A 57,671-nucleotide genomic window follows, 5' to 3' on the forward strand; every position below is an offset into this window, starting at 1 on the left:
CTGGCACAATGGGAAACTTCTGGGAATTGAAAAAAAATAACGCTGTATTAAATTTTTTGTAAAGCTGATACATAAAAACCATATTACGTACCCCGTTCTAACGCTATTCTTAAAATTTCTTAATAGAAAATAGTTTTTGCAATAAAAGGCTAAACTCACTAAAAACAATTGTGCGGTTGGCTCAATACATTTGATTTTATCCAAACTTACACTGATGAAATCTTTAGTCTTTTTCGCCAATCTTACTGTTGTAAAATAATCTAAATCACCCTTTTAAACTTATAGAGTAATTAAGTGGTTTTTCCAAATTAAGACCCATATTATTGGAATAATACAATTTTATATGTAAATTTAACGTTAAGTAATAGTAAATTAAATGTAATTAGTTCATTTTAACCCTTCAATTCACATCAAAATGAAACAACGAATATACAATTGGCTGAAATTGATGACTGAACAATTTGATGCTCTATGGCAATATGCAAAGGAATACTCTAGAAAGTGTAGAATAGTATATTATAACGTGCACAATACTTAAGAGGGATTCTTAAACTTTTGCGGTAAGTACACTACTTTTTTAGTTTCAAAAAAATCTTCATTAAAATATTCTTTTAAATCAAAGATTTCAGCTGTTTTATACTCTTTCAATTCCTCGGTCAAATCCCCTCCTTTTAGATAGAAAATTCCATTTTTTCTTTCGTGAGCCGAATCTTTTTTAATTTTCCCTTTGGTCCAATGCACAAAGGTTGGCATAGCTGCAACCGCTCTACTAACAATAAAATCAAACTGCTCGGTTAAATCCTCAACCCTAATATGCTTAGCGGATACGTTTTCCAATTGAAGGCCCTCAACAACTTCCTGTACCACCTTAATTTTCTTTCCAATTGCGTCCACTAAGGTAAAATGGGTATTGGGAAATAAAATTGCCAGAGGAATACCAGGAAATCCGCCACCGGTTCCAACATCCAAAATTTTAGAACCCTCATTAAACCCTTGGATTTTAGCAATTCCCAAGGAATGCAATACATGTCGTAGATAAAGCTCATCTATGTCTTTACGGGATACCACATTTATCTTTTGGTTCCAATCTTGATAAAGCACTTCTAAGCCCTTAAAATGTTGCTTTTGGGCATCGGTGAGTGTCGTAAAATATTTAGATATTAAATCTACATTCATGCTCAATCTGTTAATTTCAGCAAAATTAATACTTTTAAACACCTTAACATCGTTTTCATATAAAGTTGGGAACTTGAGAAATCAATTTACTTACCTTTGTAAAAAATTAATTTATGGAAAAGGATATCATCCGATTTTCAAGAAAAGATTCAGCACAATTCTTCAGAACACTAAATAAAAGGGTAAACCAATATTTTAGTGAAAATCAAATAAAGAAAACCGGAAATTGGAAACTTCATCTTAAAACAGTTGTGATGTTTGCCGTTTTCTTGGCTCCTTATTTTTTAATGTTGACATTAAACCTGCCTTTTTGGGCTTACATCTTATTGTCCATTACCATGGGAGTGGGAATGGCCGGTGTGGGAATGAATGTTATGCATGATGGAAATCATGGTGCTTATTCCAACAAAAAATGGGTTAATAAGCTTATGGGTAGCAGTATCTATATTTTGGCTGGGAACGTATACAATTGGCAAGTACAACATAATGTTTTGCACCATACCTATACCAACATACACGAGCATGATGAAGATATGGAAGCAGGAAGAATTCTTCGCTTTTCAAAACATGCAGAGTGGCAAAAGCATCATAAATTCCAGCATTTTTATTCCATTCTTCTTTATGGGTTATTGACTTTTAATTGGGCGATAACCACAGATTTTCAACAAATGTATCGATACATGAAAAGAAAATTGTCTTATGGAAAACTGCCAAATCCAGTAATAAACTGGAGTACCTTGGTCATAACAAAGACTATATATATTACTATTTGGATTGTTTTACCTCTGCTCCTTGTTGATATTCCTTGGTGGCAAGTACTGCTTGGGTTCTTTATCATGCATTATGTGGCTGGAGTAATTTTAAGTGTAGTATTTCAATTGGCCCATATTGTTGATGAAGCAGACACTCCTCTACCTGATGAAACCGGAACTATGAAAAATACTTGGGCTATTCATCAACTTGCAACAACAGTGAATTTTGGTACCAAAAATAGAATTGTAAATTGGTTTACTGGTGGTCTAAACCATCAAGTTGAGCATCATATATTTCCAAATATTAGTCATGTTCATTATACAAAAATCTCCAAAATTGTGAAACAAACGGCCAAGGAATTTAATTTGCCTTACAACGAGTATAAAACTACTAGAAAAGCTATAATTTCGCACTTCAAACATTTGAAAGAGTTGGGTAAAAATCCAGCACTTCAATACCAGTAAAATAGTAAAACCAATGAGCAACCAACTTTCTGAAAGGATTAATAACCTAGTTCCTTCAGCAACTCTTGAAATGGCTGCAAAAGCCAGAGAACTTAGAGCATCTGGAAAAGATATTATTGGCCTTAGTTTAGGTGAACCGGACTTTAATACACCGGACTACATTAAAGATGCCGCCATACAAGCAGTAAAGGATGGTTATAATTCGTACACACCTGTAGATGGCTATGTAGAATTAAAAGATGCTATAAGCACCAAGTTCAAAAGAGATAATGGTATTACTTATGAACGCCCTCAAATTGTTGTTTCTACAGGTGCAAAGCAGGCACTCTACAATCTAGCCCAAGCTTGTTTGAATAAAGGAGATGAAGTCATTTTACCTTGCCCATATTGGGTAAGCTACAGTGATATTGTCAAACTTTCTGAAGGAGTTCCTGTGGAGGTTGCCACATCCATAGACAATGATTTTAAAATGACGCCGGAGCAATTGGAAGCTGCAATCACACCAAAGACTAAAATGTTGTGGTACAGTTCCCCATGCAATCCAAGTGGCTCAATTTATAGTAAAGATGAGTTAAGAGGTTTGGCTGATGTACTTCAAAAATACCCTCAAATTATAGTGGTCAGTGATGAGATTTACGAACATATCAATTACGGAGTTACAGCTCACGCCTCAATGGCTGCTTTTGACGATATGTATGACCGTACAGTTACCGTAAATGGTGTTGCCAAGGCTTTTGCCATGACGGGGTGGCGAATAGGTTATATTGGAGCTCCAGCATATATCGCCAGAGCTTGTAATAAATTGCAAGGACAAGTTACAAGTGGCGCCAATTGTATTGCTCAACGTGCAGTGATCACTGCATTATTAGAATCTCCAAGTCGCGTTCTGTATATGGTGGATGAATTCAAAAATCGTAGGAAGCTTATCTTGGAATTATTGAATAACATTGACGGATTTAAATGTAATGAACCCGAAGGGGCTTTTTATGTATATCCTGATGTGACCGCTTTTTTTGGAAAAACATTTAATGGCAAAAGGATAGACAATGCATCTGACTTTGCTATGTATCTATTGGAACAAGCCAATGTAGCTACTGTTACCGGAGATGCTTTTGGAAACGGAAATAGTATCCGTATCTCCTATGCTGCGAGTGAAGAAGATATTAGAAAAGCTATTTCTAGGATTGCTGAAGCAGTAAAATAGATTATAAAGCAATTACAAAATAACCGCCCTCAAGGATATGAAATTCTTGAGGGCTTTTTTATTTGAAAAGTTTTATCGCACTAGATAAAATCATATAGTATCTTCGAGATAATAAAACTTTCCAAATGAAGAAACCAATATCACATTTAACCTTACTAATCTTCTGTTTGGTCGCCCTTTCTGGTTTTTCTCAAAAAAAGCCCAATGTTATATTGATTTTTCCAGACAATTTGGGTGTTGGTGAAGTTGCTGCTTACGGAGGCGCTCGCGGTGTACCTACCCCGAACATTGACAGAATAGGTGCTGAGGGTATGCGATTGACAAACTTTAATGTAGAATACTCATGCACCCCTTCTCGTATCGCTATACTTACCGGTAGATATGCAGTTCGGGCGGGTGAAGACTATTACGCTGGCACCACATTGTGGGAAGAAACCATTGCCGAGCGTTTAAAGTCCGTGGGATATTCAACTGCACTTTTTGGGAAATGGGATCTTGGTGCCAAAAACTGGCATGGAAAACGTGAACCAACCAACCAAGGTTTTGATGAGTGGTATGGAATTCCAGGCACAACTCATGTCTCTCAATTTCCTTCAATGGATGGTTTTGACCCTAATTTACAACCAGCTCCATACATATGGGAAGGGAACGTAGGAACCGTATCCAAAAAGGTAAAGCCTTTTAATCAAAAAACAAGGCGTACAATTGATCGTGAAGCTGCACAACGCAGCGTTGCTTTTATAAAGAAGAATGCAGAAAAGGATAGACCGTTCTTTTTGTATTATGCCATGACACAATTGCATTTTCCAGCATTACCTCATCCCGATAAGGCTGGCACTACTGGAGCTGGGGATATGGGGGATTCAATGGCTGATGTAGATTATAACGTTGGTTTGATTTTAAATCAATTAAAAGAATTAGGAATCGAAGATAATACCTTGATTATATGGTGCACGGACAATGGTGCAGAGATGAGACGCCCTTGGAGAGGTTCACCCGGCCCTTGGCGTGGATATTACAATTCGGCCATGGAAGGTGGTGTTCGAACTCCATGTGTTATTAGGTGGCCAGATAAAATTAAGGCTGGGCAGGTTTCCAATGAGATGGTTCATGAAGTTGATTTGTTCTCGACCATTATCAATGCAACCGGCACAGATGAGGCCATACCAAAAGATCGAATTATAGATGGGGTTAACCAACTCCCTTTTCTAGAAGCGAAGCAAAATAGATCTAACCGCGAAAGTGCCATATTCACACAACGATTCGGTCAAATAATGGCCGTCAAATGGCGGGATTGGAAACTATGGTATGTGTACAAAACCGAAATGCCAGATTCCGAACCTGAAAACCAAGTACGGTTATTTGATTTAAGGGTGGACCCAAGAGAAGAAATCGACGTCAAAGATTATTATCCAGGGGTTATAGGCATTATGGATAGTATAGTAAAGGAATATGAAGCCTCATTCATTAAACACCCTAGAGTTTCCGCAAGTGCTAATGCTGTCGATCCTTATTTACCACCTAAAGCGGGTTCCGGAAGTCCTGTAAAAACATACGAGAGATCAGATAGAACTGCCCTTGAAGCAAGGGGTTTTGCTATGAAAAATCCTGATTTTACGGGTACTTGGTCAACCACTGTACTTCATAGGGTCTCTGTAATTAATCGGGTAGATAAACCATCAATACCATCACTAGGAAGTGGTTGGGGCGATAAAATATCCATCAAACACGCACCCAATCAATTGGACGTTGAACGTTTGGTCTTTGTTCCAAGGGAAATTCAACAATTGGTTCGTTACCGCTTTGCCTTAGATGGTACAACATCTGAAAATAACATATTAATGGGCCGTACAGGGAAACCAATAGTTTCAGCGGCTTCTTGGAAGGATAACAGATTGATTATTACATCCACTTATCCCTTTCAAGATTCAAAAAGCGGAAAATGGCTAAATAGTAAAGTAACCCAGACCTTATGGCTTCATCCCGCTACGGGAACACCATGGGAACCAACTTTAATTGTAGAGACAACCAGAGAAGGACTATTGGGTGGCTTATCCTCAACCAATCGCACAGTTTATACCAAAGGTTACCGATAATTAAAAATTAAGAACATCTCCGAGTAACCCTTTAAGGTGTTTTTATTATCCACTTTAGGTCTTCTTCCAAAAATATGGGGTTAAAATAATAAGCACCGTAAAAAGTTCTAAACGCCCTAATAACATCAAAAACCCACACCACCATTTACCAGCGTCTGGGAGGCTGTTATAATTGCTAACGGGGTTAAGGCTTCCTAACGCGGGGCCCACATTACCTAGGGAGGATGCTGAACCGCCAATTGCCGAAACGAAGTCAAGACCCAAAAACCCTAACACCAAAGAACCTATTATAAAGAATAACATATAAAGCACAAAAAAGGCGATTATGTTATATACGATATGTTCCGAAACCGTTTTTTCATTGTAACGAACGGGAATAATTGCATTGGTATGTAAGGTACGTTTGAACTCCAGCAGTCCATTTTTTATAATCAATAAATGTCGCATCACCTTTATTCCACCTGCAGTAGAACCGGCGGATCCTCCCAAGAACATAAGTCCAAAAAAGAAAATGGTCAAAAAGGGAGTCCAACTGGTGAAATCAGCGGTTACAAAACCTGTTGTCGTAACAATTGCCATAACCTGAAAAAGTGCGTGCCTAAATGCACTCTCTCCTTCACCTGAAACCATGGGATGGAAATCAGATACGGGAACATTTGCATTAAAATAAACTACTAATGCTGCTATAATTGTAAAGAGAATAAGAAAAATCGTGTAGTATTTGAATTCTTCATCTTTTAGTATTCGTTGTACTTTGCCCGTAAAGGCAAAATAGCTCAATACAAAATTACTACCTGCCAAAAACATGAAAACAATGGTGATATACTGAATTAAAGGCTGATTGTTCCAATACGCCAAGCTTGCATTTTTAGTTGAAAAACCTCCGGTTGATAAGGTGGCTAAGGAATGGTTCATTGCATCGAAAAAAGACATTCCAGCCAGCTTCAAAAGAATAGTTTCAGCAACCGTATATCCAAAATAAATCAACCACAATCGTTTTGCAGTATCTGTTATTCTTGGGTGTAGCTTATCCCCAGCTGGCCCTGGTGCTTCTGCCGCAAACAATTGCATTCCCCCTATACCTAAAAGCGGAAGAATGGCTATTGCAAGTACAATAATTCCCATGCCTCCTATCCAATGCGTCAGACTCCGCCAAAAAAGGATTCCTTCAGGCATAGCTTCTATATCATCAATAATAGACGCTCCTGTGGTAGTGTAACCAGATATTGTTTCAAAAAAAGCATTGGTAACTTCAGGTATCGCTCCTGAAAAAAGATATGGTAATGTGCCAGAAATGGACATAATTATCCATCCAAAGGTGACCACAATGTATCCTTCTTTTCTTTTTACTTCCTTCTTATGACCTCTTGTATAAAACATCGCCATAACTCCAAAAAGCATAGTGACAATAGCAGCAAGGGTAATATCTAAGGTCGCACCATCCTTATAAATACCGCTAACAAACGCTGCCAAAAGCATAAAAGAGCCATTGCAAAGTAGCAATAGCCCCATAATATGAACAATAATTCGTGTGTTAAGCTTCATTATAAGAATAGCTTTTCTATACGTGGGATAGTTTTGGGCAAGCAGCAGACCACAACACGGTCACCTTTCATAATCTTAAAGTCTCCTAATGCAATAATACCCTTGCCGTCTCTAATTACACCACCAATGCTTGCTTCTCTAGGAAAGTCCAATTCTTTAATAATCTCGCCATTCACCAATGAGGTAGCTTTCACTTCAAACTCAAGAATCTCCGCATTAAGATTACTTAAACGCGTTAATGCAAGTACTTCTCCCCTTCTTATATACCTAAAGATATTATTGGCCGCCAACAATTTTTTATTGATAAGCGTATCTACCCCGATGGAGTGTGACAGCTGGAAATAATCCATATTCTCTACCATTGCTATGGTTTTCTTGATTTTCTTGGATTTAGCAACCAAACAGGACATGATGTTCGTTTCCGAATTTCCTGTAACCGCAATGAAAGCATCCATTGATTCTAAACTCTCTTCATCTAAAAGCTCAACGTTTCTGCCATCTCCGTTAATGACCAATGCATGGGGAAGTTCATCAGCTATATCAAATGCCTTTTCTTTATTTTTTTCAATGAGTTTTACATTGAACTTTTTATTGCATAAATCACGGGCAGTTTTAAAACCAACTTTACTGCCGCCAAGAATCATCACGTTTTTAATTTCCTTTTTTTGCATCCCTGTGAGCTTGTAAAGCTCTTCTACACCTTCGGCCGAAGTAATGAAATACACTTGATCCCCTTCTTTAAAAACCGTGTCTCCTCTTGGAATAAGGGTATACTGAGTTCCCATTCGCTGCAATGCAATGGGCATAAAATGAAGTTCTGGGAAAATTTTAGCGGCCTCTTTGACCATTTTACCTACAAAAGGCGCCGATTTTGGCAAGAAAACCCCAATCATGGTCAGTAATCCTCCTTCAAACTCGTAGGTATCGTTGAAAGCCGATTGGTTCAACAACAACTGAATTTCTGTTGCTGCCAGTTCTTCTGGAGAAATTAATTCATCTACACCAAGTTCCTCAAACTTAATAAGTTCCCTATTGTCTATAAACTCTGTATTGGATATTCTGGCAATGGTCTTCTTGCAACCCAATTGTTTGGCCAAGAAACAGAGCGTTAAATTGGTAGTCTCCGATGCTGTTACACCAATCACCAAATCAGAAGCTTCTACTTTGGCATCCCTTAATACTTCTATTGATGTTGCATCGCCCCTAAGAACTCTAATATCCAAATGATTGTCTGCATACGACAGACTCTCTTTGTCCGTATCAATCAATGTAATTTCTTGTGCTTCATATGACAAAAGTTTTGCCAAATGAAAACCTACCTCACCTGCTCCCGCAATTATAATCTTCATTGATTAGAATAAGATGTTCTTAATAGATTCAATTTGTAATGGTAAAAAAAGAATATTGACCACAGTCTAAAAGACGAATACCTAACATAATACGGAAAAGTTTTCCTTTGTTGCGAGGCAAAATTACGTAATTATTTTTGTACACCTCTCATATACCTAAGTTGTATATTTGCCAGCAAATTAAGCACATGTCCAAAAAAGTCAAACCTTATAAAGATTCTGACCTCGGAAAGAAGGAACAAGTAAAGCAAATGTTCGATACTATTTCTAAGGATTATGATGGGTTAAACAGGGTTATTTCTTTAGGTATTGATTTAAAATGGCGCAAAAGGGTGGTGAATCTTCTTAAGAAGAAATCTCCAAAAACTATTCTGGATATTGCCACGGGTACTGGAGATCTTGCTATTGCCATGACCAAGACGGGCGCGGAAAAAATTATTGGATTGGATATTTCTCCTGGAATGCTGGAAGTTGGAAAGACCAAGATTACTGATAAAAACCTACAAAACACCATTCAAATGGTAGTTGGCGACAGTGAAAATCTTTCTTTTGATGATAATACCTTTGATGCCGTTACAGTAGCTTTTGGGGTGCGCAACTTTGAAAACTTGGAAAAAGGGCTTCAAGAAATCTATAGAGTCCTAAAACCTGAAGGAAGTTTGGTAATACTCGAAACATCTGTTCCGACCAAAACACCATTTAAACAAGGGTATAGATTGTACACAAAATATATACTTACCGGAATTGGCAAAACCTTCTCTAAGGATCGTTCTGCTTATGATTATTTAAGTGAATCAGCTTCCGTTTTTCCTCATGGTCAAGAATTCAACAATATTTTGGACAAAATTGGGTTTATAGGTATAGAGAACATGCCCCAGACATTTGGGGTGGCATCTATATATGTCGCTACAAAATAATTTGATGAAAAACGTCCTTCTTCTATTTGGCCTGCTGTTATTGGTATGTCCAAATTCCTCGGCACAGTTTAGAAAAGATCCTATTCTTAATCTTCAAACTGAAGATTTAAAGTTATTGAACTGGGGATACTATCTAGGATTTAATTTATATGACTTTCAATTTGAATATGAAAACGATATTGGACAGGACATTTTAGTTGATACAAGCGCAGGGTTCAATGTTGGTTTGATTGGTGAAATGCGAATCAATGAATTTTTAGATTTACGTTTTGAACCTGGCTTGCTGTACACTTCTAGAATTCTAGGTTTTCCTGGTTTTACATCAGAAAATGATGCCATTAGAGAAGTCAAGTCCACCTATATTAGATTTCCTTTATTAGTTAAGGTAAGCGCTAAAAGGTTTGGCAACTGGAAGCCATATATTACCGGCGGAGTATACACCGCAATGAATCTTGGAAGCAAAGAGGATAGTCTAGATGACAATAGTAGTGGTGAATTCCGTATGAAACAGAATGTTTATGGTTATGAACTTGGTTTTGGAATTGATATTTATACAGAGTACTTTAAGTTTTCACCATCTATTAGAGGTGTTTTTGCTTTGACGGACGAACTCGTTCCTGATAATGACCCCAATAGTCCTTGGACCGGAAACATTAATGCCATGCGTACTCGGGGAATCTTTATCAATTTTACTTTTGAGTAATCTACCCTCTTCTTATTTCGTTTAAAAGAATCGCAGTTGCCGTAGCAACATTTAAGCTCTCGGTCGTTTTTGAACCAAACTGTGGAATAGCTATCTTTTCTGTTACCACGTCGCAGATTTCTTTAGAAATTCCATTGGCCTCATTGCCCATGATCATAATTCCTGCTTCTGGTAATTCTTTTTGGTAAACCGTATCACCATTCATAAAAGTTCCAAAAATTGAAAGTGAGCTTTTTTTCAAATATTCAAGTAAATCAGTATAAACAACATTGACTCTAGTTATAGAACCCATAGTGGCCTGCAACACCTTAGGATTGTAGCAATCTACCGTATCCATTGAACATATAAGATGTTTTACACCAAACCAATCACATAATCTAATTATAGTACCCAAATTACCCGGATCACGAACTGCATCTAAACCCACCAACCAATCAGTATTATCAGGCTTTTTAGTATCTGGCATATAAAATACTCCCAATACCCCATTTGGATTACTTAAACTGCTCATTTGCTTTAATTCTGATTTTGAGATAACCTCAGCTTCGATAAAATCTTCAATTTTCTGCGGTTCATCAATAAACAGTTTAAAAGGCTTAAGTCCAGCTTTTAATATTTCTCTTGTGGTCTTTGCACCCTCAACCACAAATAGCCCATGTTGAGTTCGGTACTTTTTTTGCTGTAAGCTAACAACTAGTTTAATTTGGTTTTTGGTAACCATCTAAATCGTGTATTTTTGGCGTCTATGAAGGGTTTTTTATGTCTAATGCGTAACAAGGCAAAAATAGGGTTATTGTTGCTTATGGTTGCCATGATAGGTTGCAATACCCTTAAAAGGGTGGATGACAATGAATTGCTTCTGACCAAAAACTCCATTTACGCAGACGAAGAAAAGATAAAGGATGATAACATTCAAAGTCTTATTGCCCAAAAACCAAATAGTAGTTTACTTGGTTATCGCCTTAGGTTAAATTTATACAATCTTGCCAAAGAAAATCCGGATTCTTCTTTTCAGAATTGGCTACACAGAAAAGAAAAACGAGAAAAAAGATTAAACAGATTACTTTCCCAAAAACAAGTGAACAGATTAAAAGAATCCTTTGTAGTTAAAGGTGCAAGTGATTTCTTTAAAAGAATTGGGGAACCTCCGGTTGTCATAGATACTTCTCTGACCCAAAAAACTGTTGACCGACTAAAGGCATATTATAATAGCAAAGGTTACTTCAACAACTCTGGAACGTATACTGTTATCAAGGGAAAAAGAAAAAAAAGGGCAGAAGTTGATTACAAAATTTCTCTGGAAAAACCTTTTTTAATTGATACTATACTAAAAAACATTTCCTCGCCAGAGCTAGATTCTATTTACGACAACTCAACAAATTTAGCATTTGTAAAGGATGGAGAACAGTTTGATTTGGCCAATTTTAACCAAGAACGTGAGCGATTGACAACACTATTTAGAAATTCTGGCGTCTATAACTTTCAGGAGAGTTCCATTAATTATGATATCCTAAGAGATACATCTCAAGTGGCAAATGATCAACTAATGAATGTACAGTTGAATATTCAAAAACCTCGTAATGTTGGTGATAGTTTAGTAAATAATCCGTACCGCATTCATCATCTTAAGAAAATAAATATATATGCAGATTATTTAATTGGTGGAGGAACGGATTCTTTAAAGTCCATAGACTATGAGAACTACACCATATTCTATAATGACAGACTCAAATACAAACCAGAGGCTCTAACAGACGCTATTTTTTTTGAAAAAGACAGTGTTTATAGAGATTTGGATAGGATTCGAACTTATAGGCAAATTACCAACTTAAACACTTTTAAATACCCTAATATTGAGTTTATCCCAGATACCACACAAGCACAGCTAATTACCAATATTTACCTAGCCCCAAGACCAAAATATTCTTTGAATTTGGATTTTGATGTGACACATTCCAATATTCAACGGGTAGGAACAGCCTTTAGTGCAACTGTAATCACTAGAAACGTTTTTGGAGGAGCTGAGACATTAAATATTTCCGCAAGGGGATCCATTGGTCTGTTAAGCGATGCTTCGCTGTCTGATGAAACCTTTACATCTGAACTAGGGGGCGATGTAAATATTATTTTTCCCAGAATATGGTTCCCTATAAATACAGAGAGAATAATTCCTTACTACATGCTACCTCAGAGTAGATTGTTAGTCGGTACCAATTTCCAGAAGAACATTGGTTTGGACAAACAATCTTTCAATAGTGTGCTATCATACAACTGGTCACCATCAAATAGTTTAAAACACAATATTGAATTGATGAACGTGGAGTTTGTCCGTAATGTTAATCCAGATAATTTTTATAATGTCTACCAAAATACCTTTAACAATCTAGATGCAATAGCACAGGATTTTCAAGATGACCCACAATATGCCTCATTTTTTGAAGAAACAGGGAATACTGATGACCCATTAACATTAAGCATTCCTGAAGGAGCCAACGAATTTGCACAGGCAGCACTTAATAATGAAATTCCTGTTACTTCTGAACAACAAAGTGAAGTCAACAGCATTGAAGAACGGAGACAGCGTTTAACTGAAAATAATTTGATTTTTGCCAGTAACTATACTTTTACCAAAAACAACAAGGCAGACATCAATGATAATAGTTTTTATCAACTTAGAGTAAAATTAGAGAGTGCTGGAAACCTACTGTCACTGTTGGATGGTATTGTACCTTACAACAAAAATGATAGTGATCAACTTTTGGTATTTGAAATTCCTTTTTCCCAATACTTTAAATCTGAGGTTGATTATATAAAACATTGGGAAGTAGCAGATTCCAAAGTAATTGCTTTTAGAAGCTTCGTTGGTCTTGGCATCCCCTATGGCAATTCTAAAAGCATTCCTTTTGTCCGAAGTTACTTTGCTGGTGGATCTAATGATAATAGGGCATGGAACGCATATGAATTAGGCCCGGGAAGAACCAGTAACGTTAATGATTTTAATGAAGCTAATCTAAAAATTGCTTTGAACATGGAGTACCGTTTCCCTATAGCGGGAGACGTAAAAGGGGCTCTTTTTGCTGATGCAGGTAACATCTGGAATGTATTTGATAATGAAGATAACCCAGATGCCATTTTTAGCGGTTTTGATTCTTTGGCAGATATTGCTTTGGGTACAGGTTTTGGACTTAGGTATGACTTTACCTACTTTGTTTTTAGGTTGGATATAGGCTTTAAAACCTACAATCCTGCTGATGAATCGTCTAAAAGATGGTTTAGGGGGTACAACCTTAGAAATGCCGTATTTAATATAGGAATCAATTATCCTTTCTAGAGTAAATATTTTATTACTTTTGTGGCTTAATTCAACCATAACTAACTAAAAAAATATGTCCCACAATATTAAGCCAGGCGTTGCTACAGGTGATGAAGTGCAAGCGATTTTTAATCACGCCAAAGAAAACGGCTATGCTTTACCGGCAGTAAACGTAATTGGATCTAATACCATAAATGCAGTTTTGGAAACCGCTGCAGCCCTAAATTCGCCAGTAATAGTTCAATTTTCTAATGGAGGAGCTCAATTTAATGCTGGAAAAGGCCTATCCAACGAAAACCAAAGAGCGGCAGTACTTGGAGCCGTAGCAGGAGCTAAACACGTACACCAATTAGCAGAGGCTTATGGAGCAACGGTAATTCTACATACTGATCACTGTGCTAAAAAATTATTGCCTTGGATCGATGGCTTGTTAGATGCCAGTGAAGAGCATTATGCTGCTACAGGAAAATCCTTGTTCAGTTCCCACATGATCGATTTATCCGAAGAACCCATTGAAGAGAATATTGAAATCTGCAAAGGTTATTTGGAACGCATGAGCAAGATGGATATGACCTTGGAAATTGAATTGGGAGTAACCGGTGGTGAAGAAGATGGTGTGGACAACACGGATGTAGATAGTTCAAAATTATATACACAGCCAGAAGAAGTTGCCTTTGCATATGAAGAGCTATCCAAAGTAAGTCCTAAATTCACCGTTGCAGCTGCTTTTGGCAATGTCCACGGGGTTTATAAACCTGGAAATGTAACATTGACTCCAAAAATCTTGAAAAATTCCCAAGAATTTGTTTCAGAAAAATATGGAGTGGAGCATAACCATATTGACTTCGTTTTTCACGGCGGATCAGGTTCTTCTGTAGAGGAAATCAGAGAGGCTATCGGGTATGGAGTTATAAAAATGAATATTGATACTGACCTTCAGTATGCCTTTCTTGCAGGAGTTAGGGATTATGTTCAAGGGAAATCAGGATACCTTCAAGCTCAGATAGGAAATCCAGATGGCAGTGATCAACCAAACAAAAAATTCTACGATCCAAGAGTTTGGCTTCGCGAAGGAGAAAAAGCTTTTGTAGACCGTTTGAAGAAAGCTTTTGAAGACTTAAACAATGTAAATACATTGTAATTACCCAAAGGAGAGCAGTTTAATTTAATTTTTGATTGTATGTCGTCTTGGTTTAAAAGAAAAGAAAAAGGAATTCAAACAGCTACGGAGGAGAAAAAAGACACCCCAAAAGGGCTATGGTACAAATCCCCTACCGGAAAAATTGTTGAATCAGAAGATTTAGCAAAAAACTTTTATGTTAGTCCAGAAGATGATTATCATGTTAGAATAGGCAGTAAAGAATACTTTGAAATTCTATTTGATGATAATAAGTTCAAAGAGTTGGATGAAAAATTATCTTCCAAGGACCCCTTGCGTTTTGTCGACACTAAAAAATATTCTGAAAGACTAAAGGCTGCACAGCAAAAAACAGGCCTCAAGGATGCTATAAGGACCGCAGTGGGAAAATCCATGGGAAAGGAAATAGTTATAGCCTGTATGGACTTTAGTTTTATTGGAGGTTCTATGGGTAGTGTTGTAGGTGAAAAAATTGCCAGAGCGATTGATGTTGCCAAAAGAAGAAAAATTCCATTCCTAATGATTTCCAAGTCTGGAGGGGCACGGATGATGGAAGCTGCCCTATCGCTAATGCAATTGGCAAAAACTTCTGCAAAATTAGCCCAGTTGGCCGAAGCAAAAGTTCCATATATTTCTTTGTGTACTGATCCTACAACTGGTGGAACCACTGCTTCCTATGCTATGTTGGGAGATATTAATATTTCTGAACCAGGAGCGCTAATAGGTTTTGCTGGACCAAGAGTGGTTAAAGATACCGTTGGAAAAGACCTTCCAGAAGGGTTTCAAACATCAGAATTTGTAAAAGAACACGGGTTTTTAGATTTTATCACACACCGTAGAGATTTAAAACAAAAAGTCAATTTGTATATTGATTTGATCCAAAACCAACCTGTAAGAGCATAAAAAAAGCCTGCAATTACAGGCTTTTTCTTTTTCTAACCGTAATCCTATTTCAAAAAGCGCCTTAAGAATACTTCTTTTTCAGTTCCATCAGGCTGTGTCAAAATTCCATTCGGATCACAACTACCATCTCCAAAATCCAAACTGGCCGTATTATCATTCCTAGTAATTTCTATAATTCCGCTAACAATAAACCTGCAGGATAACTCTCGCCTTAGTGGTGAAATCACTTCTTTTACAAAAACATTCCCTTCTCTTCCTACATATGTTCTTTTACCAGTGATTAAGAAAACATTATCTCCCCAGAAACCAGAACCAAAACCTTCTATCCACTCTCGGTTTCGGGTACCTACAAAAGAAGCTGTATCACCATTAGGCCAGGTAGCTTCAAAAGACGCATTAGTTGTGCCTTGTGGGTTCCCATTTTCGTTGGAACGTACCCGTAAAATATCCGCGGAGCCTTCAACAGCGACACCATTAAAAGTAAAATTTTCAAGGTTTAAAGCAACGCTTTTAGATGCCGCTTCCATATTCTTTGCGTAGCTTAAGTTGATAATTCCACTCAAAATATTTCCATTTGGCAGTTCGCAACCTTCACCAAAATCTATGGTTTTCTCACGAGTGGTATCAGTAACAACAGTTGTAATGGTTACACAATCTGGAAGGTAATCAGATTTATAATCTGCCTTGGAGATAATAGAAATTTCATCTGTGGCATATACATCTTCAGCTATAGTAGTGACTTCCTCAGAAATCATTTCAGCTTCATCACTAAACTGCAATTCTGTTGAGGAGATCACCTCCGTACTTGATAATTCTTCTGTAAAATTCTCCTCTTTACTACATGAAATTGCAGCTAAAAGTAGAATTCCCGTAAGCATAGAGATAATTCTTGTAAAGTTCACTTGTTTGACACTCTTTTTCATAATAATCAAATTTTATGGTTTGTTTCTATGACCTAGGGGAAAACAAAAGGTTTAATCAAGTATTAAAACTTTTAAATTAAAAAAAGGATTATCTTTGCACGCTGATTGATAGACAATCATATACATAAAAATCATTTAAATAATATTGGAATGTATTTAACAAAAGAAGTAAAGGCCGAGATTTTCAAGAAACATGGCGGTTCCGAGGGGAACACAGGTTCAACGGAAGGGCAAGTAGCATTGTTCACTCACCGTATCAACCACTTAACAACGCATTTAAAAAGAAACCATAAGGACTACAATACTGAACGTTCTTTGGTAAAACTGGTAGGGAAAAGACGTAGTCTTTTAGATTACCTAAAGAAAAAAGATATTGAAAAATACCGTTCCTTAATTAAGGAACTAAATATTAGAAAATAAATAATAAAAAGGGGAGGCTTTAGCTTCCCCTTTTATTTTTGCTAAACATGTTTAGCATTCAAAAGTCCCTGCCAATATAGGTTGGGCAAACACAAAAAGCTGCTTACAGTTTTTCATTGGTCAGTGCCACAGGCACACACAACAACAACACAACCCGACCGTCCGGATGACGGTAGACCAAATGTTTAACGACCTGTAAATTTTAGACGGGTCAAGATATTTTTTATGATTCCAAAAACTTTTAGAGAGGTCATTGACCTTGGTGACGGTAGAGAGATTTCTATTGAAACCGGAAAATTGGCAAAACAGGCCCATGGTTCTGTTGTTGTCCAGTCAGGCAAGTGTATGTTATTATGTACAGTTGTTTCCAATTACAAACAAAGCGATGTTGATTTTTTACCTCTTACGGTAGATTATCGCGAAAAATTTGCGGCCGCTGGGCGTTACCCGGGCGGTTTCTTCAAACGTGAAGCTCGCCCTAGTGATGGTGAAGTTTTAACCATGCGTTTGGTTGATAGGGTTTTACGGCCATTATTCCCAAAAGATTATCATTCTGAAACTCAGGTGATGATTCAATTAATGTCTCATGATGAAGATGTAATGCCAGATGCAATGGCAGGTCTTGCTGCATCTGCTGCAATTCAGTTATCAGATTTTCCATTTGAGTGTGCTATTTCAGAAGCTAGAGTTGGGCGTGTTAACGGTGAGTTCATCATTAACCCAACTAGAGAACAGTTAAAAGAATCCGACATTGATATGATGATCGGTGCTTCTGCTGATTCTGTAATGATGGTAGAAGGAGAAATGGAAGAGATTTCTGAAGAAGAAATGACCGAAGCCATCAAATTTGCGCACGAAGCAATAAAAGTACAATGTGCTGCCCAAGTAAAATTGGCTGAAGCTTTCGGAAAGAAAGAAGTACGAGAGTACGAGCCAGAAAGAGAAGATGAGGATTTAGCCAAAAAAGTACATGACCTAGCTTATGATAAGGTTTATGCCGTTGCCAAAGCAGGTTCTGCAAAGCATGAGCGTAGTGCTGCTTTTGATGCTATCAAAGAGGAAATTAAAGCTACTTTTTCTGAAGAAGAATTGGAAGATTTTGGAGGTTTAGTATCAAAATACTTCTACAAAGCAGAAAAAGCTGCAGTAAGAGATTTAACGCTAAATGATGGTCTAAGGTTAGACGGTAGAAAAACCGATGAAATCAGACCAATCTGGTGTGAGATTGACTATTTACCATCTGTTCATGGTTCATCTATCTTTACAAGAGGTGAAACTCAAGCATTGGCTACGGTAACCCTAGGAACTTCAAGAGAAGCCAATAAGATAGACATGCCATCTTATGAAGGCGAAGAAACGTTCTATCTACACTATAACTTCCCTCCTTTTTCAACAGGAGAAGCAAGACCAATACGTGGTACATCACGTAGAGAAGTAGGTCACGGAAACTTGGCACAACGTGCATTAAAAGGAATGATTCCTGAAGATTGTCCATATACCGTAAGAGTTGTTTCTGAAGTATTGGAATCTAACGGTTCATCTTCTATGGCAACTGTTTGTTCTGGTACAATGGCATTGATGGATGCGGGTATTCAATTGAAAAAACCTGTTTCAGGTATCGCAATGGGATTGATTTCCGATGCTGATTCAGGAAAATATGCAGTTTTATCCGATATTTTAGGTGATGAAGATCACTTAGGGGATATGGACTTTAAAGTTACTGGAACCGCTGATGGTATTACTGCCTGTCAAATGGATATCAAAGTAAAAGGCCTTTCCTATGAGATTTTGGTCAATGCATTGATTCAAGCTAAAGAGGGTAGATTACATATCCTTGAAAAACTGACTGACACTATCGCCGCACCTAATGCTGATGTAAAAACATACGCACCAAAAATCGTTACCAAAATTATTCCAGGAGAATATATTGGTGCAGTTATTGGTTCTGGTGGAAAAGTGATTCAAGAACTACAAAAAGAAACCAATACCACTATTGTTATTAATGAAGACCCGGATACTGAAGAAGGTATTGTTGAAATCTTGGGTACAGGTCAAGAAGGTATCGATGCAGTAATTGCAAAAATCGAGGCATTGATGTTCAAGCCTGAAGTTGGTAGCGTTTACGAAGTAAAAGTTATCAAAATGTTGGACTTTGGTGCTGTAGTTGAATATGCTGAAGCTCCTGGTAACGAAGTGTTACTTCATGTTTCTGAGTTAGCTTGGGAACGCACAGAAAATGTTACCGATGTTGTAAACATGGGAGATGTCTTTGATGTAAAATACTTTGGTCTGGATCCTAGAACCAGAAAAGAGAAGGTTTCCAGAAAAGCTTTGCTTCCAAAACCTGAAGGATATGTTGAACGACCACCAAGAAATGATAGAGGTGGAGATCGCAGAGGTGGTGACCGTAGAGGCGGTGACCGCAGAGGTGGTGATAGAGATAGAAAACCTAGAAGAGACTAACAAATTAGTTAGAATATTATAGCCTAAAACGCCCAAGGATTTCTCCTTGGGCGTTTTGCTTTTAAGAAAAAAATCCAAATAAGTTTTGTCAAATTGTAACTTTTTGCGTTTTCCTACGTATAACTTAATGAGCTTCGGTTCACAAACTTAATTTGAAGGGAAATTAAATGAGACAGTTAAAAATCACAAAACAGGTTACCAATAGGGAAACCGCTTCGTTAGACAAATATTTACAGGAAATCGGTAAAGTTGATTTAATCACGGCCGATGAAGAAGTAGAATTGGCACAGCGAATTAAAGCGGGCGACCAAATAGCCTTGGAAAAATTAACTAAAGCCAACCTTAGATTCGTGGTTTCTGTTGCAAAGCAGTATCAAAACCAAGGATTGACCCTTCCTGATTTAATAAATGAAGGAAACCTAGGACTGATCAAAGCAGCACAGCGTTTTGATGAAACCCGTGGATTTAAATTTATATCATATGCAGTTTGGTGGATTCGTCAGTCCATTCTGCAAGCCTTGGCAGAACAATCACGTATTGTACGTTTGCCTTTGAACAAAATTGGTTCTATTAACAAAATCAATAAAACCTTTGCTTTCTTAGAGCAGGCACATGAACGTATTCCATCTGCAGAGGAAATTGCCAAGGAATTGGACATGACCGTTGAAGATGTTAAGCAATCGCTGAAAAACTCAGGTCGTCATGTATCTATGGATGCTCCATTGATTGATGGTGAGGATTCCAATTTGTACGATGTATTGCGAAGTGGAGAATCTCCAAATCCAGATAAAGATTTATTACACGAATCTTTACGTACGGAAATTGAGCGCGCATTGGAAACATTGACACCAAGAGAAGCAGACGTTATCCGCTTATATTTTGGTTTAGCAGGTCAACATTCCATGACTTTAGAAGAAATCGGTGAAACTTTTGATCTAACAAGAGAGCGTGTTCGCCAAATAAAAGAAAAAGCAATTAGAAGGTTAAAGCATACTTCTAGAAGTAAGATTTTAAAGACATATTTGGGATAATCCTAAGATTATCCACACAAATTACAGTTAAACATACCTTAAATTTGTTTTTTGGCAGGAAAGTTGTAATTTGTAATCCTACAACAGTTTATCATGACTGTTCGTTTTTTGATTGATGAATAAACTCCGGCTGATTACCGGAGTTTTTTCATTTATAAAGGTTCTATTTCTGTGAAGAAATGGTATAGTAAGGAGATTTAAAAGACAACGGTCTGACAGACCCAAAAGTGAAAATCCCAAACCACAAAGAAGTTAATCCTATAAGGGTTCCAAATTAAGCAAGTTAGAATGATAGCCTAGCATCTAGATAAATCTTCTCCTTTTTTTTCTTTCTGAATGATATATGTCCCTTGCAAATTTACCCGCTAATATTGCCAGGCTTCGACGAGTGAACTTCAATCTGTTCTCAGTGCTTAAAAAGTGGTACCGATCGTTATAGTAATAACTGAACAAAGCCCAAAAACCTTGATTGAGCTCTTGGGAATGAATCATCACTGTTCCAAGATTGCTGAAATAAAAACCTTGTTCATAAACTAAATCGTTATGAACCACTGATATAATATCTGCATAGGGACTCTTGTGTGGAATGGAAAATTTTGATTTTGTCATAAATTCTTCAGGTTAATTCACTGCCAGAATTAATCTGAAGTATGGGAGGATAGGCAATGTATGAATTTGAACATTGAAATTCAATTGTTTGTCAATACTCTCTACATTTTTTTGCTCTAACTTTCTCTTTTGAAGCTTTTGTTCTAAAGCATATCTGGGTTACCGAATCTGATTCCCATAATACTTTGACTTTACTGTTTCAAACTACTCATCTTTCATTTTCAAAAAATTGATTTATACATTCGTAACACTCATTATCATTACACACTTTAAAACAAATTTTTAATTCTATTTGTTATTTTGTTCACTTCAAACTTAATCTCATACATACAATATTGGTGGGCACTATTGGCGGTAAATTATATAGCTATTAGTAGAAAAACACAGATATTAGGATATATTAGCTGATAAGGGTAGATTGAATGTTGTAGACAATTGACAGGTAAGTAACTATTATAGCATGATTTTTGAAAAACCACTTAAGAACAAATTAGTTTTAAGTTATGGTCTAACCAATGATATTGGTTATAAAAAGATTGAAAAGAAATTTTCGATGCTGTCAACAAAATAAATTACATTTAAAATAGAAATTGAAAAATTAAGGTAATAGGAACGCCTGAGAACAAATTTGGCTGTAAATTCTTTATAGGGCACTTCATTAAATAACAGCTGAAAAAAGGCTGTTAACAATCGACTTTACTCGCTTTTTCTCGTATACTTTTATCAAGACTTGCTATTATTTGTTCTCTCTCAATTTTCAATTTCGCATTGATTTGCTTTCTTAAGTTTTGCTCAATATTATAATCATCAAGTAATTCCAACTTTTTGAAGTTTTTTAACAACCCCCAAATATGAACATTGTTCAGTTCAACAAAGAAGTCAATAATCACGGTTCTTAATTCTCGTACATTGGTTATTTCCTTAGAGAGAAATGAGATAAATCCAATATATAAAATTGTGCTTATTATTGCCATTGTAATGCTACCGATGATTTCTACCATCTCTGTAAAATACTTGCTATCCAAAAAAGTCCAGCAAACAAAATAGAATCCAGATACTATCGTAAATGAGGAAATAATCCGAAATACTTTTTTTGAAAGTGAGTTTTTTGAATGATATGTAGCAGAAACCCAAATAATGGCTCCAATGGAAATTGTTGAAAGTTCGTTGCCCCATACCCACAAAAGGGAGGACAACGATGTATAGCCGTTAAAATCAATAGCAACATCGTTGTCCTTCATGAAAAAGATATATGCAAACTTCATGAAAATTCCCATAAAGGCCAATGCACTAATCGTTACTACCTGGCGGTCTGGTTTTTTTGTCAGGTGAAAGAATGTCAACATCTGTGACAATTGATTTCTCTTCTTCATCAATGGATGAGATTTCGCAAGAAACTGCCATGACAGTTATCCCGATTAACAATAAGGTTTTCGATACTACTCTTTTCATAATAAGAAAATTTAAGGGTTTAAAACCATTAAACTACCTCATTTTGTGCAGGTTGATACAAGTTGAGGAAGTACTTATCAACAGCGTCTGCTTAAAAAGAGACTGCAATATACATAGGGGTCCTGACATTGCATTACAGGAAATACTTAAAAAAATTAAGGATTTTATTGTTAAGAAAATTACAATGAACTTAAAAGAAAACAGCAGATATAATCTGCAACACTTCTGTAAAGAAAGGAACATTCAACTTCAAAAACCTGTTGTCTACGGCTGTTTTCGTTAAATTTTCATCCTATTTTGTAATTTCATTCCCCAAAATTACATTTGGACCTCCTTGCTATGAGAAGAAACTTCATCCAGCATGATTGAACAACAGCAATACGCAAAATACCGGATCCACTATCACATCCTATTCTGGTTGGCGTATATCCTGTTCTATACCGTTTTTTGGGGTAGTTATGACGGAAATTATTATTGCGATCAATTTCTACAGCTCCTGTTTCTATTACCCTGGAAGATAATTCCGACCTACATCACGCTTTATTATTTAATGCCCAGGTATCTGTATCCAAAGAAGATTGTGACCTACATCGTACTTTCCTTGATATTGGGCATTTCAATGGCTTTAATTGATAGATACATGAACTGGCGCTATCTCTATCGCTGGTTTCAATATGAAGAAGGGTACTGGAAAGACCCTGTATGGTATGCCCCTAAAGTCTTTAACTCGCTACTTAGGGTTTACATTCCTGTTTTTGTGGCCATGGCCATTAAATTACAACGCTTCATCTTCCAAAAAGACCAGATAAACAAAGCTTTGGAAAAAGAAAAAGTGGAAACAGAACTAAAGTTCCTCAAAGCCCAAATACATCCGCATTTCCTTTTTAACACCCTAAATAGCATCTATTCCCTTTCCCTAGCTAAATCTGCCGAAACACCTGATGCCGTACTGGGTTTATCTAAATTTTTGGATTATATGCTCTATGAGTGTAATGACCGCTTAATCACGGTAGATAAGGAATGGGAACAATTAATGAATCTGGTGGAACTGGAAAGATTACGATATGGTGAACACCTAACCATATCTACAGTAATAAAGGACGACAATAAGGAAAGCCTAATCCCTCCATTACTTTTATTGCCATTTGTAGAAAATGCGTTCAAACATGGCGCAGATACCTTAATTAGCGATTCTTGGATCAACATAGACCTTAAACTCGAGAACCAACAACTACAATTTATGGTGGAAAATAGCAAAGCTTCCTCAGAAAGTAGTGGAAATTTAGATGGTGATAAAAATATTGGTCTCAAAAACGTAAAACGCAGGTTAGCCTTATTTTTCCCAGAAAAACACCGGTTAAAAGTTTTAGAAGAGCCTGATAGTTTTTTAGTGAAACTGGAAATTGATTTAAGTGGAATAAGTTCTTAAATTCATATTCAAGGCATGGATAAAAAAATAAGATGTATTATAGTTGATGACGAGCCTCTTGCTAGAAATGTATTGGAAAACTACGCCGATCAAATTGAACAGTTAGAGGTAGTGGCCGCTTGCACCAATGCCGTTGAAGCTTTTGGACACCTTCAAAAAGAAAATATAGATCTTGTTTTTTTAGATATTAAAATGCCTAAAATCAATGGCTTGGAACTCCTTGAGTCCCTTAACCCCATCCCTTTAGTAGTATTTACAACAGCTTATAGGGAATTCGCCATAAAAGCCTTTGAGCTTGATGCTATAGATTACCTTTTAAAGCCGATTTCTTTAGGTCGCTTTATGAAGACCGTGGCTAAAGCAAACAAATACTTAACAGGGAGTGCTTCTTCACCACAAAATGAAACCCAAACCCAAGAACGTACAAAAGACGATAGGTCAGAAACTGAATCAGAATTACTATATATAAAGACCCAAAGAAAGGTGGTTAAATTGGATTTATCCAATATTCTATATTTGGAAAGCTTGAATGACAAGGTCATTATCCATATTGGATCCCAAGAAGTTACAACTACACAACGCATTGGTTATTTGGCCGAAAAACTACCATCAAAACAGTTTATTAGAATTCATAGGTCCTTTATCGTATCCGCAGAGAAAGTGACTGCATTCAATAGTATTATGGTAGAAATTAATGGAAAAGAGTTACCTATTGGTAGAAATTACCGATCTCAGGCATTAACTATACTTCAAGACCGTTCCAGATAAAGGTGACAAACGTTGTTAAGCATTCCTTAAATCCGTTCCCAGTGCATCTCTCTTCACATTTTCGACAACATTATCTGGCCTTTCGGCGACAAACCGCCACTTAAAGTCATTTACCAGTTTAAAAATGGCATTCCCAAAAAGCATTTGATAATCATTTTAAAGACCGTGTTCTTTGAGTATCATCAAAAAACGAACAGTTTATGAAAATTGTTTTGTCATCATGCTTCTTGCTCATTTCCCTAATTGGCTTTACTCAAAATGGAGAGGGCGATACTAGGTCACTTTTTAAATACACCATCCAAAAAACCGTTGCTCCTATTCAATTAGATGGTATTGCTGGAGAAAATGAGTGGGAAGCGTATGACACTACATCAAGTTTTTACAATCATTGGCCAACAGATACCGGTTATGCAGAAAACCAAACTGAAGTCAAACTTACTTATGACAATCAGAACCTTTATGTTATGGCCAAATGCTATGATAAAGGTAAACGTATCGTTCAGTCCTTAATGCGGGATAACCGCCAAGATTACTGGGACAGTGATAACTTCTCCATTGTATTAGATCCTGTAAACAATAAGCAGAGTGGTTTTTTGTTTGGAGTTACAGCTGGTGGTTCAGAAATAGAAGGCGATTTAACTATTCAAGGATCGCAGACTGATTTTTCTGAAAATTGGGATAACAAATGGACATCCAAAATTGCACAATATGATGATTATTGGATTGTGGAAATGGCCATTCCTTTTAAAACGCTTCGATACAATCCAAACCAAAGTAATTGGGGCATAAATTTTATTCGAGGAGACAAGCAAAATAATGCCTACACTACCTGGACGCTATATCCATTAAATTTTAGTACCGCAAGTATGAATTTCATGGGTACTTTACTATGGGATAGAAGTCCAGAAAAAGCCAAAGGTGCCTTTATTTTCAATCCGTATGTTACCTCGTCTTCTATTAGGGATTTTGAAGACAGTGAACAGTTGGAGGCTGATTTTAATAATGATATTGGTGGAGAAGTTAAAATTGCGTTGACCAGCAATCTTAATCTGGATTTAACATTGTTTCCGGATTTCTCCAATGCTGATGTCGATCAGCAGGTAACAAACATAACCAGATTCAGTATTTTTCTTCCTGAGCAACGAAACTTTTTTCTAGAAAATAGCGATATCTTTTCAAGTTTTGGCAGTTATGATGTTCGACCATTTTTCTCCCGGCGGATTGGAATCAACAATGGTGAACCCACGCCAATAGATTTTGGTGGGCGACTCACTGGGAATGTTACTCCAAGTCTAAGAATTGGTGTAATGAACGTGCAAACACGAAAAACCGATGATTTTGCCGCACAGAACTATAGTGTCGGCGCTTTTCAACAAAAAGTATTGAAACGATCTGTAATCAAGGGTATTTTCATGAATAGACAGGCTACAAGTACTACCCAAGTTTTAGAATATTCCAGAAATGCAGGGCTGGAATTCAGCTATATATCAGAAAGCGGAAAATTAAACACCACTTTTTTATACCATACCTCCTTAACTCCTGAAAACTACAAGGACACCCATTTTTATGGATTTGTCGGCTCCTTTACCTCTAAACGCTTTCGATCTGGGTGGGTTTTTAATGTAATTGGCGATAACTATATTACCGAATTAGGGGTTAATCCAAGGCTCGAAAATTATAATGCCATAACAGAAGAAACCACACGAATGGGCTACACACTGATCAACCCATGGGTTCGGTATCTCACCTTTATCGACGATGAAAGCAAAAAATTGAACTCTCATGGACTTCGCACTTGGCATAACATGTATTTAAATCCTGATGGCTCTTTCAATGAAAGTCAAAATAACTTTGGATGGGATTTTTATTATCGTAATACAGCTAGATTGACCCTATTATCAAGGTATCGCAAGGTAAACCTGATGTTTCCAACTGGCCTTTTGGGTGATGATTATACCCCAATTCCGGTTGGTGATTATTCTTTTCCATGGGCTGAACTACGGTATGATTCTGATGTTAGGAAAACCTTTGTATGGAACACCCGACTCGCCTACGGGGAATTTTTTAATGGTACAAGAATGGGCGCTATGGTCCAAGGTTCTTTTCGACTGCGACCATGGGGAAGTTTTGGAATTACTTATGATTTCAATGATATCCGATTAGCAGACGGTTTTGGTGAAGATCAGTTGCATTTGGTGCGATTCAATGGAGATATCAGTTTTTCCAACAAGTTATTCCTCAGAAATGTACTGCAATACAATACTCAAGGTGATAATCTAAGCGCTTTTTCCCGTCTACAATGGCGATATAGTCCAATGTCAGACATATTTCTAATTTTTAACGAGAATCATGATACCACTGGCTTAGGCATCAAAAACAGGTCCATTGTACTTAAAGTCACCTATTGGCTTTAACACTTTATAACACATTTCTCCATCCTCGTTAACATCGTGTTTACCAATTTGGAACGTAAATATTGTGCGCAGTATTGGTTTTGCATTTAAATGACCTCAGATCATATATCATATTGCACATGAATTTTAAAATTGGAGAAGATGAGTTTTAGCATAGAAGTTAGATTTTTAGGTGGATTGACAGAGAGTCAACAAACAATTTTTGACGAAGCTGCTTGTAGGTGGCAAGAAATTATCACTGGAGATTTACCTTCAGTACAACTGGCAAACGGAGATATCATAGATAATGTAAGAATTGATGCCCAAGGTGCCAGTATTGATGGTGCCTCTGGAATTCTTGGCCAAGCTGGGCCTACACAACTTAGAGCTGGAAGCTTTTTGCCAGCAACAGGCATCATGCGCTTTGATAGTGCTGATTTAGCCCGCTTAGAAGCTGAGAACAGCCTTGTAGATGTTATTATTCATGAAATGGGCCATGTGTTAGGTTTTGGTACGCTTTGGTCTACACAATTTTTAAACCTCATCTCAAATGAAGGCTCAGAAAATCCAGTATTCATAGGTGCAAATGCAATACGTGAATATAATGTTCTAACCAACAATGATGAGTCAAATCCAGTTCCCTTAGCTAATACTGGCGGACCAGGAACTCGCGATGGACATTGGCGTGAACTTACTTTTGATAATGAGTTAATGACCGGGTTTATAGATGATGGCGACAACCCAATAAGCAAATTGTCTATTGCTGCTTTTGAGGATATGGGATACGAAGTTGCCTATAGCGCGGCTAATACCTATACTTTACCTGACCCTATGCAATTGGCTTTAAAAGAACTAAAAGAAAACAATCAGTGTAAAATGTGCAGTAGAAAAATTCTTAGATGTGACCCAATTATACTTCCAGAATCCGCCTACCTCAATTAAACTGAATATTTATTGAAATTGCTTCATTTGGATAAGTTTATTTCAAATCTATTCTATATTTGAACCACATCTGATTTGCGAATTTTCTTCATATGAGTTTTAATATTGTTCTTATAGAGCCTGAGATTCCTACCAATACTGGAAATATTGGCAGACTTGCATTGGCGACAAATTCTCATCTGCATTTGGTAAAACCATTTGGTTTTGAAATCGATGATAAACGACTTAAACGAGCAGGATTAGATTATTGGAAGCATATTTCAATTTCAATTTATGAAAACGAAGCTGATTTTTTTTCCATTCACAAAGACAAAGATTTTGTTTATTTCTCTAGTCACGGAGAAAAGAATCATTGGTCCATACCATATAAAGATGAGTTGTTTTTAGTATTTGGAAAGGAGTCCGTAGGGCTTTCAAAACAAATCATAGAAACCAATAGAGAAAAACTTTACAAGATTCCCCTTTATAGCGATCACATCCGTAGTCTAAATTTAGCAAATGCAGTGAGCATAGTTACCTATGAGGGACTAAGACAGCTTCAATAAGAAATACATACCATTGCAGAGGAAACAAACCTCTTCTAAAATGCTTATTTTTAGATTTAAGAACCTTTTAGTAGTTTATGGAGTTGAATCAAACACTTTTGTTCTTTTTTAGTGCTCTGGGTGCGTTCAATGGTTTGTGTTTGGGAATTTATTTTTTAGGTTTTGCCAAACCAAAGCACATTGCAAACCGGTTTCTTGGACTGCTCCTGTTAATGATGAGTGTTAGGATTGGAAAATCAGTATTTTTCTATTTTAAACCGGACTTATCATTTATTTACTTGCAAATAGGACTCTCAGCCTGTTTTTTTATTGGTCCTTTTCTATATTTCTATATAAAATCCATAGTTCAACCTCAAAGTAACATCCGCAATTATTGGAAGTATCACATTCTTGCCCTACTCCCGATAATAATCATTGTAGGTTATCTGTATCCTTTTGAGACCAATACTGAAATTTGGCGACCATATATTATTCATGGAATTTATCTTCAATGGTTTTTTTATATTATAGCATCAGCTTGGGTTCTCCGAGAAAAATTGGAAAAACTGGTTGATCAACCAAGAAAGTTGAATACTCAAGAAATATGGATTTTAAGTATCCTTGTTGGAAACCTCGCAATTTGGGCAGCATATTTCTTTACTAATTACACGTATTACATTGTAGGTGCATTAACTTTTTCCTTTCTTTTTTACATTCTTATGATATTGGTATTTCTAAATAAGAAAAAAAGTGTCAACCTATTTGTTCCAAATCAAAAATATGCTGATAAAAGGATCAATAATACCCAAGCCGATATACTCATAAAACGCTTAAATCATTTCATGAAAGAAGATGAACCATTTAAAGATGCCAATATAAAGTCTTCAGATTTAGCAAAAAAACTGCAAATCTCGGTTCACCAATTATCACAATTGTTGAATGATAATATGGGTAAGAGTTTTCCTTTGTACATAAACGAACATAGAATTGAAAAAGCACAACAACTGATTGCATCCCATACAAACATTACTTTAGAGACTATTGGCTACGAATGTGGTTTTAACTCAAAATCAACATTTTACACCACTTTTAAAAAATTTACTGGTACTACACCTGCCAAATTCAAAGAGAAGTTGCAGGGTTCATATTTATAAATCCGAACTTCTACTTTATAACCTAAAATCCCAATAAAGGAAGGAAATCTCATATTGCCGATAAAAGTATCCGTAATGAGAAACATCCTTTTTTACATTTTGATTTTTGCGCTATCCCTTAGTTGCAAGAACACGGCAGAAGACACAAATTCAGAGTCAATTAATTCCCAGAACAGCCTCAGTCAAAAAAACAATAGAATTCTATTTGTTGTTTCAAATCAACATACTTATGGAGATACAGATATAAATGCATCCAACCATTTTGCTGAAATAGTTCTGGCCTACGATGTTCTAAAACACAAAGGATATCTTATTGATTTTGTAAGTCCAAAGGGTGGTGCCATACCTATTGGTTATATAAGCACTTCAGATTCTATCCAGAAGAACTATTTATATGATTTTGAGTTCATGGAACTTCTTAAGCATACAAAAAAGCCAGAAGCTATTGTGTCTTCAAACTATGCTGCTGTCTATTTTGGAGGTGGAGGGGCGGCTATGTTCGGTGTACCAGAAAATGAGGCCATACAGAAGATTGCCATGGATATTTATGAAAAAAATGATGGCATTGTCTCTGCTATATGCCATGGTACTGCTGGATTGGTAAACCTTAAAACCATAGACGGAAAATTTCTATATGAAGGAAAAAAAGTTAATGGGTTTCCAGATCAATTTGAAAATATGGAAGCCGAATATTATAAGCAATTCCCCTTCTCAATTGAACAGGAAATTAAAACTCGTGGAGGAGATTTCACCTATTCCAAAGAAGGGTGGGACAATTATTCCATTGCAGATGGAAGGTTAATTACCGGTCAAGACCCAACTGCAGCGGTTTCAGTCGCCAAAAAAATCATTAAAGCTCTAGAAAAAAATACAAAATGAAGAAAACAATGACCTTGTTCCTGTTGTTTGCAGGAATTCTTTTAACGCATTCACAATCTGATATCACAAAAATCAATAAAACGCTCTATGACTATATAGAGGGTACGTCCAATGGTGAACCGGAAAGATTAAAACAAGCTTTTCATGAAGATTTCAATTTATACTTTGTCAAAAATGATTCTCTCCATGTATGGTCTGGAAAACAATACATAGGCAATGTTAAGCCGGGAAGAAAAAGTAATCGTATTGGTAAAGTGTTATCTATTGATTTTGAAGGGAATGCTGCCATTGCAAAAATTGAAATTTTAATGCCAGCAAGAAAACGGATCTACACAGACTATTTAATGCTCTTAAAAGTAAATAGTAAATGGAAAATCATACATAAATCATTCACCTTTAAAAACTACCCTGAATGAAAAATCAAAAATCAACAAGCGTAGCACACCTGTTACTTATAGCATTCATCCAAGGAAAGCAAAAAATGTATCAAAAAATATTTTTTATCATTTTCTTCCTGTTTATAAGTGCAAATGGGCAATCTCAATTATCAAACATAGAGGAACAGCGTATTGACAGTATTTTTAGTGAATGGGACCAAAGCAACAAGCCAGGAGTGGCTGCAGGACTTATTTATGGGGACAACATTCAATATTTAAAAGGGTTTGGCACTGCCAATCTAGAAAGCAATAGAGCCATTGATCAACAGACAAAGTTTCAGGTAGGCCACTTATCCAGACAATTTACGGTTCTGTCTGTCCTGCTTTTAGAAAAAATGGGGAGGTTATCACTTAGTGACTCCGTTCAGAAATTTATTCCCCAACTTCCAAACTATAAACATCCACTAAGGATAGAGCATTTAATCAATCATTCTAGTGGTTTAAATGATTATGAAGTTATTAAAACCCTGCTCGGGAAGGAAGAGGATGATGTATTCACCCATAATGATGCATTGCACCTGATAAGCAGTCAAAAACAGTTAAATTTTATACCAGGCACTCAATTCTCTTACATGCTTTCTAAAACGGAAACTACACTGCTGGCCGAGGTCATTTCAAAGGTCTCAGGTGAATCTTTGACAACTTTTGCAAGGCAACATGTTTTTGAACCTCTAGAAATGCACAATACACTTTTTAATGAAGATTATAACGCCAAGATTCCCAATATGGCATATTCTTATCAAATTGATGGTGAAGGGTTCAAAAACAAAGCGCTGAATTTAAGTAATGCTGGTCCCACAAATTTGTTTACCACTGCAGAAGATCTTTTGAATTGGTATAAGAAATTCACCACCTCAACCAAATCCGAGCTTGTTGAGTTGATACAACAATTGGATAAACCAGTTACTTTAAACGATGGTTCCACCTATAAATCATCATGGGGTCAGATGACATTGGGGCAATCGTTTTTTCATCTAGAACGTGGCCTGCCCGCCTATTGGCAATATGGTTTGGTTGGAGGTTACGGCGCCAATGTATTTCGATTTCCTGAGCAAAACCTTACATCTTTTGTTCTTGGAAACAATGACAGATATAATGGAATGCCTGCTATGCTAATGGCCAATCACTTTATAGAAAAAGAATACCCAGAACCAAGCACTGTCGATATCAGCAAAATAAAATCACAAAAACTAACTGTTTCCAAACTAAAAGAGTACGAGGGACATTATTGGAATTCTGATCGCGCACTTGCAAGGCGATTCTATGTTGAAGGTGATACTTTACGGTATGCCAGATTAGGACAGGATCAAGGGCTTGCAACAATTCCCTTGATAAACGAGGGAGGTTTTCAATTAAAAGTAGAAAGTGATGATATCATTACCTTTTCCTTTACCAAAGAAGATGAACAACAGGTATATGATGTTGCGTCTGGCATAGGCACTCCATATCGATATAAAAAATACCAACCGATCACCTATAATAAAGAGGAATTAAAACAATACACTGGTAGCTTCCATATTAAAGAATTGAACAGCATATATACCTTTAGTATCCAAAATGATACACTAGTTGTGCAAGGCCCTGAAAACCTGGAAATAGAGTTCTTCCCTGTCATAAAAGATGTGTTTAGAAGTAATACCCTTCAATTTGGAAGTATTGTTTTTAAAAGAAATGAAAGTGGAACCATAAACGGGTTTTATATAAACACTGATGGTATTCAAGGTCTTTTTTTTACCAAATTAATAGATTTGGGTTAGTAGTCCAACTTTGCACCCAATAGAGAATCGCAAACGAACCATTTCATTTCGCTACTTTTGTAGAATATTTCTCAAAAGAGCACTATGAGCACAAAAATAGTAGCCCCTTCCCTATTAGCTGCGGATTTCGGAAACCTACAACGAGATGTTGAAATGGTCAACCAAAGTGATGCCGACTGGCATCATATAGATGTTATGGATGGCGTTTTTGTTCCCAATATTTCTTACGGAATGCCAGTGGTAAAAGCAATTGCCCAACATGCCACCAAACCATTGGATGTACATTTAATGATCGTTGATCCAGATAGGTATATTAAAACATTTGCTAATTTGGGCGCCTCTATTTTATCTGTACATTACGAAGCTTGTACACATTTGCACAGAACTCTACAAGCTATAAAAGCAGAGGGCATGAAAGCTGGAGTGGCTCTAAATCCGCATACTTCTGTACGTTTATTGGAAGATACAATCCAAGATATAGACTTGATTTGTATGATGAGTGTAAACCCTGGTTTTGGAGGTCAATCTTTTATTGAAAACACCTACCAAAAAGTAAGTGATTTAAAAAATCTAATTGAAAAGAAAAATTCTAAGGCCCTTATTGAAATTGATGGAGGGGTAAATGCGACTAATGCCAAAAAATTGGTGGATGCTGGTGCGGATGTTTTGGTTGCAGGCAGTTTTGTCTTTAAAAGCGAAAATCCTACAGCGACTATCAAAAATCTTAAAGAACAGATTGCTTAATGCAAGATTTTGATGTTATTATAATTGGTGGAGGCCCTATTGGTATTGCCTGTGGTTTAGAAGCAAAAAAACAAGGCGTCTCATTCTTAATTATTGAAAAAGGACCTATTGTAAATTCACTTTTCAATTACCCAATCAACATGCAGTTTTTTTCTTCTTCGGAAAAGCTGGAAATTGATGATATCCCATTTATTAGCAAAGAAGCCAAGCCCAAGCGGAATGAAGCTTTAGAATATTATAGGAGAATTGTTACTTCTAACCAGTTGAATATTCATTTATTTGAAAAGGTGATGGAGGTTAAAAAAAATAACAACTCTTTTTCAATAACAACCAATAAAAATCAATATACTGCAAAGAACATTGTGGTGGCTACAGGTTTTTATGACTTACCAAACAATCTAAATGTTCCAGGTGAGGATTTACCCAAAGTCTCTCATTACTACAAAGACCCCCATTTTTATGCCAGCCAGAAATTGGCCGTTGTGGGTGCTAGCAATTCCGCTATTGATGCTGCTTTGGAATGTTACCGAAAAGGTGCTGAGGTCAGTTTAATTATTCGAGGGCCAGAGGTGGGCCAACGTGTTAAATATTGGGTACGCCCAGACATTATAAACAGAATTAACGAAGGTAGCATTAAGGCCTATTACAATGCCTCTGTAGAGGAAATTACACTCGCTGAAATACTCGTTAAGACTCCTGATGGAACTGTTACCCTAAAAAATGACTTCGTTCTAGCACTCACAGGTTATATGCCCAATTTTGAATTTCTAGAAAAACTGGGAATCGAGCTATCTCAAGATGAAAAGCGATTGCCAAATTATAATCCAGACACCATGGAATCCAATATTGGAGGGCTTTATCTTGCAGGGGTTATCTGTGGGGGTATGGAAACCCATAAATGGTTTATTGAAAACTCCAGAATCCATGCGCCTATCATTATGAAATCCATTAAGGACAAAAGGAACTAGGAAAATAGGTTTTACATTTTACTTAAACCGCTTTTAATAGTAAGGAACATACCTAAATCCCTACTTTTAATTGGTAAGGACACTAAAAACCATTAAAATGACTCAACAATTGCATTTGGCAGCCCAATATTTGGCTACAGCGGCAAAAAGCTTTTTAGAAGCTAAAGCAGATGATAGCCATACTAATCTAGGATTTTCTGTTGAAGAAAAAAGTATTCAAACTTGGCCTTTGGATTATACAGGCACAAAACTCTGCCTAAACTATGAGCAATTTTCACTAGAGTGGAAATCCCATGAAAGCAACTCCTTTTTATTAGATGGAAAAACCCATGAAGAAATAGTGAACTGGTTAAGCCAGACTTCCAAAACCCTTGGATTTGAAAAGCCATATCAGTTTGACTTACATTACGATATGCCTTATAGTATGAATCCAACTGATAAATTTGAAAAGTCGGATGTGAAAGAATTAATTGGGTTACGAACACTGGCGCAAAATGCACTAAAATCATTTTTGGAAAAAGAACAATTGACTTCTGATATTCGAATTTGGCCCCATCATTTTGATTCCGGAGCATTTTCAAAATTGGATAACTCAGAAAAATCTGTAGGTATGGGATTGTCCATTCCGGATTCCATGATTAATGAACACTATTTTTACATCAGTGGATATTTAGGTCATGATAGCTTGGATACTTCAACTTTTGAAAACCTATCTCATGGAAAATGGCTGAATGACGGGTTTAAAGGAGCCGTTTTACCTGCTTCAGAAACAAATGAAGAAATTGTAGTTCAGTTTTTTAGAGAAGCTCTTAAAAATTATAAGAATTAAAGCGAAAATTGATATTGTAACAAGACACTTGCAATAAAACCTTGTTCAACCTCATCCCCACTTGTTATTGCATTGATTTCTCTACCAAATCCAAGTGTAAGACCAATTTGAGATTTTGTATTCTTAATGCGCAAGAAATATCCACCTTCCAACCAAGGTTGTACCACTAACGTATATGTGCTGCCAGGTTGTACATTTCCATTAGGTCCATTATCATCGGTCCAATCTATGTTAAGACTCCAAACATCAAGATTAAGTCCAGCTACAAACTTTCCTTTTCCCGATGGAAAATGCCTTCTAAACCCAACAGAACCACCAAAACCTTCACCTTCTTCGGTAAGATTAACATCGCTAAAATCTTGTCTATCAACAAAATTAGCACCTAAGCGAAACACCAAAGAGGACTTTTCATTTAAATAGTGTTCCAAATTTACCGTAGGGATAATCCCCGCGGGGTATACCTGAATAGAAACACCCAAATCGGTTTGTTTTTTTGATGAATCTGAATCTTGGGCATAGCAAAGCGATAAACTGGAAACACAAAAAAGTAAGCCAAAAATATTATTTTTCGTTTTCATACTAAATCACTTTTAATTGTGCTTCTAATTCTCCATTAGCTCTGAGCATAGCCCTACCATCCTTAAAACTTAGATAAGAATACCCTTTTTTATGGTTTATTATACTAATGTTATTTAGCATACTCCAATGCCTTGTGATTTCTTTCCACGCAAAAAACAAAGAGTGTTTGGGATCATAAATATGTGTGGCCTCTCCCCCTGCTCCATTAATCTCAATAATACTGAAATTTTTCCCTTCGGAAAGTTCTTCAATGGAGCTGTGCAGTACATCTAAGCGCCCGTAATGAAATCCTTCAATTTTTGAACAAATACTGTCTATGGTATGCAAAAGCCCTTCATTCAATCTATGGGTATCGTCAATAAATTTAGCCCCTCGCGTATGGCTACCATATGGAACCAAAATAAACTCCTTACCCTTATCCAACACCATATTCAGTTTAAAACCAAACTTCTTTTGTAAAGCTTCTAATTGTAAATGACTTCTTGGGTCTTTTTTTATGAGTTCCAAAATTGAACTTTTTCCATCTCCCAAAACAGATAAAAACAGTTTGGATACTATTCCTGTAATTTCCCCTTTTTCCTCACCAGGTTTTCTAACATAGAAAATTCCAACTTCATTGGCGTAGGGTATTAATTCTTGAATTAAAAAATGTTCTGGGTTCCTTAAAAAGTAATCTTTAAACTCATCTTTGTTATGAATCTTATCCACTCCAAACGCCTTCATACCAATGTCTGGTTTAGCTATGAACGGGAATCTAATTCCTTCAACCAATACCTTTTCCAAAGCTAATTTTGGAGTCTCCTCCTTAGAAATGAATACGGTCTTGGGGATGTATTGTTGTGGAATCATATTATAAATTTCCATTTTTGATTCCATGGCCATTCCTCCGTTTTTCATGGATGGATTGGCAGCATTGAAAAAGAAAAAAGAACGTGCTTTAATGGAGAAGTACAACCAAACGGGAAACAAGGGGTAATAAATTGCCCATAAAGGCCAATATTCCCAATGTATTAGTTTATGAAGTTTTAATCTCCAAGGTTTCATTTTGTTACAAGTTGATTTGGTGAAAAGGGCACAACATACTTTTTATTATTGAATAGATCTAAGTGCTTTAAAACGGACTCTTCATTACCCAAAATCGCTTGGGTTACACTAAAGGTCTTCAGTCCGGTATTTCTATCGATAATAAATCCGTTTTCATAATCTTCATGATTGTTAGAGTGAAAATCAACAACATCTGAAGCCAGAATATCCGTATTGCTACCTATGAACTTACTGAAAAGGTTAGCTCTATGGGCTATGGCCTCTTCATCGTATAGGGTAGCAGAAGACCAGATATGACTTTGGCTCTTATCCAATAACTCGAGATGTTTTTGGTGTCCATCCCATCTAAGTTCTTGCAACTTATCTGTATCAAACAGCACCAATGTAAAAGGTTCAATATTGTTTAAATCCATCTCTTTTATAAAAGCATCAGGATTGGACGCGCTAATCACATCCAACAAAATAAGTCCTCTGCTTTTTGCATAATTTCCTTTGGATTCATGTTTTTTAAACGCCCCATTCAATACTACTGCAACAACCCCATTTTCATTTAAAGCGAACCATGTTCCACCAGCTTTTGGGTCCTTGGGAAAAAGCACTTTAGTAGTATTTATTATTTCTTCCTTTGGCTCAAATGCTACGGGCCGCGAAATATGTTCATCACGGTTTGAAGTGATGAAATAATTATTATTTCTAGAAATGAAGCTTACTGTACACATGCTGCTCTATGTTGCATGGTTGAAGGAGCAACTCCAAACGATTCGGGTAGTTCCATTGTGCAAAAATGTCTAATACCTACCTTAATAAGAGCATGATGGTGTATGGTATGCTCCAAATTGTACATCACCTCTCGATAATAATTAGATTCCAAACAAGTATCCGAATCACCCAATTCGTAGGTCACTTTTACTGATTTATTGGGTCTTTCCAGACTTGATTGAATCAATTGTAATTGTTCAATGGCAAATGGTAGTTCTTGTTCAATTCTATGATTTCGCTCACGCTTGTCATAAGATACATCAGCTCCTTCATATCCATTAATCAGACATAAGTATAATTCGATAACATGTCTGGTGTGTTGACCAATAGTTGCATTAGAGAGTACTTCACATGACTGTGCATAGCACTCTTCTGGAAGTTGTAAAAGTATTTCTTTAAACTGCTCAATAGTATCTATGGAAGATTTGAACATAATAATTATTGTATTTTGAGGTTAAGGCGTTTTTTAACTAATAAGAACATAAGATAGAAAGAAAACCCAAGGTACAATAGGCCCATTAACAGATTGGTAACCATACTATAGTTCTCATAATTTGTAAAAATATATTTGCCGGCTGAAATGAAAATACCAAGCCCTATCAAGGACCCAACACCTATTCCAAACAAATAAAATGTATATGATTTTTTTGATGTCTCCAATATTTTCTTGGAAGCAAGAACTTTGTTCCACGTCATCCAGAACGGAATGTGCAATGGATTTAGCGCACTTAACAAAAGACCAAGTAAAAGCGCCGAATTAATCTGTGGAAGCATATTTATTTTAGAGCCTACTTCTGAAAAACTAGCAGATGCCAAAAAGCTAGAAATTGCAAGATATAATAGGAGGATTATTCCAAACGGAATAAGATAATATGATAACTTCTCTCCTATGTGTAATCGCTCATTTCCATATAACGTTAACCTTACAACAATAAGCTCCACTAAAACCACTGCAATGGCAAACCATATTGCCGAGTTCAAACCCTGGGAAGCAGCAATGTCAAAAGCAGTCAGGTTCAAGGTACCTAAAGGCAAAGCCCCTAAAAAACTAACTAACAATCCTGAAAAACAAACTTTTGAATACTTGTTCATACTAAAACCAAGGCTTTCTTAAAATCAATGTTTATCTCTTATTTCAACATTGCTTTAATAGTCTCCAAAATAAGAATACCTAACATCCTATAGCAAATCTAATGCAGATTTCAAGGTGCTTAACTCGCTTAATGTTATTTGTTTCTTATTTTTTTCCAGTTCTCGTCCGCTTTGGTTTGAAGTTTTTCTGGAGATTCTTTTGTCCAAAGGTCTAAAGTGTTGGTTTTTCCAGAATTGTAGAACAGATAGAGTTTACCGCCCCTAATCTCAAAGGTTTTTGGGTTGATGCTTACCTTTTTCCCTGAAACAGCTACAGCATAAGCGCAATAACCGCCATACTGCGGAATAAATTTAGTAGGATTGGATTTGAAGGAATCCAAATTTTTCTGTGTAGAGAATTTATAATTTGCCCCATCATAGCTGGTGCTTAACTCCTTTTTCCCTTCAATGGCTTTTCCATCAAAATAGGTAGTGACATCATATCCATTGGCCGCATATCCTTTTTTTGTATTGTAATCGATGGACTGTGCAACTGTTATTGTGCTCGTCATAAAAAAAAGAGTAACCATTATTTTTTTCATCTTAATAAATTGAAGATTCTTTATCTAGTTTTTCTATTTTGGAAACATCAATGCGCATAGTGTACCAATCTTCCAGTTTTTCAACCTTTCCCTTTAATTTTGAAGGAAGGCCTATATACGGTACTATGTCTTTATGTATTGGGTTTCCTTTCAAATCGGTCAATAAAAAATATTCTGAAATAGCATTCGGTTCAGAAGCCACCAAAACTGGTGGCATTCCACCGGAAATACATAGCGCTGCGCAACTACGGTGTATTTTTCCATAGCCAGGTTTCATGACTCCAAAATAACATTTAGGGTCAACTATTTCTCCAACCACTTCTTGACTTCCCATAGTCGTAGGAAGTACAAAGTTTTTCTTTTTTGATTTGTCCAAACTTATTTTCTGGCTATCATCAATCTGAAGTAAGGTCTTCCCATTGTAATAAATAAGGTTTCCTTCAATGGTCAAATGTTTACCATTAATGTTTCCATCACTCTTTTTTATTTCATCCAAATAAGAATTTGCCCCAAACTTTCCAAAGCCCAACAGAAGAATATCTTTAAAGGTATCTTCCGCAAGCTCAACTCTTAACATAGGATAAGGAGCTTCATAATAGGTTCCTGATATTTTAGTAGAGGTATCAAAATCAAAAGCACTATTTGTAGCTTCTCTCTGAAAAAAACCAAATAATACCGCACCAACTAAAAGTGACCCCAAGGCAATTAGAACAAAACGCTTAATGGAACGCTGCGTCTCTTTGCCAACAGCATCTACATAACCAATATAAAATTCATCCTTTTTCTTCATGTTCTAGCATAATATCGGTTCAACTTCAGTTCCTTCTTCAAAAGCATTTGGGTTAACATAAATGATGTCATTATCCAATCGTAACTCATATGTGGCCACTTTTTCGGTAAAAGGTGGAGGAGATTGCCCATTATGGGGCAGATATTGATATCCATGCCAAGGACAGGTAACACATCCATCTACAATCTTGCCTTCTCCCAAAGGACCTCCTTGATGCTTACAGACATTATGGATTGCAGATAATTTTCCATCATATTTAAAAATCGCTACGCGTTTCTCTCCTACGGAAAATATTTTGGCTCTGTCTTCAGGAATTTCATGCACATCACATACTTTCAACCATCCTCCAGTATCTTTTTCACCCCTAAATCCATCTACTTTAGATTCTTTAAAGGCCGCCACTAAATGCAAACTGCTTATCACGATAAACCCTAAAACCAGAATGCCTATGGTAAATATTGATGTTTCTTGTTGAAATGCCCCTAAAAAAACATGAAGAAGTATCAGGGCATAAGCAACATAAACAAGCATATGCAACCCTTTCCATACATTTGGAGAAAGGTTTTTCAAGAAAAAATCATGACTTGTAGAAGCCATAAAAAACAATATTAACAAGGCTAAAAAACCCAAAACTTGAAAAGGGAAATTGGTCAAGGAGCCATAATCCATATTGGAAGTGAATACAGCGTAAATAGGGTTCACATTTCCTAATGTGTGAAAATGGATGATTGCGAATACCCCATGAATCAGTGCTGCCAAAAACATACTCACTCCCAAATGTCTACGATTATACAAAATGGGCAAAAACTGAGGATTTAACCTGCTTAAAGGTCCAATGACCAAAATAATATGAAGCATGATAACCGCTAACGAACCAAACGCCCTAATAATCATTGTTTCTGCTATAGTTTCAGGATTAAATACCAATGTTAGTACTATAAATAATACCAAGTACAAAACCATCCCCAAAGCAATGATTTTATCATAGGCTTTTTTGTGCTTGTTCCAAAGCACTAGTTTGTAATCCAATCCCATTAGAATTCCAGTTTTAGTATTTCTTGATTCTTAAGTACGTCCTGTATTACAATTCCTTTGATTTCTTTTTTAGAAGGAAATGAATAAGAACCAATACCATTTATTAATCCCAGTTTTGAATCTTTTTCACCATTCATGTTCAAAGTATAGACAACTGATGAAGCGCTTTTAAGCGGTGACTTTACATTTAGTTCCAAAATATAAGCTCCTTTGCTCCTTGTTAAATTGGTGTCAACCATATCATTACTTGAACTTGCATTCGTTTCTTGAGAAACATTTTCATGTTGATTAAAATCCAAATCTTTAATAATAAAAACCAACAGAATGGGTAGTATGATTGCTACTGACAACCAACTATATTTATGTCTTTTTCTTAAATTGGCATCCATTAATCTGCAGTTTGGGATTTAAATAGTTTTCCCAATAAAAAGGGCCATGTGGCTACTACTCCAGGAAAAAGAAGTAGTCGAACCTTCTTTTTACTATCCGTCATTATAGAATCAATTTTTGTTGCTCCAAGGAGCACGAAATACAACCCAAACAACAGTCCTACACCAAAGTAAAGGGCTAAAATTGTTAAAAAGATTGTTATTACAGTTTCCATATTAAATCAGGTTTACATCTGTTAGTACTTCTAAAACTGCTGGTCCATTTTCATTGTACAATGCCTTCATTGCAGCCTCCAAATCATCTTGATTTTCAACCCGTTTTCCCCAAGCTCCACAAGATTGAGCAAATTCAGCAAAGTTTGGGTTAGAAAGTGAGGTTTTCCAAACATCAAATTCTCCTGCACGTTGTTCTTTAGAAATTTTACCAAGTTCATGATTGTTCAAAACAATAAGCTTTACAGGCATATTATACTTTACCAATGTGGTAATTTCTGCTAAATATTGACATAGCCCTCCATCCCCAGCAACGGCAACTACTGGTCTAGAATCTCCAACCGCTGTCCAAGCACCAATGGCCGCAGGTAATGCAAATCCAATAGAACCTAAATAACCAGACATTAAAAAATCTTGATTTGTAGGTTCAAAATAACGACCAAAGGAATAGGCATTGTTGCCTACATCAACACACATTACTGCATTTTCAGGAGTCAATTTATTCATCGTTTCAAAAACAGCAATGGAACTGACTCCATTATCCGATGTTTCTAAAAGTCGTTTTGCCTTTTCTTCTTTCCAAATCTTCCAACGTTCAGCTATTTCTGGAGTTTGATCTACGGTGTTTATATTTCCGTTTAGTTCATCTTCAAAAATTTCAAGGGTTCTTGATATTTCACCCCAAACAGCAACTTCAACTTTATGAAATTTACTTAATGCCATAGGATCAAAGTCAACCTGAATAATGGGTTTCTTGGGGGTTATTCCGGTGTGATTGGAGAATGAAGCTCCAAAAACAAGCAATAAATCGGATTCATTCATAAACCAAGAAGCAATGGGAGTACCACTGCGCCCCAAAACACCACCACCAAGGCGATGATTATCAGCAATTAGACCCTTACCCTTAAAAGTTGTGACCACCGTCGCATTTAAGCGTTCTGCAAACTTTACAATGGCCTTTTTATGTGCTCTAGCCCCATGACCCATTACAATTACAGGGCGTTTTGACTTTTTTATCAATTCAACTGCATCATTTACGGCCTCTTTTGGAGGTGCAATTTCCATAGCCGTAATTCGCTTATCTGGTGTTTGCGCTTTTTCATTGGGTTTGGCCAATCTTTCTTGAACCTCATCAGGAAAAGTCAAATGAGAAACATCTCGCTTTAAAATAGCGTTCTTTACCGCCAAAGACATCAATTCCGCATGTTTACTGTCACTTTGTACACGTTGATTGAATTCGGCAACAGTACTAAAACCTCTTACCAAATCCACTTCTTGAAAATTTCCTGTTCCTACCACCTGAGTGGCTACTTGACCTGTTAAAGCCAAAAGCGGTGCTCTATCTACCTTTGCATCCCACATACCCGTATACATATTGGTAGCTCCAGGACCAGCGATTGAAAAGCATGCTGCAGGCTTGCCGGTTAGTTTTCCATAGGCAGAAGCTGCAAATGCAGCAGCACCTTCATGCCGTATACCGTAAAAGTTTAACTTTCCTTTCTGCTCCTGACGCTTCATGGCATCGGCAAAACCTAGATTGGAATGCCCTACCATTCCAAAAACTTTGGTCACACCCCAGTTTACCATGGTTTCTGCCATAATATCTGAAACCGTAGTCTTATGGGTATCTTCCTCTTCTACCCCAACATAAATGGCGTTGTTTTCTTCTTTAACTTCAAAAGTTTCTATTCCATCATCATAACCCCCTGGAGGCAAGCCTGTACAAGGATCAAAATCCCAACCATGCCATGGACAGCGGAGCATTCCATTTTCAATAGACCCTTCACCCAATGGTCCTCCTTGGTGTGGACATCTATTGTCCAATGCAGAAAACTTGCCTTTAAAATGGGTCAAACAAATTCCTTTGTGGGCAGCAGTCACCGTTTTAACCCTCCCTTCTGGAAGTTCCTTTTTATTGTCCAATACTTTATGCCAAATCGTTTTTTTTGAAGAAGCCATAGTTAGTTGTTATTTTTTCAAGTTAATCAGTTAGTTTTAAGTAATCTCGACACTACCTTATCAATGGTAAGCCCTTGCACTATAATTGAGAAAACCACAACACAATAGGTAACAAAAATCAATGCCTCCCTAAATTCTCCATCTGGTAAAGTCAATGCAAGTGCAATTGAAATTCCTCCTCGTAAACCTGCCCAAGTCAATATGGTCATTTTATTCTTATTGCTGCGGTGTTCTTTTTTCAAAAATATGTTTGAAATAAAAACAGAAATATATCTTGAAAAGAGCACAATCGGAATTGCTACTAGTCCAGCAATTAAATAATTTAGTTGAAAATCAAGGCTCACTATTTCCAGTCCTATCAAAACAAACAGGATAGCATTCAGAATTTCGTCCAAGACCATCCAAAATACATTCATGTTTTCTTTTAATGGTTCACTTTTACAAGATTTATGCAGATAATCACCAATCATTAATCCCATAACTACCATCGCCAATGCTCCAGAAACATGAATTAATGAAGCCAGCCAATATCCTCCCATAACAATAGCTATGGAGATATGCACCGCCACAATGGGTGATTCATATATTCTATTGAGAAAAAGTTTACCGATATATCCCAAGACAAACCCCAAGGCAATTCCTCCAAAAGCTTCTTGGGCAAATTCTAAAAAGATATGTGACGGTTCAACGCCATGGCCGCCAGTCATAGTAGCTATGGATAAAAGTGATATAAAAACCACGATTCCCACACCATCATTGAATAAGGACTCGCCTACTATCTTGATTTCCAAATCCTTTGGAGCTCCAGCTTTTTTCAGTAATGCCAGAACAGCAATAGGGTCTGTTGGGGAGATTAGAGAACCAAAAACAAGACAATATATATAGTCTACATTCAGGCCAAAAAAACCACTTACAAAATAAAACAATGTTCCAATTAGAAAAGTGGAGATTAAAACCCCTACTGAGGCATATATAAGGACAGGGCCTTTTTCTTCGAGCAGATTGTGAAGATTTACATGTATAGAGCCGGCAAAAAGTAAAAAGCTCAGTAGAAAATCAAACAAAATTGTTCTAAAGTCAATTTCGTCAATAACCGAACAGACACTGACAAAAGCCTCATGATCAATAAAATTAAGGGCTCCAATCAATAATGAAGCTACAATTGCTAAAAGCATGACACCGATAGTATCTGGAAGCTTCAGTACTTTTTTATTGATAAAGCTGAGTAAGGAGGATAGGGCTACTATGCCCGTGAAAATTTGAAACATATGGCTTAGAATTTAGCGAACTCCCGCATAATTGATTCCTGTTAGGTCATGCATGTCCTTATTAAAAGTAGACAGGTCATTATGATTAAATTTTGAAACATCATCATAACCACAGGAACGTGCCACTACTTTAATTAAATCATTAGTGGCGCTGAAAAAATTATGCAATTGTTTGGCCGAAGAATCAATGATCAATCTACTTCTCAGGCTTTCTTTTTGTGTAGCGATACCCACAGGGCAATTATTGCTCCCGCACGCACGCATACCCAAACAACCTATTGCCTGAATGGCGGAATTTGAAACAGCTATGGCATCTGCTCCCAACATCATCGCTTTTGAAAAGTCTTCTGCAATCCGCAGTCCTCCGGTAATAATGAGTGTAACATCTGTAGCTCCTACTTTATCTAAATACTTTCTGGCTCTTGCCAATGCAGGAATTGTAGGAACATTAATATTGTCTCGAAGAATTGTTGGTGCTGAACCTGTTCCGCCTCCGCGTCCGTCTAAAATGATGTAATCTACTCCAACATCCAATGCAAACTGAATGTCTTTTTCAATATGACTTGCCGCAATTTTAAACCCTATTGGTATTCCTCCTGTACGTTCTCTAACTTTTTCGGCAAAGGATTTAAAATCCTTCACTCCATGAAAATCTGGGAAGGTTGCAGGGCTAATAGCGGTTTCGCCTTCTTTTAATCCTCTTACTTCGGCTATTTCTTTGCTTACCTTATTCCCAGGCAAATGTCCGCCTGTGCCTGTTTTAGCCCCTTGCCCTCCTTTAAAATGAAAGGCTTGTACATTATCCAGTTTATCCCATGAAAAACCAAACTGTGCCGAGGCCAATTCATAAAAATATCTGGAGTTATTTTTTTGCTCATCTGGCAACATCCCTCCTTCTCCAGAACAAATTCCTGTTCCGGCCATCTCGGCTCCTTTAGATAGCGCAATTTTTGCTTCTCTAGATAGTGCACCAAAACTCATATCGCTTACAAACAGGGGTATATCCAAAACCAGTGGCTTTTTGGATTTTGGGCCAATAGTCACTTTTGTTTCCACTTCTTCATGATCTAAAAGAGGTCTGCTTGCCAGCTGTGCCGGCAAAAACTGGATATCGCTCCATTTGGGCAAGGTATTTCTATCCACACCCATGGATGAGGAAAACCCGTGATGTCCTAGATTCTTAAGGCCGTTTTGGGCCAATTCCTTGATATAGCCAGTATAGGGTTCGGTATCTTCAGGATGTGTGTCTGCGTACGTACCTAAATAGGCATCCCTATCGAAAGGTTGTGGGTGTTCATTTTCAAAAGCTGCTATTTCATGTTCATCAACTTGTAATGAATCACCTTCAACATGCTCTTGAAACTTATGAAGTTGTTCGCTATTGTTATATTCACTTATTCCTGTGTCGTACCGATAATCCCATCCATGAACTCCGCAAATAAGATTCTGACCCTCAACATGGCCATCCGCTAAAAGAGCTCCTCTGTGATGACAACGGCCATATAAAACAGATATACCTGTTTCGTGCTTTATAATGACTAAATCTGTGTTTTTGACTATGGCATAGGCTGGGGTTTTTTCTTGAAGGGTCGAAATCTTGGCAATCTCGATAAGCTTTTTTGACATGGATGGTTGACTATTAGTGATTGGTTAGACTTGAATGTTATGTCGAACAATTTTAACATTCATTACAACAGTAAGTTAGTGCTAATACCAATGCCATGGGTTAAAGACCATCAAAATATGTCGGCTGTGGTAAATCTATCTCATTTTTTCATAAAAGAAAACCCAAGTGTAATGTACACTTGGGTTTCTTATCAACCAAAATTTAATCATCAATCAAAATGTAAATAACAACCTCATATCTACCCAAAATGAAATTTAGGATAGATAATTTTACATTTCCATCTACTTATTTAGATGTGTCTTTTACTAAAAACTTGTGGTCTTCAATAAAAATGCTTGGAAAAATATTTCCAAGCTCTATAAACTAGTACTGTTTCAATATTTTAGTGTCTAGTGTGGTCGCATTCCTTTTCTGTGTCGATGTAACGCATTGGATATTATTTTATCCAATTTAGCTTTTTGCTCTGGTGTACAAATCTCACCAACTTCTTTAAAATGATTAAACACATTTAACTCTTTGTCTTTACTCAGTTGTGCAATTAAAGTAGTAATGGAATCTACTTGTCCTGTAGTAAAGTTTTTGTCTCCAATACCATTAAAGAGTTCATCTTTAAGTCTTCTAGATTGCTCATCCAAAACCCGCATGGACTTAAAATGTGCTTTACTCAATTTTCTAAATTCTTGCATTTGATTCTCATCAAAGCGCAATTCTTTAACTATAAAATCTCCTGGGGGGCCTGGGGGTCTTCTTTCCGGTCCTTGTCCAAATAGCATAAAAAGGAGTATACCATTCATAACAACCAAAAAAAGTAAGAGAAGACCTAAGAGTAGATTTTTTTTCATTCCGTTCTTAATTTAAAATAGAATTATCTTCATCAAAAGAAAGGCCATATGACTGCGCAAATGCCTCTATCTCCTCTATTTGATTGTTATTGTTATAAATATATAGTGCTCCAAAATTTAAAACAGCAAAAACAACCAACGCTGCAATTTGATATTTGGGTGAAAACCAATCCAATACGTTTGAAGCTTCATTTACTTCATTGTCGTTAGACAACCTATTAAGCACTCTATACTTAAAAAACAGAGGAGTATTCACCGCTTCAATATGAGATACCTTTTCTAGGACCTCATCAATTTTTTGTTGTGTATTTTTTTTACCATCCATGATTTTTAATGTTATATAGTTTTAGATGTATTTTTTTGTTCAACCTTGCGGCTTAGGATTCATTTTTATAATATTCTGTTAAAATCTTCTGCAAATTCTTTTTTGCCCTGAACAACAATGACTCAATTGAGGATACACTTTTTTCGGTAACCTCACTCACTTCTTTGTAGCTCATTCCATCAACTTTATGCAATGTGAATACAACTTTTTGTGCCTCTGGAAGCTTATTGATCGCATTGAATAAAAGCTCACTCTTCTCCTTGTTTTCTAGTTGAATCCCCGGGTGATTGAATTCTGTAAAATAGGAAGATTTATCAACGGGTATGTTCCCGCCTGTAATCGACTGCATAAAACCAAAACGCTTCTTGGTGCTTTTCTTTCTTATGAATTCCAAACTCTTGTTCACAGAAATCCTATATATCCAAGTGGAAAGTTTGGAGTCGCCCTTGAACTTTTTAATGGAGTTATAAACCTCTACAAAAACTTCCTGAGCAATATCTTCAGCATCCTCCTTGTTGGGAACAAATGAGAGACAAGTATTAAAGACCTTGCTTTGGTAATCATCTAACAATCTACTGTAAGCGGATTGTTTCTGCTCTCTAAGATCCGCTAAAAACTGCTTGTCCTCCAATAAATTATCAAGTTAATCTTAGTGCAATTTAGAAGGATTTTTAAAATCAGAATAGAAAAAAATCATCACCGGGCACAAGTTTTTAAAAACAATAGCATCTAAACTTAAAAAGCATAACAATCATATTATGAAGAACAGCACTTTAAAGTTAGCAATCTCTATAGGAATAATTGGAATATTGACTTCTTGTAATTTAAAAGCCCAACAGCGAGAAAGAAACTCTGAAAGAAGAGAACCTCCATCCTTTGATGAGCTTTTAAAAAAAATGGATAAAGATGAAGACGGAAAACTTTCCAAAGCAGAAGTTAAAGGGCCTTTAAAAAATAATTTCGACAAAGTTGACTTGAACGAAGATGGTTATATCAACGAAGAGGAATTTAAAAAAGCTCCTAAACCTAAAAGACAAGGAGGTCCCAATAGAAATTAACAATCAAAAAAAGTAGTAGTATGAAAACGAACTCAATTTTAACTTTAGCTATATTATTTTCAATAGCAATATTCTCCTGTTCAAGCGATACTGATGATACGTTGACAGATGATGGCACCGGTATTGATACCAATGATATAGCATTAACTGAGTTGCCCGCAGCTTTTGCAGCTTTTAATACCGAAGCAACTGATATATATTTATCTGATGGAGGCACCACGGTCACCATAGAGACCACCGGTCTACCAAATCACGAAACCGTTTATTGGGGTGAAGGTAATGACGGTTATATAGAAGAACCAGATGTAAGACTTACTCCATCAATTATAAGCAGCAATAATAATGCAACAACAATAACTGTTGATGCCATTCCAGATATAGATGGCAGTACCGTGCAGACAGAATTAGGAACAATAGGAATAGCAGTTAGTGGTTCTTCCTTGTTCAATGATCAAGAAGGTGGTGGTGCGCTAGATCAGGCAGCTGCAAGTTTAGATTGGACCGGAGCACATATAGGCCCAGGTGTGTATCACTACCACTTGGAGCCAGTGGCATTTTCTAACGATGATGAAAATTTAGTTGGAGTATTATTGGACGGGGTATTTATCTATGGTCGAAAGTGTAATTCCACAGGTACCTATCCAACAGATTTAGATTCTTCCGGTGGGCATACATCTGCTACCCAATATACAGATGGTGAAGAAGAATACCACTATCATATTATTAACGAGGTTTATTCAACAACTGGTTCTTACATTGTATTTGCGGGCCCTTATCAAGGATATTAAATGAAGATAATTCCTGGCATACTTTTACTGTTGTTTGTTAGCTGTATTTTGAGTTGTGAGCATAGTTCAGAACCAAAAAAGAATGGTGCCAGCGAAGAAAAGATTATAGCGAATGTTCAAGTTGCGAAGGATAGTCTTGTTCTAAATGGCAATGAAGGTAATTGGTATTACAAGAACCAACTTTTTACTGGTTATGCGGTAAAATATCATATGAATGATTCGCTACAGCAAAAAGTTGGTTTTTATGAGGGTAAAAAAATGGGGATTGCAAAAGTGTGGTTTCCAAACGGGATTTTAAAAATTGAATCGCATTACAATCAGAACAAACTTGTAGGCAGTTACAAAGCATGGTGGAATAATGGTGTTTTGGCTTCAAAAGCCAACTATGTTGATGGTAAGATACAAGGGATTGAGAAAAAGTGGTATAAGACCGGTGAATTAGCAAAATCAAGGAATTTGGTAGATGGCAAAGAAATAGGTTTGCAGCAGGCATGGTTGAAAAATGGAAAGTTGTATGTAAACTATGAGGCAAAAAATGGAAGAATTTTTGGCATGAGGCGTGCCAATTCATGCTATAAACTAAAAGATGAAGAAGTGGTACTTTCTAAAAATTAGCGGCCTAAACTGTTTCTGTCTTTATTTACTTGTTTGCTTTATAAGTTGTAAAAAGGAAATCAAGAAAGAAAATATAAAGATTGAAGAGACTAGTAGAGTTGAGCACCTACCTTATTTTGGCGATGAGACTTTTACTCCACATTGGATAACTCCGGGAAGTAATGAAGAAAAGAGGTTTCACAAAATCCCAGATTTTAAATTGACAAATCAGTTGGGTGAAACCATCACAAAAAAAATATTTGACGAAAAGATTTACGTGGTAGACTTCTTCTTTACAAGTTGTCCTGGCATTTGCCTTAAAATGACCAATAATATGTCTAAAATACAGGAAGCCTTTAAAGATGATTCAGAAGTATTAATACTCTCACATTCCGTAACACCAACAATAGATTCCGTATCTGTTTTAAAAGCATATGCTAACAAATATGATGTAATAGATAATAAATGGCATTTAGCAACAGGTGATAAAGTGGAAATATACAATCTTGGCAGGGACCATTATTTTGTGGAAAATGATTTAGGCGAACCAAAGAGTGTTGATGATTTTTTACACACAGAAAACTTTTTATTGATAGATAAAAACAAGCATATTAGAGGCATTTACAATGGATTGAACAGATCATCCATAGCACAGTTAATAACAGATATAAAGGCTTTAAAAAAAGAGTTTTAATTCTTATTCTATAAGTTGAGCCATTGCTTAAACTCTGAGGCTCTGTTCTTGCTGATTATAATATCGACCTCGGAGTTGGGGTCCACTAAAATCTTTAGTTGATTATTTCCATATTTTATAATCTTACTAATTGATGAGATAGCCACTATGAACTGACGATTGGCCCGGTAAAAATGTGATTCATCCAGATTTGAAAATAATTCATCCAAGCTCAAATTAGAGGTAGATCTACTACCATCAAAACAAACAATATAAGTAATAGTGCTTTCCATAAAAACATATGCTATATCATCCGTAGAAATCGGTTTGAGCTCATTCCTAACATAGGTAAGAATTCTCTTCTTTCCTTTTTCTGCACTTATTTTTTTAGACTCGGGTTTAGTACTTTCAGTTACTTTTTGTTGATAATTGTCCAATGCCCTGTTTAATTTGGCCAAACTGACAACTTCATCTTCAAGTTTTTCGTTTTTGACCTCCAACCGTTTTTCATAAGAACTTCCTATCAATCTTACCATAATAACGGAGCAAAGGATTATGGCAAAACCCATGATTATAAAAATGGTGTAAAACTTGTTGCGTAACCCATCTATCTGATTGGATATTTTTTTGATGTTGGCATGTGCAGCTATAATCCAATCAGAATTCTCTACAGGATACAAATAAATAATTTCCGAAGCTCTTTCTTCCTCTTTAAAATCCCTTATTCCCCCAAAGCTCTTTTTTCTGGTAAGCAGACTATAGAAATCTTCAGGTGTTATATCTCCATCAACGGTAGATACTGAAGATTGATTTGGACTGACTTGTTGGCCGACCCTAGTAATATCTGGGTGGCAAATTTCCTTTCCAGACCAATCGAACATGCATATAAAACCATTTTCAGTATCTGTATTTTCAATACTTTTCTGGACGTTTTTAATTACCACGTCTTTATCCAATCCGCTAGCCAATTGAAAGCCAATCAAACTGGCTACCTCTTTTGCTTCTCTTTTACTGGACTCTAGCTGGGTTTCTAAAAACTGATTGGCGCTTACTTTGATAAACGATTTTACGGCAATTCCTGCTATCAAAATAAACACAGCAGTAATTGCCAAAAAAGTAAAAAAATAAAGTTTGTCTTTTCGCATTGTTCAAAGATTCCGTGCAACTATGGCTAATATAAAAGATAAGTTTTAAAATTTAGAAAACTGGCCGGTCCTTATACATCCCTTTTTTATTCCTTTTTAAACTCTAAAATTCCCTTTCACAAACCTTTTTAGTGATTCACGCAAGGTTTATTAATTGATTTGTGCTGTAATTAACATCTAAAAAAAGAATCAAAAATGAAAAAGTATTTATTTATTTCCGCATTACTTCTTACAGCATGGAGCTGTTCTGAAGACGATATTAACGACATCCCGGATGACGCCCCTGCACCTCCTCCAGAGGAACCAACAGGTCAAGCATCTGTAGTGTTAAATGAGGTTGCTTATTTAAATGGATCCGTTGAAATTTTCAATAATGGTGACGTGAATGTAGACCTTAGCGATTACTTCTTATGTTTAGGACCTGGAACTTATAGAAGAATAGGCGATCTAGAATTACAGGGCAATGTCGACTTAGCTCCAGATGAGTATTTGGTCATCAATTATAACATGCCCTCTGCGGCGGGTGGATTGGGCCTTTATATCGATAATACTGATTTTACAAGCGCCTCGACTATTGCAGATTTTGTGCAGTGGGGAGATGCAGGAAGTGCACGTGAAAATGTTGCCGCTGCTGCCGGCATATGGACAACAGGCGATTTTATTCCTGTTGTTGGCATTACCGATAACAGTATAGCTTATGATGGCACTGGAAATGCTGCCTCAGATTGGACAGAAACTACAACGCCCACCTTAGGTTCTGAAAATTCTACAACAGCGCCAGAACCTACTGCCTCCATTGTGTTGAATGAGGTTGGATATTTAAACAACGATATTGAACTCTATAACAACGGAGATATAGCTGTTGATGTAAGTGATTATTTCTTATGTCTTGGTCCTGGCACTTACAGAAGAATTGGTGACTTAACTGTTGCTGGAAACTTGAATTTGGAACCAGGGGATTTCTTAAGCATAGCTTATGACATGCCAAATGCTGAAGGAGGCATTGGTCTTTATGCCAACAATTCAGGTTTTGGCGATGCTGCCAATATTCGCGATTTTGTTCAATGGGGTGCCGCAGACAGTCCAAGGGAAAATGTTGCTGTAGAAGCTGGTATTTGGACCGCCGGGGAATATGTAATGGTAGTTGGAAATGCTGATAACAGCATTGCTTACGATGGACAAGGAAATAGTGCAACAGATTGGTCCGAGACCACAACGACCACTTTTGGGGAATCAAACACTTTTACTGCTCCTGAGATTAGATCAATTGTCATTAACGAAGTGGAATATTTAGTGGATGATCAAATTGAACTGTACAACAACGGCAACCAAACCGTAGACCTATCTACCTACTGGATGTGTTTTGGTCCAGGTCAATATTTTAGAATTGGGGATGTAGCAATGACCACTGTGGTAAGTGGTTCTACAAACTTGGCGCCAGGAGAGTTTCTTGTAATTTCTCCGGCAACCCTGGAAGCACCTGATGATGCTGGTGGTCTTGGTCTTTACGCTAACAATAGTGGCTTTGGAGATGCTGAAAACATTAGAAGCTTTGTACAATGGGGTGCGTCTGGTAATGCTAGAGAATCTGTAGCTGTTGAAGCCGGTATATGGGACGCAGGTGGATTTGTACCTAATGTGGCTTCAGGGTCCAGTATATCTTATGATGGAGAAGGGAAAACATCATCCGATTGGGGTGAAGACAACAGCCCAACACTTGGAGAAGGAAATTCTGCCTTATGATAAATACTTCACCAAATAATTAATTAATATCTAAAAATCAACCCATGAAAAACTTAAAACTAATTGCAACTATAACTGTGAAAGTCCTTATAGTCCTAATCCTTGTAATGAATATAAGTTGTGATGACGATGATGACAGCTCATACGGAGGCCTAATAAAGGCTGATGCTTACAATGATTTGGCTACGATTGATTCGGGGGAAATAGATTGCTATGTCTAAAATTGATTTTCCAGTTTAGTTGTTGAAACCCATAGGAGTTCGGAATTCCCCGAGTATTGCTCCTATGGGTTATTTTTATACTTTGCCTAATAAAACACAACCACTTAAAATAAAAATAGGTTATCATTAATCTAGATACAGTAAGCAATGACTGTAAAAAAGAAAATCTTCATAACGTTTTTAGCATCCTTTTGTTTAGGCCTTGTCTACTATATTCTAGTAAAATTCAATGAAGAACCTAACCAAAACTCCATTACCGCAGAAACGGAGATAAGGATTAATTCAACAGATTTATTAGCTTCATTTATATCTGATGAAACACTCGCCAACAAAACTTTTGTCGAAAAAATAATAGAAGTTGAAGGTATCGTCAAAGAGGTTACTTTCTTTAATAATAGATATACTGTATTATTGCAAGGTGGTGAAGAGTATATGTGTATTATGTGCGATATGAAAGAAAATCAAATTGAACAAATAAAAAAACTCACCAAAGGAGACACAGTGATTCTTAAAGGAATATGTAAAGGTTTTTTGATGGACGCTATATTGCTGAACTGTGTATTGTTAAACCAAACCAATGAATAAACTAACCCTATTTGCCATAATTCTTGTTTCGCAGGTTTGTTTTGGACAAAAAGCAAATCGTGTAATTACAAAGCAAGGGCAAATAACTTTTTTTTCATATACTTCTGTTGAAGATATTGAAGCCAGCAACAATCAGGTTTTAAGCATAGTAGACTTATCCAGCAAAGAAGTGGCCATTAGTATGCTGATGCGCACATTTGTTTTTAGGAAAGCTCTAATGCAAGAACATTTTAATGAAAGCTATATTGAATCTGACATTTATCCCAAAGCTACTTTTGAGGGGGAAATACAGGATTTTGATACAAGTTTACCTCCTTTACAAACCAAATTGGTAAAGGGGAAAATAACAATTCATGGTGTTACCAAAGAAGTTGAGATAAAAACTCAGATTGAGTATATAAATAATGTCCTGGTTTTATCAGGAAATCTAAATCTGACCGTAGCAGATTTTAAGATTAAAATACCTCCCATTGTGGCAGGAAATATTGCAAAAACGATACAAGTAAAATTTAGATTTGAATATCAGCCTTATGAGAACTAAAATTTCCTTTGTTTTTCTTTTTTTGTGTTCGGCTATGCTTAACCTTCTAATGGCGCAAGATTTATTGCAGTCATTAGAAAAAGAGTTTCCAGACAGCAAACAATTTACAGAAGCCACTTTTAAAACTACCAGGATAGCGTTGGGTCATTCCATTGAAACAAGAAAAAAGGGAATCATGGAAATTTCTGCCAATTCAAGGTTTTGGAACATCCCTCAAAGGACTCAAGGTTTTTTAGCTGATAGAATCAGTACCAGGTTTGGTGCGTCTTATGCCTTTTCAGATAGGCTTACATTTGGCAGTGGCATTACCACGTTTGATGGGATTTTTGACACCTATTTTAAATACAAGCTTGTGCAGCAAGTTAGTAACGGCAAAGGCTCTCCTTTTACAATAACGCTTGCTCAAAATGCTAGTCTTAGAACAAACCCCAATAGAAGTATAAATGCAAGCAATGGTTTTTCTGATAAGTTATCCTTTACCTCCCAAGTTTTGATTGCAAGAAAATTTACGCGAAATTTTTCATTACAAGCTTCTCCAACCTTTATTCATAGAAATTCTTCCAGAAATATGGATGACCCTACTGATCATTTTGCTCTAGGCATTGGTGGTAGGTATAAAATAGGTGGTCATTTATCAATATCAACAGAATACTATTATTTGGCCAATCCATTAGAGTCTGTAAATACTTTTGACCCCTTTGCAATAGGTGTAAACTGGGAGTTAACAGATCTAATGCTTCAATTTCATCTTTCCAATGCGCCAAACATTGCAGAAGATGCCTTTATTACGCAAACTCGAAACAATTTTAATACGAGAGATGGCAATCTTTTCTTTGGATTTAATGCAATTTTTATACTGCATCTAAAGAAAAGATAAAGGTTTCAAAAATGGCTAATCACCGCGTGCTCTAATATGGAGTCAAAATATATTGACCCTAATTTCAATTAGGAAGTACATATTTCCCATTTTCCATTCTTAAAATGCTCAAAGGGTTTTCAGTTTTCAACTCATCTGGAAGCAGTGAATCTGGATAGTTTTGATAGCACATTGGTCTTGTAAACCTTGTTATTGCAGCAGTTCCCACAGATGTCATCCTTGCATCGGTGGTAGCCGGAAAAGGTCCCCCATGCACCATGCTATGGCACACCTCTACTCCGGTAGGAAATCCGTTAATCAGCAACCTGCCCACTTTACGTTCCAATACCTTCAACAAATCTGCATATTCATATAAATCTTCCTCGGTACCATGAACGGTAGCGGTAAGATGCCCATTTAAATTTTTGGCGATGTCCATGATTTCGTTTTTATCCTCTGTCCTCACCAAAAGTGTTGACGGTCCAAAAACTTCTTCTTCCAGTTCTTTATCGGATAAAAAATCACTTGCACATACGGAAAGAACCTCGGCGACACCTTGAGAATGTCCTTCAGTCTTTTTTCCTGTTGAAATGGATTCTACTTCTTTTTTTACTTTCAATTTTTCAAGTCCAAGGTTATACCCTTTTTGAATTGCTTCCGTAAGCATAGTAGCAGATTCCGAAACCTGAACGCTATTTTTTAGTACATCTTCAAAAACTTTACTCTCCTTTGTTTTTGGCAAAACAGTGATTCCCGGGTTTGTACAAAATTGACCTGCACCCAGTTGAACTGAATTTGACAAGCCTTCTGCCAAAGTTTGATGATTTTCCTTTAAAATACCTGGAAGTACAAAAACCGGGTTAACACTTCCCATTTCCGCATATACGGGTATCGGTTCTTCTCGCCTTGCAGCCTCATCAAATAAAGCCTTACCTCCTCTAAATGAACCTGTAAAACCAATAGCTTTTATTAACGGATTACGAACTATCGCTTGTCCAACTGCAATAGAAGCACCTTGAACCAATGAAAACACTCCATCTGGCATATCACATCGCTTTGCAGCTGAAACAATGGCTTTGCCAACCAATTCTGAAGTACCGGGATGCGCAGGATGCGCTTTTACAACGATGGTACAGCCTGCCGCTAAAGCTGATGCCGTATCACCACCGGCCACAGAAAAAGCCAATGGAAAATTGCTTGCTCCAAAAACTCCCACAGGGCCTAAGGCTATTTGCATTTGTCTAATATCTGATTTGGGAAATGGTTTTCTATTTAAATCAGCAGTATCTACCCTTGCATCTACCCAAGAGCCATCTCGTAAAACGGTCGCAAACAATTTTAGTTGACCTGTTGTTCTGCCCAATTCGCCTTTTAACCTACCAGCTGGCAATCCAGTTTCTTGGCCGCATAGGCCAACTAGTTCTTCTTCAATTTGAAGTAATTCTTCAGCAATCGTTTCTAAAAACAAAGCCTTTTCTTCTCCAGTCTTCTCTCGGTATTGGGTAAAAGCATTTTCCGCAAGCGTTATTGCTTGGTTTATCTCTTTAAGAGTTGCTTCATGGTAAGGAGTTTCTAATTGATTTCCTGTTCCTGGATTTTTTGCAAAAAAAACAGTTTCCCCTATGGATGAAAAATTGTATCCTAAAATATTTTTCCCACTTGTCTTCATAATATTTAAAGC

58 protein-coding genes (1 of these 58 only partly in view) are annotated in these 57,671 nt (G+C 36.7%); 32 read left to right on the plus strand and 26 right to left on the minus strand.

Annotated features, from left to right (window positions below; translation table 11 throughout):
* Window positions 1-40, plus strand: partial view of a toxin-antitoxin system YwqK family antitoxin gene (locus SJY44_RS15930; protein ID WP_396590465.1) — the end only. It extends 746 nt beyond the left edge of the window; 40 of the gene's 786 nt are visible here — the last part of the coding sequence; the start codon falls outside the window, past its left edge; it ends in the stop codon at window positions 38-40.
* Window positions 41-534: 494 nt separating this feature from the next.
* Here the strand turns inward: SJY44_RS15930 and rsmG are convergent, their stop codons facing one another.
* The gene (gene rsmG / locus SJY44_RS15935; protein ID WP_396590466.1) at window positions 535-1,176 is read right to left on the minus strand and encodes a 16S rRNA (guanine(527)-N(7))-methyltransferase RsmG; all 642 of its coding nucleotides are present in this window, start codon (window positions 1,174-1,176) and stop codon (window positions 535-537) included.
* A 113-nt stretch (window positions 1,177-1,289) separates the two neighbouring features.
* On the opposite strand from rsmG, the gene SJY44_RS15940 reads away from it, so the two are divergent.
* The 3 genes from SJY44_RS15940 (at window position 1,290) to SJY44_RS15950 (ending at window position 5,693) form a co-directional block, all read left to right on the plus strand.
* Window positions 1,290-2,393, plus strand: coding sequence for an acyl-CoA desaturase (locus tag SJY44_RS15940; RefSeq protein WP_298930081.1), 1,104 nt, complete (start codon window positions 1,290-1,292; stop codon window positions 2,391-2,393).
* Between the two features lie 13 nt (window positions 2,394-2,406).
* Window positions 2,407-3,597, plus strand: a complete 1,191-nt coding sequence (locus SJY44_RS15945; protein ID WP_396590467.1) for a pyridoxal phosphate-dependent aminotransferase — start codon at window positions 2,407-2,409, stop codon at window positions 3,595-3,597.
* 125 nt (window positions 3,598-3,722) lie between these two features.
* Window positions 3,723-5,693 (plus strand): sulfatase-like hydrolase/transferase, encoded by a 1,971-nt coding sequence (locus tag SJY44_RS15950; RefSeq protein ID WP_396590468.1) that lies wholly within the window; start codon window positions 3,723-3,725, stop codon window positions 5,691-5,693.
* A 54-nt stretch (window positions 5,694-5,747) separates the two neighbouring features.
* Here SJY44_RS15950 and SJY44_RS15955 read toward each other — a convergent pair whose 3' ends face one another.
* Together SJY44_RS15955 and trkA are read right to left on the minus strand one after the other, a co-directional pair.
* A complete protein-coding gene (locus tag SJY44_RS15955) occupies window positions 5,748-7,238 on the minus strand; it encodes a TrkH family potassium uptake protein (protein ID WP_396590469.1) in 1,491 nt (496 codons plus the stop codon).
* Window positions 7,238-8,587, minus strand: a complete 1,350-nt coding sequence (gene trkA / locus SJY44_RS15960) for a Trk system potassium transporter TrkA (protein WP_396590470.1) — start codon at window positions 8,585-8,587, stop codon at window positions 7,238-7,240. The genes SJY44_RS15955 and trkA overlap by 1 nt, the downstream gene beginning before the upstream one ends.
* A 188-nt stretch (window positions 8,588-8,775) precedes the next feature.
* On the opposite strand from trkA, the gene ubiE reads away from it, so the two are divergent.
* Both ubiE and SJY44_RS15970 read left to right on the plus strand, forming a co-directional pair.
* Window positions 8,776-9,504: a bifunctional demethylmenaquinone methyltransferase/2-methoxy-6-polyprenyl-1,4-benzoquinol methylase UbiE gene (ubiE, locus tag SJY44_RS15965; RefSeq protein WP_298930093.1), complete on the plus strand. Its 729-nt coding sequence runs from the start codon at window positions 8,776-8,778 to the stop codon at window positions 9,502-9,504.
* Between the two features lie 4 nt (window positions 9,505-9,508).
* Window positions 9,509-10,207, plus strand: coding sequence for a porin family protein (locus SJY44_RS15970; protein WP_396590471.1), 699 nt, complete (start codon window positions 9,509-9,511; stop codon window positions 10,205-10,207).
* Window position 10,208: 1 nt separating this feature from the next.
* Here the strand turns inward: SJY44_RS15970 and SJY44_RS15975 are convergent, their stop codons facing one another.
* Window positions 10,209-10,928: a TrmH family RNA methyltransferase gene (locus tag SJY44_RS15975; RefSeq protein WP_396590472.1), complete on the minus strand. Its 720-nt coding sequence runs from the start codon at window positions 10,926-10,928 to the stop codon at window positions 10,209-10,211.
* Between the two features lie 24 nt (window positions 10,929-10,952).
* Between SJY44_RS15975 and SJY44_RS15980 the strand changes: the two genes are divergently transcribed.
* From SJY44_RS15980 to accD, 3 genes are read left to right on the plus strand one after another with little or no spacing between them, the layout of a single operon-like run.
* Window positions 10,953-13,538, plus strand: a complete 2,586-nt coding sequence (locus tag SJY44_RS15980; protein WP_396592098.1) for a BamA/TamA family outer membrane protein — start codon at window positions 10,953-10,955, stop codon at window positions 13,536-13,538.
* Between the two features lie 55 nt (window positions 13,539-13,593).
* Window positions 13,594-14,661 (plus strand): class II fructose-bisphosphate aldolase, encoded by a 1,068-nt coding sequence (gene fbaA / locus SJY44_RS15985; protein WP_396590473.1) that lies wholly within the window; start codon window positions 13,594-13,596, stop codon window positions 14,659-14,661.
* 39 nt (window positions 14,662-14,700) lie between these two features.
* Complete coding sequence (accD, locus tag SJY44_RS15990; RefSeq protein WP_298930103.1) at window positions 14,701-15,561, plus strand: acetyl-CoA carboxylase, carboxyltransferase subunit beta; 861 nt, start codon at window positions 14,701-14,703, stop codon at window positions 15,559-15,561.
* A gap of 44 nt (window positions 15,562-15,605) precedes the next feature.
* Here accD and SJY44_RS15995 read toward each other — a convergent pair whose 3' ends face one another.
* Window positions 15,606-16,484: a hypothetical protein gene (locus SJY44_RS15995; RefSeq protein WP_396590474.1), complete on the minus strand. Its 879-nt coding sequence runs from the start codon at window positions 16,482-16,484 to the stop codon at window positions 15,606-15,608.
* Window positions 16,485-16,634: 150 nt separating this feature from the next.
* On the opposite strand from SJY44_RS15995, the gene rpsO reads away from it, so the two are divergent.
* The 3 genes from rpsO (at window position 16,635) to SJY44_RS16010 (ending at window position 20,398) form a co-directional block, all read left to right on the plus strand.
* The gene (rpsO, locus tag SJY44_RS16000) at window positions 16,635-16,904 is read left to right on the plus strand and encodes a 30S ribosomal protein S15 (protein ID WP_298930108.1); all 270 of its coding nucleotides are present in this window, start codon (window positions 16,635-16,637) and stop codon (window positions 16,902-16,904) included.
* A gap of 225 nt (window positions 16,905-17,129) precedes the next feature.
* Window positions 17,130-19,367, plus strand: a complete 2,238-nt coding sequence (locus SJY44_RS16005) for a polyribonucleotide nucleotidyltransferase (protein WP_396590475.1) — start codon at window positions 17,130-17,132, stop codon at window positions 19,365-19,367.
* 167 nt (window positions 19,368-19,534) lie between these two features.
* The gene (locus tag SJY44_RS16010) at window positions 19,535-20,398 is read left to right on the plus strand and encodes an RNA polymerase sigma factor RpoD/SigA (protein ID WP_055393867.1); all 864 of its coding nucleotides are present in this window, start codon (window positions 19,535-19,537) and stop codon (window positions 20,396-20,398) included.
* 303 nt (window positions 20,399-20,701) lie between these two features.
* On the opposite strand, the gene SJY44_RS16015 is transcribed toward SJY44_RS16010, so the two are convergent.
* The 3 genes from SJY44_RS16015 to SJY44_RS16025 all read right to left on the minus strand — a co-directional run bounded on the left by SJY44_RS16015 (window position 20,702) and on the right by SJY44_RS16025 (window position 22,459).
* Window positions 20,702-21,007 carry a hypothetical protein gene (locus SJY44_RS16015; RefSeq protein WP_298930113.1) on the minus strand — a complete coding sequence of 102 codons (306 nt, stop codon included), beginning with the start codon at window positions 21,005-21,007 and terminating at the stop codon, window positions 20,702-20,704.
* A 683-nt stretch (window positions 21,008-21,690) separates the two neighbouring features.
* Complete coding sequence (locus SJY44_RS16020; protein WP_396590476.1) at window positions 21,691-22,248, minus strand: hypothetical protein; 558 nt, start codon at window positions 22,246-22,248, stop codon at window positions 21,691-21,693.
* 49 nt (window positions 22,249-22,297) lie between these two features.
* Window positions 22,298-22,459: a hypothetical protein gene (locus SJY44_RS16025; protein WP_298930118.1), complete on the minus strand. Its 162-nt coding sequence runs from the start codon at window positions 22,457-22,459 to the stop codon at window positions 22,298-22,300.
* Between the two features lie 361 nt (window positions 22,460-22,820).
* On the opposite strand from SJY44_RS16025, the gene SJY44_RS16030 reads away from it, so the two are divergent.
* From SJY44_RS16030 to SJY44_RS16085, 12 genes are all read left to right on the plus strand, one after another.
* Window positions 22,821-23,888, plus strand: a complete 1,068-nt coding sequence (locus tag SJY44_RS16030) for a sensor histidine kinase (RefSeq protein WP_396590477.1) — start codon at window positions 22,821-22,823, stop codon at window positions 23,886-23,888.
* Window positions 23,889-23,903: 15 nt separating this feature from the next.
* The gene (locus SJY44_RS16035; protein ID WP_396590478.1) at window positions 23,904-24,656 is read left to right on the plus strand and encodes a LytR/AlgR family response regulator transcription factor; all 753 of its coding nucleotides are present in this window, start codon (window positions 23,904-23,906) and stop codon (window positions 24,654-24,656) included.
* 200 nt (window positions 24,657-24,856) lie between these two features.
* The gene (locus tag SJY44_RS16040; protein WP_396590479.1) at window positions 24,857-27,070 is read left to right on the plus strand and encodes a DUF5916 domain-containing protein; all 2,214 of its coding nucleotides are present in this window, start codon (window positions 24,857-24,859) and stop codon (window positions 27,068-27,070) included.
* A 141-nt stretch (window positions 27,071-27,211) separates the two neighbouring features.
* On the plus strand, window positions 27,212-27,991 hold the full coding sequence (locus SJY44_RS16045) for a leishmanolysin-related zinc metalloendopeptidase (RefSeq protein WP_396590480.1): 780 nt from the start codon (window positions 27,212-27,214) through the stop codon (window positions 27,989-27,991).
* Window positions 27,992-28,083: 92 nt separating this feature from the next.
* On the plus strand, window positions 28,084-28,536 hold the full coding sequence (locus SJY44_RS16050; protein ID WP_298930129.1) for a tRNA (cytidine(34)-2'-O)-methyltransferase: 453 nt from the start codon (window positions 28,084-28,086) through the stop codon (window positions 28,534-28,536).
* Between the two features lie 77 nt (window positions 28,537-28,613).
* Window positions 28,614-29,669 carry a helix-turn-helix domain-containing protein gene (locus SJY44_RS16055; protein ID WP_396590481.1) on the plus strand — a complete coding sequence of 352 codons (1,056 nt, stop codon included), beginning with the start codon at window positions 28,614-28,616 and terminating at the stop codon, window positions 29,667-29,669.
* 75 nt (window positions 29,670-29,744) lie between these two features.
* Complete coding sequence (locus SJY44_RS16060; RefSeq protein WP_396590482.1) at window positions 29,745-30,548, plus strand: type 1 glutamine amidotransferase domain-containing protein; 804 nt, start codon at window positions 29,745-29,747, stop codon at window positions 30,546-30,548.
* Window positions 30,545-30,964 carry a nuclear transport factor 2 family protein gene (locus SJY44_RS16065; protein ID WP_396590483.1) on the plus strand — a complete coding sequence of 140 codons (420 nt, stop codon included), beginning with the start codon at window positions 30,545-30,547 and terminating at the stop codon, window positions 30,962-30,964. The genes SJY44_RS16060 and SJY44_RS16065 overlap by 4 nt, the downstream gene beginning before the upstream one ends.
* Window positions 30,961-32,742: a serine hydrolase domain-containing protein gene (locus SJY44_RS16070; RefSeq protein WP_396590484.1), complete on the plus strand. Its 1,782-nt coding sequence runs from the start codon at window positions 30,961-30,963 to the stop codon at window positions 32,740-32,742. Before SJY44_RS16065 ends, SJY44_RS16070 begins: the two co-directional genes overlap by 4 nt.
* Before the next feature lie 84 nt (window positions 32,743-32,826).
* Complete coding sequence (gene rpe / locus SJY44_RS16075; RefSeq protein WP_396590485.1) at window positions 32,827-33,486, plus strand: ribulose-phosphate 3-epimerase; 660 nt, start codon at window positions 32,827-32,829, stop codon at window positions 33,484-33,486.
* Complete coding sequence (locus SJY44_RS16080; protein ID WP_396590486.1) at window positions 33,486-34,454, plus strand: YpdA family putative bacillithiol disulfide reductase; 969 nt, start codon at window positions 33,486-33,488, stop codon at window positions 34,452-34,454. Before rpe ends, SJY44_RS16080 begins: the two co-directional genes overlap by 1 nt.
* 97 nt (window positions 34,455-34,551) lie before the next feature.
* A complete protein-coding gene (locus SJY44_RS16085; RefSeq protein ID WP_396590487.1) occupies window positions 34,552-35,283 on the plus strand; it encodes a hypothetical protein in 732 nt (243 codons plus the stop codon).
* Here SJY44_RS16085 and SJY44_RS16090 read toward each other — a convergent pair.
* The 16 genes from SJY44_RS16090 to SJY44_RS16165 all read right to left on the minus strand — a co-directional run bounded on the left by SJY44_RS16090 (window position 35,280) and on the right by SJY44_RS16165 (window position 48,417).
* Window positions 35,280-35,861: a hypothetical protein gene (locus SJY44_RS16090; protein ID WP_396590488.1), complete on the minus strand. Its 582-nt coding sequence runs from the start codon at window positions 35,859-35,861 to the stop codon at window positions 35,280-35,282. The two genes, SJY44_RS16085 and SJY44_RS16090, sit on opposite strands and share 4 nt — an antisense overlap.
* A 1-nt stretch (window position 35,862) precedes the next feature.
* Window positions 35,863-36,906, minus strand: coding sequence for a D-alanine--D-alanine ligase (locus SJY44_RS16095; protein WP_396590489.1), 1,044 nt, complete (start codon window positions 36,904-36,906; stop codon window positions 35,863-35,865).
* Window positions 36,903-37,625: an NRDE family protein gene (locus tag SJY44_RS16100; RefSeq protein WP_396590490.1), complete on the minus strand. Its 723-nt coding sequence runs from the start codon at window positions 37,623-37,625 to the stop codon at window positions 36,903-36,905. Before SJY44_RS16100 ends, SJY44_RS16095 begins: the two co-directional genes overlap by 4 nt.
* Window positions 37,613-38,098: a DinB family protein gene (locus SJY44_RS16105; RefSeq protein WP_396590491.1), complete on the minus strand. Its 486-nt coding sequence runs from the start codon at window positions 38,096-38,098 to the stop codon at window positions 37,613-37,615. The genes SJY44_RS16100 and SJY44_RS16105 overlap by 13 nt, the downstream gene beginning before the upstream one ends.
* A 5-nt stretch (window positions 38,099-38,103) precedes the next feature.
* Window positions 38,104-38,757, minus strand: coding sequence for a LysE family transporter (locus SJY44_RS16110; protein WP_396590492.1), 654 nt, complete (start codon window positions 38,755-38,757; stop codon window positions 38,104-38,106).
* Window positions 38,758-38,891: 134 nt separating this feature from the next.
* Window positions 38,892-39,338 (minus strand): YHS domain-containing (seleno)protein, encoded by a 447-nt coding sequence (locus SJY44_RS16115; RefSeq protein WP_396590493.1) that lies wholly within the window; start codon window positions 39,336-39,338, stop codon window positions 38,892-38,894.
* A gap of 1 nt (window position 39,339) precedes the next feature.
* A complete protein-coding gene (locus SJY44_RS16120) occupies window positions 39,340-40,128 on the minus strand; it encodes a hypothetical protein (RefSeq protein WP_396590494.1) in 789 nt (262 codons plus the stop codon).
* A gap of 3 nt (window positions 40,129-40,131) precedes the next feature.
* Window positions 40,132-41,163, minus strand: coding sequence for a Rieske 2Fe-2S domain-containing protein (locus tag SJY44_RS16125; RefSeq protein WP_396590495.1), 1,032 nt, complete (start codon window positions 41,161-41,163; stop codon window positions 40,132-40,134).
* On the minus strand, window positions 41,163-41,552 hold the full coding sequence (locus SJY44_RS16130; RefSeq protein ID WP_396590496.1) for a hypothetical protein: 390 nt from the start codon (window positions 41,550-41,552) through the stop codon (window positions 41,163-41,165). The genes SJY44_RS16125 and SJY44_RS16130 overlap by 1 nt, the downstream gene beginning before the upstream one ends.
* Entirely contained in the window at window positions 41,552-41,767 is a 216-nt protein-coding gene (locus SJY44_RS16135) for a hypothetical protein (RefSeq protein ID WP_298930161.1), read from the minus strand. The genes SJY44_RS16130 and SJY44_RS16135 overlap by 1 nt, the downstream gene beginning before the upstream one ends.
* A 1-nt stretch (window position 41,768) precedes the next feature.
* Complete coding sequence (locus SJY44_RS16140) at window positions 41,769-43,724, minus strand: thiamine pyrophosphate-dependent enzyme (protein WP_396590497.1); 1,956 nt, start codon at window positions 43,722-43,724, stop codon at window positions 41,769-41,771.
* Window positions 43,725-43,750: 26 nt separating this feature from the next.
* Window positions 43,751-44,992 carry a cation:proton antiporter gene (locus tag SJY44_RS16145; RefSeq protein ID WP_396590498.1) on the minus strand — a complete coding sequence of 414 codons (1,242 nt, stop codon included), beginning with the start codon at window positions 44,990-44,992 and terminating at the stop codon, window positions 43,751-43,753.
* A gap of 12 nt (window positions 44,993-45,004) precedes the next feature.
* Window positions 45,005-46,618 carry a glutamate synthase-related protein gene (locus SJY44_RS16150; RefSeq protein WP_396590499.1) on the minus strand — a complete coding sequence of 538 codons (1,614 nt, stop codon included), beginning with the start codon at window positions 46,616-46,618 and terminating at the stop codon, window positions 45,005-45,007.
* 390 nt (window positions 46,619-47,008) lie between these two features.
* A complete protein-coding gene (locus SJY44_RS16155) occupies window positions 47,009-47,461 on the minus strand; it encodes a Spy/CpxP family protein refolding chaperone (protein ID WP_396590500.1) in 453 nt (150 codons plus the stop codon).
* A gap of 7 nt (window positions 47,462-47,468) precedes the next feature.
* On the minus strand, window positions 47,469-47,786 hold the full coding sequence (locus SJY44_RS16160; protein WP_396590501.1) for a hypothetical protein: 318 nt from the start codon (window positions 47,784-47,786) through the stop codon (window positions 47,469-47,471).
* 52 nt (window positions 47,787-47,838) lie between these two features.
* On the minus strand, window positions 47,839-48,417 hold the full coding sequence (locus SJY44_RS16165) for an RNA polymerase sigma factor (protein WP_396590502.1): 579 nt from the start codon (window positions 48,415-48,417) through the stop codon (window positions 47,839-47,841).
* A 127-nt stretch (window positions 48,418-48,544) separates the two neighbouring features.
* Here SJY44_RS16165 and SJY44_RS16170 point away from each other — a divergent pair, with 127 nt between their 5' ends.
* Genes SJY44_RS16170 through SJY44_RS16185 form a run of 4 tightly spaced genes read left to right on the plus strand, consistent with a single transcriptional unit; the run spans window position 48,545 to window position 50,920 of the window.
* Window positions 48,545-48,844: an EF-hand domain-containing protein gene (locus SJY44_RS16170; protein WP_298930180.1), complete on the plus strand. Its 300-nt coding sequence runs from the start codon at window positions 48,545-48,547 to the stop codon at window positions 48,842-48,844.
* A gap of 20 nt (window positions 48,845-48,864) precedes the next feature.
* A complete protein-coding gene (locus SJY44_RS16175; RefSeq protein WP_396590503.1) occupies window positions 48,865-49,632 on the plus strand; it encodes a YHYH protein in 768 nt (255 codons plus the stop codon).
* Window positions 49,633-50,247, plus strand: coding sequence for a toxin-antitoxin system YwqK family antitoxin (locus SJY44_RS16180; protein ID WP_396590504.1), 615 nt, complete (start codon window positions 49,633-49,635; stop codon window positions 50,245-50,247). It abuts the gene before it with no gap.
* Complete coding sequence (locus SJY44_RS16185; protein ID WP_396590505.1) at window positions 50,219-50,920, plus strand: SCO family protein; 702 nt, start codon at window positions 50,219-50,221, stop codon at window positions 50,918-50,920. Before SJY44_RS16180 ends, SJY44_RS16185 begins: the two co-directional genes overlap by 29 nt.
* A gap of 8 nt (window positions 50,921-50,928) precedes the next feature.
* Here SJY44_RS16185 and SJY44_RS16190 read toward each other — a convergent pair whose 3' ends face one another.
* The gene (locus SJY44_RS16190; RefSeq protein ID WP_298930190.1) at window positions 50,929-52,044 is read right to left on the minus strand and encodes a LytTR family DNA-binding domain-containing protein; all 1,116 of its coding nucleotides are present in this window, start codon (window positions 52,042-52,044) and stop codon (window positions 50,929-50,931) included.
* A gap of 195 nt (window positions 52,045-52,239) precedes the next feature.
* Here SJY44_RS16190 and SJY44_RS16195 point away from each other — a divergent pair, with 195 nt between their 5' ends.
* The 4 genes from SJY44_RS16195 to SJY44_RS16210 all read left to right on the plus strand — a co-directional run bounded on the left by SJY44_RS16195 (window position 52,240) and on the right by SJY44_RS16210 (window position 56,011).
* Window positions 52,240-53,787, plus strand: a complete 1,548-nt coding sequence (locus tag SJY44_RS16195; RefSeq protein WP_396590506.1) for a hypothetical protein — start codon at window positions 52,240-52,242, stop codon at window positions 53,785-53,787.
* Between the two features lie 368 nt (window positions 53,788-54,155).
* The gene (locus SJY44_RS16200) at window positions 54,156-54,593 is read left to right on the plus strand and encodes a hypothetical protein (RefSeq protein ID WP_396590507.1); all 438 of its coding nucleotides are present in this window, start codon (window positions 54,156-54,158) and stop codon (window positions 54,591-54,593) included.
* Window positions 54,586-55,134, plus strand: a complete 549-nt coding sequence (locus SJY44_RS16205; RefSeq protein ID WP_298930199.1) for a YceI family protein — start codon at window positions 54,586-54,588, stop codon at window positions 55,132-55,134. The genes SJY44_RS16200 and SJY44_RS16205 overlap by 8 nt, the downstream gene beginning before the upstream one ends.
* Before the next feature lie 49 nt (window positions 55,135-55,183).
* Window positions 55,184-56,011, plus strand: coding sequence for a DUF5777 family beta-barrel protein (locus tag SJY44_RS16210; RefSeq protein ID WP_298930201.1), 828 nt, complete (start codon window positions 55,184-55,186; stop codon window positions 56,009-56,011).
* Between the two features lie 64 nt (window positions 56,012-56,075).
* Here the strand turns inward: SJY44_RS16210 and SJY44_RS16215 are convergent, their stop codons facing one another.
* The gene (locus SJY44_RS16215) at window positions 56,076-57,659 is read right to left on the minus strand and encodes an aldehyde dehydrogenase (NADP(+)) (protein WP_396590508.1); all 1,584 of its coding nucleotides are present in this window, start codon (window positions 57,657-57,659) and stop codon (window positions 56,076-56,078) included.
* Between the last annotated feature and the right edge of the window lie 12 nt (window positions 57,660-57,671).

The organism is Allomuricauda sp. R78024, from assembly GCF_044596045.1.
Taxonomy (GTDB): Bacteria; Bacteroidota; Bacteroidia; order Flavobacteriales; family Flavobacteriaceae; genus Flagellimonas.

Excerpts from the sequence above, each read along its gene's own strand:
- SJY44_RS16030 (WP_396590477.1), top strand. The coding sequence starts at position 22,821 with ATGATTGAACAACAGCAATACGCAAAATACCGGATCCACTATCACATC.
- accD (WP_298930103.1), top strand. The coding sequence starts at position 14,701 with ATGTCGTCTTGGTTTAAAAGAAAAGAAAAAGGAATTCAAACAGCTACG.
- SJY44_RS16010 (WP_055393867.1), top strand. The coding sequence starts at position 19,535 with ATGAGACAGTTAAAAATCACAAAACAGGTTACCAATAGGGAAACCGCT.
- SJY44_RS16090 (WP_396590488.1), bottom strand. The coding sequence starts at position 35,861 with ATGAAAACGAAAAATAATATTTTTGGCTTACTTTTTTGTGTTTCCAGT.
- rpsO (WP_298930108.1), top strand. The coding sequence starts at position 16,635 with ATGTATTTAACAAAAGAAGTAAAGGCCGAGATTTTCAAGAAACATGGC.
- SJY44_RS16110 (WP_396590492.1), bottom strand. The coding sequence starts at position 38,757 with ATGAACAAGTATTCAAAAGTTTGTTTTTCAGGATTGTTAGTTAGTTTT.
- SJY44_RS16055 (WP_396590481.1), top strand. The coding sequence starts at position 28,614 with ATGGAGTTGAATCAAACACTTTTGTTCTTTTTTAGTGCTCTGGGTGCG.
- SJY44_RS16170 (WP_298930180.1), top strand. The coding sequence starts at position 48,545 with ATGAAGAACAGCACTTTAAAGTTAGCAATCTCTATAGGAATAATTGGA.
- SJY44_RS15955 (WP_396590469.1), bottom strand. The coding sequence starts at position 7,238 with ATGAAGCTTAACACACGAATTATTGTTCATATTATGGGGCTATTGCTA.
- SJY44_RS16180 (WP_396590504.1), top strand. The coding sequence starts at position 49,633 with ATGAAGATAATTCCTGGCATACTTTTACTGTTGTTTGTTAGCTGTATT.
- trkA (WP_396590470.1), bottom strand. The coding sequence starts at position 8,587 with ATGAAGATTATAATTGCGGGAGCAGGTGAGGTAGGTTTTCATTTGGCA.
- ubiE (WP_298930093.1), top strand. The coding sequence starts at position 8,776 with ATGTCCAAAAAAGTCAAACCTTATAAAGATTCTGACCTCGGAAAGAAG.
- SJY44_RS16095 (WP_396590489.1), bottom strand. The coding sequence starts at position 36,906 with ATGAAACCTTGGAGATTAAAACTTCATAAACTAATACATTGGGAATAT.
- SJY44_RS16085 (WP_396590487.1), top strand. The coding sequence starts at position 34,552 with ATGACTCAACAATTGCATTTGGCAGCCCAATATTTGGCTACAGCGGCA.
- SJY44_RS16125 (WP_396590495.1), bottom strand. The coding sequence starts at position 41,163 with ATGGGATTGGATTACAAACTAGTGCTTTGGAACAAGCACAAAAAAGCC.
- SJY44_RS16190 (WP_298930190.1), bottom strand. The coding sequence starts at position 52,044 with ATGCGAAAAGACAAACTTTATTTTTTTACTTTTTTGGCAATTACTGCT.
- SJY44_RS16070 (WP_396590484.1), top strand. The coding sequence starts at position 30,961 with ATGAAAAATCAAAAATCAACAAGCGTAGCACACCTGTTACTTATAGCA.
- SJY44_RS16150 (WP_396590499.1), bottom strand. The coding sequence starts at position 46,618 with ATGTCAAAAAAGCTTATCGAGATTGCCAAGATTTCGACCCTTCAAGAA.
- SJY44_RS16080 (WP_396590486.1), top strand. The coding sequence starts at position 33,486 with ATGCAAGATTTTGATGTTATTATAATTGGTGGAGGCCCTATTGGTATT.
- SJY44_RS16130 (WP_396590496.1), bottom strand. The coding sequence starts at position 41,552 with ATGGATGCCAATTTAAGAAAAAGACATAAATATAGTTGGTTGTCAGTA.
- SJY44_RS16195 (WP_396590506.1), top strand. The coding sequence starts at position 52,240 with ATGAAAAAGTATTTATTTATTTCCGCATTACTTCTTACAGCATGGAGC.
- SJY44_RS16060 (WP_396590482.1), top strand. The coding sequence starts at position 29,745 with ATGAGAAACATCCTTTTTTACATTTTGATTTTTGCGCTATCCCTTAGT.
- SJY44_RS16015 (WP_298930113.1), bottom strand. The coding sequence starts at position 21,007 with ATGACAAAATCAAAATTTTCCATTCCACACAAGAGTCCCTATGCAGAT.
- SJY44_RS16005 (WP_396590475.1), top strand. The coding sequence starts at position 17,130 with ATGATTCCAAAAACTTTTAGAGAGGTCATTGACCTTGGTGACGGTAGA.
- SJY44_RS16145 (WP_396590498.1), bottom strand. The coding sequence starts at position 44,992 with ATGTTTCAAATTTTCACGGGCATAGTAGCCCTATCCTCCTTACTCAGC.
- SJY44_RS15970 (WP_396590471.1), top strand. The coding sequence starts at position 9,509 with ATGAAAAACGTCCTTCTTCTATTTGGCCTGCTGTTATTGGTATGTCCA.
- SJY44_RS16065 (WP_396590483.1), top strand. The coding sequence starts at position 30,545 with ATGAAGAAAACAATGACCTTGTTCCTGTTGTTTGCAGGAATTCTTTTA.
- SJY44_RS16210 (WP_298930201.1), top strand. The coding sequence starts at position 55,184 with ATGGCGCAAGATTTATTGCAGTCATTAGAAAAAGAGTTTCCAGACAGC.
- SJY44_RS16100 (WP_396590490.1), bottom strand. The coding sequence starts at position 37,625 with ATGTGTACAGTAAGCTTCATTTCTAGAAATAATAATTATTTCATCACT.
- SJY44_RS16205 (WP_298930199.1), top strand. The coding sequence starts at position 54,586 with ATGAATAAACTAACCCTATTTGCCATAATTCTTGTTTCGCAGGTTTGT.
- SJY44_RS16185 (WP_396590505.1), top strand. The coding sequence starts at position 50,219 with ATGAAGAAGTGGTACTTTCTAAAAATTAGCGGCCTAAACTGTTTCTGT.
- fbaA (WP_396590473.1), top strand. The coding sequence starts at position 13,594 with ATGTCCCACAATATTAAGCCAGGCGTTGCTACAGGTGATGAAGTGCAA.
- SJY44_RS16215 (WP_396590508.1), bottom strand. The coding sequence starts at position 57,659 with ATGAAGACAAGTGGGAAAAATATTTTAGGATACAATTTTTCATCCATA.
- SJY44_RS16115 (WP_396590493.1), bottom strand. The coding sequence starts at position 39,338 with ATGAAAAAAATAATGGTTACTCTTTTTTTTATGACGAGCACAATAACA.
- SJY44_RS15995 (WP_396590474.1), bottom strand. The coding sequence starts at position 16,484 with ATGAAAAAGAGTGTCAAACAAGTGAACTTTACAAGAATTATCTCTATG.
- SJY44_RS15945 (WP_396590467.1), top strand. The coding sequence starts at position 2,407 with ATGAGCAACCAACTTTCTGAAAGGATTAATAACCTAGTTCCTTCAGCA.
- SJY44_RS16045 (WP_396590480.1), top strand. The coding sequence starts at position 27,212 with ATGAGTTTTAGCATAGAAGTTAGATTTTTAGGTGGATTGACAGAGAGT.
- SJY44_RS16025 (WP_298930118.1), bottom strand. The coding sequence starts at position 22,459 with ATGAAAAGAGTAGTATCGAAAACCTTATTGTTAATCGGGATAACTGTC.
- SJY44_RS16175 (WP_396590503.1), top strand. The coding sequence starts at position 48,865 with ATGAAAACGAACTCAATTTTAACTTTAGCTATATTATTTTCAATAGCA.
- SJY44_RS16120 (WP_396590494.1), bottom strand. The coding sequence starts at position 40,128 with ATGAAGAAAAAGGATGAATTTTATATTGGTTATGTAGATGCTGTTGGC.
- SJY44_RS16160 (WP_396590501.1), bottom strand. The coding sequence starts at position 47,786 with ATGGATGGTAAAAAAAATACACAACAAAAAATTGATGAGGTCCTAGAA.
- SJY44_RS16035 (WP_396590478.1), top strand. The coding sequence starts at position 23,904 with ATGGATAAAAAAATAAGATGTATTATAGTTGATGACGAGCCTCTTGCT.
- SJY44_RS15940 (WP_298930081.1), top strand. The coding sequence starts at position 1,290 with ATGGAAAAGGATATCATCCGATTTTCAAGAAAAGATTCAGCACAATTC.
- SJY44_RS16200 (WP_396590507.1), top strand. The coding sequence starts at position 54,156 with ATGACTGTAAAAAAGAAAATCTTCATAACGTTTTTAGCATCCTTTTGT.
- SJY44_RS16135 (WP_298930161.1), bottom strand. The coding sequence starts at position 41,767 with ATGGAAACTGTAATAACAATCTTTTTAACAATTTTAGCCCTTTACTTT.
- SJY44_RS16155 (WP_396590500.1), bottom strand. The coding sequence starts at position 47,461 with ATGAAAAAAAATCTACTCTTAGGTCTTCTCTTACTTTTTTTGGTTGTT.
- SJY44_RS16040 (WP_396590479.1), top strand. The coding sequence starts at position 24,857 with ATGAAAATTGTTTTGTCATCATGCTTCTTGCTCATTTCCCTAATTGGC.
- SJY44_RS15950 (WP_396590468.1), top strand. The coding sequence starts at position 3,723 with ATGAAGAAACCAATATCACATTTAACCTTACTAATCTTCTGTTTGGTC.
- SJY44_RS16020 (WP_396590476.1), bottom strand. The coding sequence starts at position 22,248 with ATGAAGGACAACGATGTTGCTATTGATTTTAACGGCTATACATCGTTG.
- SJY44_RS16140 (WP_396590497.1), bottom strand. The coding sequence starts at position 43,724 with ATGGCTTCTTCAAAAAAAACGATTTGGCATAAAGTATTGGACAATAAA.
- SJY44_RS16050 (WP_298930129.1), top strand. The coding sequence starts at position 28,084 with ATGAGTTTTAATATTGTTCTTATAGAGCCTGAGATTCCTACCAATACT.
- SJY44_RS16105 (WP_396590491.1), bottom strand. The coding sequence starts at position 38,098 with ATGTTCAAATCTTCCATAGATACTATTGAGCAGTTTAAAGAAATACTT.
- SJY44_RS15980 (WP_396592098.1), top strand. The coding sequence starts at position 10,953 with ATGAAGGGTTTTTTATGTCTAATGCGTAACAAGGCAAAAATAGGGTTA.
- rpe (WP_396590485.1), top strand. The coding sequence starts at position 32,827 with ATGAGCACAAAAATAGTAGCCCCTTCCCTATTAGCTGCGGATTTCGGA.
- rsmG (WP_396590466.1), bottom strand. The coding sequence starts at position 1,176 with ATGAATGTAGATTTAATATCTAAATATTTTACGACACTCACCGATGCC.
- SJY44_RS15975 (WP_396590472.1), bottom strand. The coding sequence starts at position 10,928 with ATGGTTACCAAAAACCAAATTAAACTAGTTGTTAGCTTACAGCAAAAA.